56 protein-coding genes and 2 pseudogenes (1 of these 58 cut by a window edge) are annotated in these 57,017 nt (G+C 62.9%); 23 read left to right on the top strand and 35 right to left on the bottom strand.

The window, feature by feature from the left end; genetic code table 11:
* On the top strand, positions 1-222 hold the end of the coding sequence (locus ABIC03_RS16400; RefSeq protein ID WP_275171221.1) for a response regulator transcription factor. Its footprint begins 450 nt before the window's first position; the window shows 222 of its 672 coding nt (coding positions 451-672); its start codon lies beyond the left edge, outside the window; it ends in the stop codon at positions 220-222.
* Between the two features lie 85 nt (positions 223-307).
* Complete coding sequence (locus ABIC03_RS16395; protein WP_354059153.1) at positions 308-694, top strand: response regulator transcription factor; 387 nt, start codon at positions 308-310, stop codon at positions 692-694.
* A 31-nt stretch (positions 695-725) separates the two neighbouring features.
* Here ABIC03_RS16395 and ABIC03_RS16390 read toward each other — a convergent pair whose 3' ends face one another.
* The 16 genes from ABIC03_RS16390 to eno form a co-directional block, all read right to left on the bottom strand.
* The gene (locus ABIC03_RS16390; RefSeq protein WP_354059151.1) at positions 726-1,694 is read right to left on the bottom strand and encodes a tripartite tricarboxylate transporter substrate binding protein BugD; all 969 of its coding nucleotides are present in this window, start codon (positions 1,692-1,694) and stop codon (positions 726-728) included.
* Between the two features lie 87 nt (positions 1,695-1,781).
* Positions 1,782-3,023 (bottom strand): threonine synthase, encoded by a 1,242-nt coding sequence (locus ABIC03_RS16385; protein ID WP_354059149.1) that lies wholly within the window; start codon positions 3,021-3,023, stop codon positions 1,782-1,784.
* Positions 3,024-3,187: 164 nt separating this feature from the next.
* Positions 3,188-4,606 carry a dihydrolipoyl dehydrogenase gene (gene lpdA / locus ABIC03_RS16380; protein ID WP_354059147.1) on the bottom strand — a complete coding sequence of 473 codons (1,419 nt, stop codon included), beginning with the start codon at positions 4,604-4,606 and terminating at the stop codon, positions 3,188-3,190.
* Between the two features lie 17 nt (positions 4,607-4,623).
* Complete coding sequence (locus tag ABIC03_RS16375) at positions 4,624-4,830, bottom strand: hypothetical protein (protein ID WP_275171225.1); 207 nt, start codon at positions 4,828-4,830, stop codon at positions 4,624-4,626.
* Positions 4,831-4,878: 48 nt separating this feature from the next.
* Positions 4,879-6,231, bottom strand: coding sequence for a pyruvate dehydrogenase complex dihydrolipoamide acetyltransferase (locus ABIC03_RS16370; protein ID WP_354059145.1), 1,353 nt, complete (start codon positions 6,229-6,231; stop codon positions 4,879-4,881).
* A gap of 62 nt (positions 6,232-6,293) precedes the next feature.
* Complete coding sequence (locus ABIC03_RS16365) at positions 6,294-6,746, bottom strand: nucleoside deaminase (RefSeq protein WP_354059143.1); 453 nt, start codon at positions 6,744-6,746, stop codon at positions 6,294-6,296.
* 2 nt (positions 6,747-6,748) lie between these two features.
* Positions 6,749-7,051 (bottom strand): DUF5076 domain-containing protein, encoded by a 303-nt coding sequence (locus ABIC03_RS16360; protein WP_007590623.1) that lies wholly within the window; start codon positions 7,049-7,051, stop codon positions 6,749-6,751.
* A 3-nt stretch (positions 7,052-7,054) separates the two neighbouring features.
* On the bottom strand, positions 7,055-8,443 hold the full coding sequence (locus ABIC03_RS16355; protein ID WP_354059141.1) for a pyruvate dehydrogenase complex E1 component subunit beta: 1,389 nt from the start codon (positions 8,441-8,443) through the stop codon (positions 7,055-7,057).
* A 29-nt stretch (positions 8,444-8,472) separates the two neighbouring features.
* Positions 8,473-9,495, bottom strand: a complete 1,023-nt coding sequence (pdhA, locus tag ABIC03_RS16350; RefSeq protein ID WP_007590620.1) for a pyruvate dehydrogenase (acetyl-transferring) E1 component subunit alpha — start codon at positions 9,493-9,495, stop codon at positions 8,473-8,475.
* A 272-nt stretch (positions 9,496-9,767) separates the two neighbouring features.
* On the bottom strand, positions 9,768-11,285 hold the full coding sequence (adh, locus tag ABIC03_RS16345; RefSeq protein WP_354059138.1) for an aldehyde dehydrogenase: 1,518 nt from the start codon (positions 11,283-11,285) through the stop codon (positions 9,768-9,770).
* A 290-nt stretch (positions 11,286-11,575) separates the two neighbouring features.
* Positions 11,576-12,538, bottom strand: coding sequence for a helix-turn-helix domain-containing protein (locus tag ABIC03_RS16340; protein WP_354059136.1), 963 nt, complete (start codon positions 12,536-12,538; stop codon positions 11,576-11,578).
* 148 nt (positions 12,539-12,686) lie between these two features.
* Positions 12,687-13,004, bottom strand: coding sequence for an FtsB family cell division protein (locus ABIC03_RS16335; protein WP_007590617.1), 318 nt, complete (start codon positions 13,002-13,004; stop codon positions 12,687-12,689).
* A gap of 240 nt (positions 13,005-13,244) precedes the next feature.
* A complete protein-coding gene (locus ABIC03_RS16330; RefSeq protein WP_354059133.1) occupies positions 13,245-13,796 on the bottom strand; it encodes an NADPH-dependent FMN reductase in 552 nt (183 codons plus the stop codon).
* Positions 13,797-13,972: 176 nt separating this feature from the next.
* Complete coding sequence (locus tag ABIC03_RS16325; protein WP_354059132.1) at positions 13,973-14,971, bottom strand: MBL fold metallo-hydrolase; 999 nt, start codon at positions 14,969-14,971, stop codon at positions 13,973-13,975.
* A gap of 116 nt (positions 14,972-15,087) precedes the next feature.
* The gene (locus ABIC03_RS16320; protein ID WP_354059130.1) at positions 15,088-16,221 is read right to left on the bottom strand and encodes a zinc-binding dehydrogenase; all 1,134 of its coding nucleotides are present in this window, start codon (positions 16,219-16,221) and stop codon (positions 15,088-15,090) included.
* A gap of 34 nt (positions 16,222-16,255) precedes the next feature.
* The gene (eno, locus tag ABIC03_RS16315) at positions 16,256-17,539 is read right to left on the bottom strand and encodes a phosphopyruvate hydratase (RefSeq protein ID WP_354059128.1); all 1,284 of its coding nucleotides are present in this window, start codon (positions 17,537-17,539) and stop codon (positions 16,256-16,258) included.
* Positions 17,540-17,663: 124 nt separating this feature from the next.
* Between eno and queF the strand changes: the two genes are divergently transcribed.
* The gene (gene queF / locus ABIC03_RS16310; RefSeq protein WP_354059126.1) at positions 17,664-18,152 is read left to right on the top strand and encodes a preQ(1) synthase; all 489 of its coding nucleotides are present in this window, start codon (positions 17,664-17,666) and stop codon (positions 18,150-18,152) included.
* A 15-nt stretch (positions 18,153-18,167) separates the two neighbouring features.
* Positions 18,168-18,965 carry a substrate-binding domain-containing protein gene (locus tag ABIC03_RS16305; protein WP_354059124.1) on the top strand — a complete coding sequence of 266 codons (798 nt, stop codon included), beginning with the start codon at positions 18,168-18,170 and terminating at the stop codon, positions 18,963-18,965.
* A 13-nt stretch (positions 18,966-18,978) separates the two neighbouring features.
* Here the strand turns inward: ABIC03_RS16305 and glsA are convergent, their stop codons facing one another.
* The 7 genes from glsA to tpiA all read right to left on the bottom strand — a co-directional run bounded on the left by glsA (position 18,979) and on the right by tpiA (position 26,819).
* Positions 18,979-20,853, bottom strand: a complete 1,875-nt coding sequence (gene glsA, locus ABIC03_RS16300) for a glutaminase A (protein ID WP_354059122.1) — start codon at positions 20,851-20,853, stop codon at positions 18,979-18,981.
* Positions 20,854-20,957: 104 nt separating this feature from the next.
* Complete coding sequence (locus ABIC03_RS16295) at positions 20,958-22,163, bottom strand: MFS transporter (RefSeq protein ID WP_354059120.1); 1,206 nt, start codon at positions 22,161-22,163, stop codon at positions 20,958-20,960.
* Positions 22,163-23,026 carry a 3-deoxy-8-phosphooctulonate synthase gene (kdsA, locus tag ABIC03_RS16290; protein WP_275171238.1) on the bottom strand — a complete coding sequence of 288 codons (864 nt, stop codon included), beginning with the start codon at positions 23,024-23,026 and terminating at the stop codon, positions 22,163-22,165. The genes ABIC03_RS16295 and kdsA overlap by 1 nt, the downstream gene beginning before the upstream one ends.
* 124 nt (positions 23,027-23,150) lie before the next feature.
* The gene (locus tag ABIC03_RS16285) at positions 23,151-23,477 is read right to left on the bottom strand and encodes an NIPSNAP family protein (protein ID WP_275171239.1); all 327 of its coding nucleotides are present in this window, start codon (positions 23,475-23,477) and stop codon (positions 23,151-23,153) included.
* Between the two features lie 260 nt (positions 23,478-23,737).
* Entirely contained in the window at positions 23,738-25,369 is a 1,632-nt protein-coding gene (gene pyrG, locus ABIC03_RS16275; protein ID WP_354059118.1) for a CTP synthase, read from the bottom strand.
* 166 nt (positions 25,370-25,535) lie between these two features.
* Entirely contained in the window at positions 25,536-25,922 is a 387-nt protein-coding gene (gene secG / locus ABIC03_RS16270) for a preprotein translocase subunit SecG (protein ID WP_007590603.1), read from the bottom strand.
* Between the two features lie 141 nt (positions 25,923-26,063).
* The gene (gene tpiA, locus ABIC03_RS16265) at positions 26,064-26,819 is read right to left on the bottom strand and encodes a triose-phosphate isomerase (protein WP_354059115.1); all 756 of its coding nucleotides are present in this window, start codon (positions 26,817-26,819) and stop codon (positions 26,064-26,066) included.
* 222 nt (positions 26,820-27,041) lie between these two features.
* On the opposite strand from tpiA, the gene ABIC03_RS16260 reads away from it, so the two are divergent.
* The 8 genes from ABIC03_RS16260 to ABIC03_RS16225 all read left to right on the top strand — a co-directional run bounded on the left by ABIC03_RS16260 (position 27,042) and on the right by ABIC03_RS16225 (position 37,017).
* Positions 27,042-28,940 (top strand): SurA N-terminal domain-containing protein, encoded by a 1,899-nt coding sequence (locus tag ABIC03_RS16260; protein WP_354059113.1) that lies wholly within the window; start codon positions 27,042-27,044, stop codon positions 28,938-28,940.
* A 14-nt stretch (positions 28,941-28,954) separates the two neighbouring features.
* Positions 28,955-29,968: an anthranilate phosphoribosyltransferase gene (trpD, locus tag ABIC03_RS16255; protein ID WP_275171242.1), complete on the top strand. Its 1,014-nt coding sequence runs from the start codon at positions 28,955-28,957 to the stop codon at positions 29,966-29,968.
* 7 nt (positions 29,969-29,975) lie between these two features.
* Positions 29,976-30,794 (top strand): indole-3-glycerol phosphate synthase TrpC, encoded by an 819-nt coding sequence (gene trpC, locus ABIC03_RS16250; protein ID WP_275171243.1) that lies wholly within the window; start codon positions 29,976-29,978, stop codon positions 30,792-30,794.
* Entirely contained in the window at positions 30,794-31,306 is a 513-nt protein-coding gene (gene moaC, locus ABIC03_RS16245; protein WP_275171244.1) for a cyclic pyranopterin monophosphate synthase MoaC, read from the top strand. Before trpC ends, moaC begins: the two co-directional genes overlap by 1 nt.
* A gap of 247 nt (positions 31,307-31,553) precedes the next feature.
* Positions 31,554-34,286, top strand: coding sequence for a bifunctional diguanylate cyclase/phosphodiesterase (locus tag ABIC03_RS16240; RefSeq protein ID WP_354059110.1), 2,733 nt, complete (start codon positions 31,554-31,556; stop codon positions 34,284-34,286).
* An 88-nt stretch (positions 34,287-34,374) separates the two neighbouring features.
* Positions 34,375-34,989: a TetR/AcrR family transcriptional regulator gene (locus ABIC03_RS16235; protein ID WP_354059672.1), complete on the top strand. Its 615-nt coding sequence runs from the start codon at positions 34,375-34,377 to the stop codon at positions 34,987-34,989.
* Between the two features lie 83 nt (positions 34,990-35,072).
* Positions 35,073-35,924 (top strand): DMT family transporter, encoded by an 852-nt coding sequence (locus ABIC03_RS16230; RefSeq protein WP_354059108.1) that lies wholly within the window; start codon positions 35,073-35,075, stop codon positions 35,922-35,924.
* 337 nt (positions 35,925-36,261) lie between these two features.
* Complete coding sequence (locus ABIC03_RS16225; protein ID WP_354059106.1) at positions 36,262-37,017, top strand: SDR family oxidoreductase; 756 nt, start codon at positions 36,262-36,264, stop codon at positions 37,015-37,017.
* A gap of 81 nt (positions 37,018-37,098) precedes the next feature.
* Here ABIC03_RS16225 and ABIC03_RS16220 read toward each other — a convergent pair whose 3' ends face one another.
* On the bottom strand, positions 37,099-38,436 hold the full coding sequence (locus ABIC03_RS16220; RefSeq protein WP_354059104.1) for a S41 family peptidase: 1,338 nt from the start codon (positions 38,434-38,436) through the stop codon (positions 37,099-37,101).
* Between the two features lie 303 nt (positions 38,437-38,739).
* On the opposite strand from ABIC03_RS16220, the gene ABIC03_RS16215 reads away from it, so the two are divergent.
* The 7 genes from ABIC03_RS16215 to ABIC03_RS16185 all read left to right on the top strand — a co-directional run bounded on the left by ABIC03_RS16215 (position 38,740) and on the right by ABIC03_RS16185 (position 45,235).
* A complete protein-coding gene (locus tag ABIC03_RS16215) occupies positions 38,740-39,873 on the top strand; it encodes an alpha-hydroxy acid oxidase (protein WP_354059102.1) in 1,134 nt (377 codons plus the stop codon).
* Positions 39,874-39,881: 8 nt separating this feature from the next.
* Positions 39,882-40,514: an HAD family hydrolase gene (locus ABIC03_RS16210; protein ID WP_275171250.1), complete on the top strand. Its 633-nt coding sequence runs from the start codon at positions 39,882-39,884 to the stop codon at positions 40,512-40,514.
* 169 nt (positions 40,515-40,683) lie between these two features.
* Positions 40,684-40,875, top strand: coding sequence for a hypothetical protein (locus tag ABIC03_RS16205; protein WP_275171251.1), 192 nt, complete (start codon positions 40,684-40,686; stop codon positions 40,873-40,875).
* A 228-nt stretch (positions 40,876-41,103) separates the two neighbouring features.
* Entirely contained in the window at positions 41,104-42,315 is a 1,212-nt protein-coding gene (locus tag ABIC03_RS16200; protein WP_354059099.1) for a molybdopterin molybdotransferase MoeA, read from the top strand.
* Positions 42,316-42,491: 176 nt separating this feature from the next.
* Complete coding sequence (lexA, locus tag ABIC03_RS16195) at positions 42,492-43,193, top strand: transcriptional repressor LexA (protein ID WP_106945054.1); 702 nt, start codon at positions 42,492-42,494, stop codon at positions 43,191-43,193.
* A gap of 442 nt (positions 43,194-43,635) precedes the next feature.
* On the top strand, positions 43,636-44,070 hold the full coding sequence (locus ABIC03_RS16190; protein ID WP_275171253.1) for a hypothetical protein: 435 nt from the start codon (positions 43,636-43,638) through the stop codon (positions 44,068-44,070).
* 223 nt (positions 44,071-44,293) lie between these two features.
* The gene (locus tag ABIC03_RS16185) at positions 44,294-45,235 is read left to right on the top strand and encodes a GAF domain-containing protein (protein WP_354059096.1); all 942 of its coding nucleotides are present in this window, start codon (positions 44,294-44,296) and stop codon (positions 45,233-45,235) included.
* A gap of 9 nt (positions 45,236-45,244) precedes the next feature.
* On the opposite strand, the pseudogene ABIC03_RS16180 reads toward ABIC03_RS16185, so the two are convergent.
* From ABIC03_RS16180 to ABIC03_RS16130, 11 genes and pseudogenes are all read right to left on the bottom strand, one after another.
* A pseudogene (locus tag ABIC03_RS16180) lies at positions 45,245-46,321 on the bottom strand (ComEC/Rec2 family competence protein); the annotation flags it as partial.
* Between the two features lie 43 nt (positions 46,322-46,364).
* A complete protein-coding gene (locus tag ABIC03_RS16175) occupies positions 46,365-47,483 on the bottom strand; it encodes a tyrosine-type recombinase/integrase (protein WP_354059094.1) in 1,119 nt (372 codons plus the stop codon).
* 20 nt (positions 47,484-47,503) lie between these two features.
* Positions 47,504-47,707: pseudogene (locus ABIC03_RS16170) on the bottom strand (helix-turn-helix domain-containing protein); the annotation flags it as partial.
* 65 nt (positions 47,708-47,772) lie between these two features.
* Entirely contained in the window at positions 47,773-48,012 is a 240-nt protein-coding gene (locus ABIC03_RS16165; protein WP_354059092.1) for a helix-turn-helix domain-containing protein, read from the bottom strand.
* 18 nt (positions 48,013-48,030) lie between these two features.
* Positions 48,031-49,113, bottom strand: a complete 1,083-nt coding sequence (locus ABIC03_RS16160) for an AAA family ATPase (RefSeq protein ID WP_354059090.1) — start codon at positions 49,111-49,113, stop codon at positions 48,031-48,033.
* A complete protein-coding gene (locus tag ABIC03_RS16155; RefSeq protein ID WP_354059088.1) occupies positions 49,110-49,418 on the bottom strand; it encodes a hypothetical protein in 309 nt (102 codons plus the stop codon). The genes ABIC03_RS16160 and ABIC03_RS16155 overlap by 4 nt, the downstream gene beginning before the upstream one ends.
* Before the next feature lie 16 nt (positions 49,419-49,434).
* On the bottom strand, positions 49,435-50,358 hold the full coding sequence (locus tag ABIC03_RS16150; protein WP_354059086.1) for a bifunctional DNA primase/polymerase: 924 nt from the start codon (positions 50,356-50,358) through the stop codon (positions 49,435-49,437).
* A 180-nt stretch (positions 50,359-50,538) separates the two neighbouring features.
* Positions 50,539-51,696 (bottom strand): phage major capsid protein, encoded by a 1,158-nt coding sequence (locus ABIC03_RS16145; protein WP_354059084.1) that lies wholly within the window; start codon positions 51,694-51,696, stop codon positions 50,539-50,541.
* The gene (locus ABIC03_RS16140; protein WP_354059082.1) at positions 51,677-52,378 is read right to left on the bottom strand and encodes an HK97 family phage prohead protease; all 702 of its coding nucleotides are present in this window, start codon (positions 52,376-52,378) and stop codon (positions 51,677-51,679) included. The genes ABIC03_RS16145 and ABIC03_RS16140 overlap by 20 nt, the downstream gene beginning before the upstream one ends.
* Positions 52,375-52,869 carry a hypothetical protein gene (locus tag ABIC03_RS16135; protein ID WP_354059080.1) on the bottom strand — a complete coding sequence of 165 codons (495 nt, stop codon included), beginning with the start codon at positions 52,867-52,869 and terminating at the stop codon, positions 52,375-52,377. Before ABIC03_RS16135 ends, ABIC03_RS16140 begins: the two co-directional genes overlap by 4 nt.
* 153 nt (positions 52,870-53,022) lie before the next feature.
* Positions 53,023-54,093 (bottom strand): hypothetical protein, encoded by a 1,071-nt coding sequence (locus tag ABIC03_RS16130; RefSeq protein WP_354059078.1) that lies wholly within the window; start codon positions 54,091-54,093, stop codon positions 53,023-53,025.
* 575 nt (positions 54,094-54,668) lie between these two features.
* On the opposite strand from ABIC03_RS16130, the gene ABIC03_RS16125 reads away from it, so the two are divergent.
* From ABIC03_RS16125 to ABIC03_RS16110, 4 genes are all read left to right on the top strand, one after another.
* Positions 54,669-55,046, top strand: coding sequence for a DUF4339 domain-containing protein (locus ABIC03_RS16125; protein WP_354059076.1), 378 nt, complete (start codon positions 54,669-54,671; stop codon positions 55,044-55,046).
* 560 nt (positions 55,047-55,606) lie between these two features.
* Positions 55,607-55,885, top strand: a complete 279-nt coding sequence (locus tag ABIC03_RS16120; protein WP_354059074.1) for a hypothetical protein — start codon at positions 55,607-55,609, stop codon at positions 55,883-55,885.
* A gap of 144 nt (positions 55,886-56,029) precedes the next feature.
* Positions 56,030-56,539, top strand: a complete 510-nt coding sequence (locus tag ABIC03_RS16115) for a hypothetical protein (protein ID WP_354059072.1) — start codon at positions 56,030-56,032, stop codon at positions 56,537-56,539.
* Positions 56,540-56,612: 73 nt separating this feature from the next.
* The gene (locus ABIC03_RS16110) at positions 56,613-56,837 is read left to right on the top strand and encodes a hypothetical protein (protein WP_354059070.1); all 225 of its coding nucleotides are present in this window, start codon (positions 56,613-56,615) and stop codon (positions 56,835-56,837) included.
* Positions 56,838-57,017 lie beyond the last annotated feature (180 nt).

Genomic DNA, 57,017 nt, shown 5'->3' with positions numbered 1-57,017 from the left:
CGCTTCGAGGGTTTGAGCGCGCGCCAGCGCGACATCCTCACTCTGGTGGCATCCGGCCTGATGAACAAGCAGGTCGCTGCCGAGCTTGGATTGGCCGAGATTACCGTCAAGATCTATCGTGGGCAGATCATGCGGAAAATGGGCGCCAAGTCGTTGGCCGATCTCGTCAGAATGGTGGAGGCGCTCGGAATCTCACGCCCGGGCGGAAAGGTGCAAACCTAAGTATGCTTTTCAAGCTCGCTCCAAGGGCTCACTTTCGCCAAGTGCGGCACCGTGATCGGCGGCTCCCCGATCAGGAGCGATCATCTTGTCAATCCCGTTGGCCATTTCCGTCATTGACGATGATCGATCAGTCCGCCTTGCGACCAATAATCTGCTGACGTCGCGGGGATACACGGTCAACATCTTTCGCTCCGCTGACGAATTTCTTCAATCGGCCGAACTGAGGACGACGTCCTGCGTGATCGCGGATGTGCAGATGTCGTTGATGGGCGGCCTTGAGCTCTTGACGCACATGCGCAGCCTTGGTCACCACACGCCCTTCATCTTCATGACGGCTTTTCCCGACGATGCCGTGCGCGACCGCGCGCTGAAAGCGGGCGCTATCTGCTTTCTCGCGAAGCCGTTCTCCACGCCCGCTCTGCTTGAATGTCTGCGGATGGCCCTGTCCGGCTCCGATCAAACCGAGACATGATACGCCGGCGCCGAGCCCTGCGACACGGCGCTCAATCCACCTTGATGTTCGCCGCCTTGATCATCGGCCACCACTTCGCGATCTCAGCCTTCTGGCGGGTGCCGAGGGCCTCGGGCGTGAGCTGATCCTGGGGTGTCATCTCCAGCCCCTGGCTTTCCAGCTGCTTCTTCACGCCGGGATCGCTCAGCGCTTCCACGGCCGCGGCATTGAGTTTGGCGACGATCGCCTTCGGCGTGCCCTTCGGCACCCACATGCCGGACCAGAGCGTCATGTTGAACCCCTTCAGGCCCGCCTCCTCCGCCGTTGGGATGTCGGGCGCCGACGCGAGGCGCTTGTCATCGGTGATGGCGTAGGCGCGAATGGTGCCGGCGCGGACCTGGTTGATGGAGTTCGAGGTCTGGTCGACGATGACGTCGATCTGGCCGGCGATGAGGTCGTTCAGGGCGGGCGCGGTGCCGCGATACGGCACGTATTGCAGCTTGATGCCGCTGACGCTCTCGAAATAGACCCCGGCGATGTGGCTACCGGAACCCGCGCCCGCGGTGCCCGCCGTCGGCGGCGACGGCCGCGATTTCAGCCAATCCAGCAGCTCCTTCAGCGAGGTCGCGGGCACCGCGTTCTTGCTGACGACGATCATCGGATTGCTCGGCAGCAGCACCACCGGCTCCAGGTCCGCGACCAGGTCGTAATTGAGCTTGTAGACGGCGCCGTTGGCGACGTGGGTGCCGAGATGGCCGAACGAGATCGTGTAGCCGTCGGGGGCCGAATGCAGGGCACGGCCGACGCCGATCGAGCCGCCTGCGCCAGTGACGTTCTCGATCACCAGCGGCTGGCCGAGCGCCGTGCGCATCCGCTCGGCAAGCACGCGGGCCATCGCATCCGACGGCCCGCCGGCGGCAAAGGGCACGATGATCGTGATCGGACGCGAGGGATAGTCGTCGGCGCGCGCGGCGCCCGCAACATTGAGAATAGCAAACAGCGCAGCCCAGGCGGCTTTCATTGTCTTCTCCCCAGCAATGTCATTGTTGTTTTTGTCTCTTCCCGCGTACGGGAAGAGGGATCGTTCGTGAAGAGGCGAATTGACGCGCTAGAACTGCGAATAGTCGATCGGCTTGTGGCGATCCAGCGTGCGGTCGACCTTCGGCAACGGGTATTTCAGGCCGGTGGCGCAGTTGAACAGCATGACGCGATCGGACTTGCTGACGCGGCCGTCGGCGAGGCTGTCCTTGTAGGCAGCGTAGGTTGCAGCGCCTTCGGGGCAAAGTAGCAGCCCCTCCTCGCGCGCGACCTCGTTCAGCGCGGCAGAGATCTTGTCATCGTCGACCGCAATGGCAAAGCCCTTGCTCTCGCGCACCGCGCGCAGGATCAGAAAGTCGCCGATCGCCTGCGGCACGCGAATGCCTGACGCGATGGTGTGGGCGTCCTCCCAGCGTGTCGCATGCTCGGTACCGGCTTCGTACGCACGCACCATCGGCGCGCAGCCCGAGGCCTGCACCGCGACCATGCGCGGGCGCTTGCTGCCGATGAAGCCGATTTTCTCGAGCTCGTCGAAGGCCTTCCACATCCCGATCAGGCCGGTGCCGCCGCCGGTCGGATAGAAGATCACGTCGGGTACGTCCCAGCCGAGCTGCTCGGCGAGTTCGAGTCCCATCGTCTTCTTGCCTTCGATGCGGTACGGCTCCTTCAAGGTCGAGGTATCGAACCAGCCGACTTTCGCCTTGCCCTCGCCGACGATCTTGCCGCAATCGTCGATATAGCCGTTGACGCGGTACACGGTCGCGCCCTGCAGCTCGATCTCGCTGACGTTCACCTCAGGCGTATCGGCCGGGCAGAAGATCGTGGTCTTGATGCCGCAGGAGGTCGCGTAGGCCGCGAGCGCCGCGCCGGCATTGCCGTTGGTCGGCATCGCCATGTGCTTGATGCCGAGCGCCTTGCCCATCGACACCGCCATCACGAGGCCGCGCGCTTTGAACGAGCCGGTCGGCAGGCGCCCCTCGTCCTTGACGATGATCTCGCCGCCGCCGAGTTTGGCACCAAGCTTCGGCAGCCGGATCAGCGGCGTCGTGACCTCGCCGAGCGAGACGATGTCCTTGCATTTGCGCACGGGAAGCAGCTCGCGGTAGCGCCACATGTCGGCGGGGCGTTGGCTAAGCGCGTCCTTGGTCAGCACCTTCTTCACGCCGGCGAGATCGTAGCGGACCAAAAGGGGCTTGCCGGCCTTGGAGAGGTTGTGGACCTGATCGGCCGCGTAGTGATCGCCCTCCATCGCGCATTCCAGATGAGTGACGAAGGTCGGGCGTTCGATGGTGAGGTTGTCGTTGTCTTGCATGGGGTGATTTCCTTCTTATTCTGGTGTTCTCAATGTCTATCCCGTCACCCTGAGGTGCCGGAGCGAAGCGGAGGCCTCGAAGGGCGACGAGCCCGGCTGCTGTATCTCGGCCGTGCATCCTTCGAGGCTCGCTGCGCTCGCACCTCAGGATGACGGGTCTGATGTCAAATGTTCAGCACCCTTCCATACGCATCCAGCACGGCTTCCTTCATCATTTCCGACAAGGTCGGATGCGGGAACACGGTGTGCATCAGCTCTTCTTCTGTCGTCTCCAGGTTCATCGCGACGACGTAGCCCTGGATCAGCTCGGTCACCTCAGCTCCCACCATGTGGGCGCCGAGCAGCTGGCCGGTCTTCTTGTCGAAGATCACCTTGACCATGCCCTGGTCCTCGCCGAGCGCGATCGCCTTGCCGTTGCCGACGAAGGGGAAGCGGCCGACGCGGATCTCGCGGCCGCTCTCCTTGGCCTTGGCTTCGGTCAGACCGACCGATGCGACCTGCGGGTTGCAATAGGTGCAGCCGGGGATCATCAGCTTGTCCATGGGGTGCGGATGCAGACCCTTGATGGCCTCGACGCAGATCACGCCCTCATGCTCGGCCTTGTGGGCCAGCATCGGGGGACCCGCGACGTCGCCGATGGCGTAGATGCCGGGAATGTTGGTCTTGCCGTAGCCGTCGATCACGATGCAGCCGCGGTCGGTTTTGACGCCGAGCTTCTCGAGACCGAGATTCTCGATGTTGCCGACGACGCCAACCGCCGAGATCACGCGCTCGAACTCGGCGGTCTGCTTCGCCTTGCCGTCGTCGAGCGTCGCGATCACGCTGTCGCTCTTCTTCTCGAGCTTCGTCACGCCCGTGTTGGTGAGGATCTTGATGCCCTGCTTCTCGAGGCGCTTGCGGGCAAGACCGGCAATCTCGGCGTCCTCGACCGGCAGGATCTGCGGCAGCACCTCGACCACCGTGACATCGGAGCCCATCGTCTTGAAGAAAGATGCGAACTCGATCCCGATCGCGCCCGAGCCCATCACCAGCAGCGATTTCGGCATCCGTTCCGGGACCATCGCTTCGAAGTAGGTCCAGATCAGCTTCTTGTCGGGTTCGAGGCCCGGCAGCACCCGCGGTCGCGCGCCAGTCGCGACGATGATGTGCTTGGCCTGATAAGCGCCCTCGCCGAGCGCACCCTTGGGCCCTTCGGCGTCGGACTTCTTCACCGTGACCTTGCCAGGCGCGTCGATCGAGGCTGCGCCCCAGATCACGCTGACCTTGTTCTTCTTCATCAGGAAGCCGACGCCGTCGTTGAGCCGCTTGGAGACGCCGCGCGAGCGCTGCACCACCGCCTTCGGATCAAACGAGACGTTGTCCGCCGACAGGCCATAGTCCTTGGCGTGCTGCATGTAGTGGTAGATCTCGGCGGAGCGCAGCAGCGCCTTGGTCGGGATGCAGCCCCAGTTCAGGCAGATGCCGCCGAGATAGGATTTCTCGACGATCGCGACCTTGAAGCCGAGCTGGGCGGCGCGGATCGCTGTGACGTAGCCACCGGGACCGGAGCCGATGATGATGATGTCGAAGGATGTATCGGCCATGGCGGCTCCCGTTCAACTCAAGAGGCGCCGCGGGCGCGGCGCTTGATCAGAAAAGACCTCACCAGCCATTCGAGCGTCGTCACCAAAGCCATCACGGCCAAGGCAATCAGCACGATCGGCTGGGCGATGTTCCGTGCCAATTGTTCGCCGGCAAAGAACGCGGAGTAAAGAAAATCGAGCCCAATCGGGTTGAGCGCGACGACTGTTCCAAGCAGCAGCGACACCCATGGCCAACGGGTACGGACATACAACGTTGCCCCCTCTACCGCGCGTCAGACCATCATCATGACGGGGTTTTCGATCAGCTGCTTGAAGGCACCGATCAGCTCGGCGCCGAGCGCGCCGTCGATGGCGCGGTGATCGCAGGACAGGGTCACGCTCATCATGTTGGCGATCTCGATCTTGCCGCCGCGGACCACAGGCCGCTCCTCGCTGGTGCCGACCGCGAGGATGGTCGCATGCGGCGGATTGATCACGGCGGTGAAGTGGCTGATGCCGAACATGCCAAGGTTCGAGACAGCCGTCGTGCCGCCCTGGTACTCCTCCGGCTTCAGCTTGCGCGAGCGGGCGCGTGTCGCAAAATCCTTCATCTCGCTGGAGATGGTCGACAGCGTCTTGGTCTCGGCCTTGCGGATGATCGGCGTGATCAGGCCGCCGGGCATCGCCACCGCGACGCCGACGTCGGAATGGTGGTGCTTGACCATGCCGGATTCGGTCCAGCTCACATTGCAATTCGGGATCTTCTGCAGCGCCACCGCCATCGCCTTGATGACGAAGTCGTTGACGGAGATCTTGTAGAGCGGCTTCTTCTCCTTGTCCTTGGGAGCAGCCGCATTGATCTCCTCGCGCGCGGCGAGCAGCTTGCCGATGTCGCAGTCGATGGTGAGGTAGAAGTGCGGGACGTTCTGGATCGACGCGGTTAAACGTTGGGCAATGGTGCGGCGCATGCCGTCATGCGGGACGACCTCGTAAGAGCCCGGCTCGAACAGCGACAGGATCTGCTTGTCCGACATGGTCGGCGCGGTCGAGGGCGCGCCTGACGGCGTCGCCGCGGGAGCCTTGAGGCCCTTGCCGGACTTGGCCTGCTCGATGTCGCGTGCCACCACACGGCCGTGTGGGCCGGTGCCTGTTACCATCGACACGTCAAGGCCGGATTCCTTGGCGAGACGTCGCGCGAGCGGCGATGAGAACACGCGGCCGGCATGGCCGTTGCTCTGCGCGGCGGGGGCTGCGGCAGCTTGCGGCGCTGGTGCGACGGCGGGCGCCGGCGCGGCCTTGGGCGCGGCAGGCGCGGGAGCCGGTGCAGCCGCAGGAGCTTCAGCGGCTTTCGGAGGTGCGGCCGAAGCGCTGGGCTTGGCGGCACCTGCCGCTTTCACGTCCTCGCCCTCGCCGGCCAGCACCGCGATCACGTCGTTGACCGGGACGTCCTGCGTGCCCTCGGGCACAAGGATCCTGGCGATCGTGCCCTCGTCGATGGCTTCGACCTCCATGGTCGCCTTGTCGGTCTCGATCTCGGCGATGACGTCGCCGGATTTGACCTTGTCGCCTTCCTTCTTCAGCCACTTGGCGAGGTTGCCCTTCTCCATCGTCGGCGAAAGAGCGGGCATCAGGATGTTGATGGGCATGCTGACCTCACGAAGAACTTCTCAAAACGTCGGCCCCGGGAGCGAGGACGAACAGACCAGGTTTAGTTGCCGATGTCGCCCTGCCACAGGCGCTCATTGGCAGGATTATAACGCCAGTTCTTCATCATGGTGATGGAGCGGTCGTCCGCAAGATCGATCCAGGGGATGCCGAACTTGTCGAGGATGTCCTTGGAGCCCGGGAAGGTGACGGATTCCCCGATGACCACCAGTTGGACCTTGAACAGAGCGAGCGCGCCGGCGCACATCGAGCACGGCGACAGCGTGGTGTACATGACGGTGTCGTGGAATGTAATCGCGCCAGCCTCGCGCAGGCAGCTCATCTCGCCGTGCAGGATCACGTTGTTCTCCTGCACCCGGTTGTTGTGCCCGCGAGCGATGATCTGGTTGTCGCGCGTCAGCACCGCACCGATCGGCAGGCCGCCTTGCGCGATCGAGGCTTCCGCCTCACGGATCGCCTCCAGCATGAAATCGAAATGATAGGATTCGATCGCCACGGTCAGTGCCCCTTCCCGCGCGGCGTCGTGGTGCCGGTGTCGGTGGGACGCTCGATCTCGGCCTGGAACATCTCGATGATCCGGTTCAGCGCGTCCTCCTCGGTGTATTCGCTTTCGCGCGCATAGGCGCGTGCGGCGTGACGGGCAAGATCGACGAGCAGCAGGCCCCACATGTCCGGTTCGTCGAAAGCCCGCTGGAACGCCATCGACAGCCCGCCGTCCAGCACGAACACGCGCAGGATCTCGACCGCATCATCGCGGACGAGGACATCGGGTGGTAATGGCTGCTCCTTCGGACCCGCCATGGTCTACCTGTAGCAGACGGCTTTGGCGGCCTCGACCACTTCGGCAGCCGAAGGCAGCGCGAGCTTTTCCAGGTTCGCGGCATAGGGCATCGGCACGTCCTTGCCTGAGACCCGGGCGACCGGCGCATCCAGATAGTCGAAGGCGTTCTCCATGATCCGCGCGGCGATCTCGGCGCCGACACCGCTCTGGGCCCAGCCCTCTTCCACCGTGACGGCACGTCCCGTCTTCTTGACGGAGTTGACGATGGTCTCGGTGTCCATCGGACGCAGCGTGCGCAGGTCGATCACTTCGGCCTCGATGCCGTCCTTGGCGAGTTCGTCGGCGGCCTTCAGCGCGTAGCTCATGCCGTTCGACCACGAGATGATCGTGACATGGCTGCCGGAGCGCACGATGCGCGCCTTGCCGATCGGAATCACGAAATCGTCGAGCTTCGGCACCTCGCCAGTGTGGCCGTAGAGCATTTCGTTCTCGAGGAAGATCACCGGATTGGGATCGCGGATCGCAGCCTTGAGCAGGCCCTTGTAATCAGCGGCCGAGAACGGCGCGACGACCTTGAGGCCCGGGACGTTCGAATACCAGGACGAATAATCCTGGCTGTGCTGGGCGGCCACGCGGGAAGCGGCGCCGTTGGGCCCGCGGAACACGATCGAGCAGCCCATCTGGCCCCCGGACATATAAAGCGTCTTGGCCGCGGAGTTGATGATCTGGTCGATTGCCTGCATGGCAAAGTTGAAGGTCATGAACTCGACGATCGGCTTCAACCCGCTCATCGCGGCGCCGACCCCGATGCCGGCAAAGCCGTGCTCCGTGATCGGCGTGTCGATGACGCGCTTGGCGCCGAATTCCTGAAGCAGCCCTTGCGTCACCTTGTAGGCGCCTTGGTATTCAGCGACCTCTTCGCCCATCACGAAGACGTCGGCGTTGCGGCGCATCTCTTCGGCCATGGCATCGCGCAGGGCTTCGCGGATGGTCTGCGTCACCATCTCGGTGCCGGCGGGCACTTCCGGATCGGGCTCTGCGACGGCCTGCGGTGCCGGCGCAGCTTTGGGAGCTGGAGCCTCGGCCTTCGCCGCGGCAGGGGCTGCTGACTCGGCGGCCTTCTGCTGCTGGGCAGGCGCGGGAGCCTTGGCGAGATCGGCGGCACTCTCGCCATCGGCCAGAATCGTCGCGATCGGCGTGTTCACGGCAACGTCGGCGGTGCCCTCGGGGATCAGGATCTTGCCGAGCGTACCTTCATCGGTCGCCTCGACCTCCATGGTCGCCTTGTCGGTCTCGATCTCGGCGATGACGTCGCCTGACTTGATCGTCTCACCCTCTTTTTTCAGCCATTTGGAGAGGTTGCCCTTCTCCATCGTGGGCGACAACGCGGGCATCAGCACTTGAATTGGCATATCGACTCCAAAAGAAAGCTTGCGCGCGTTCAGCGGTAAATATCGGTCCAGAGCTCGGCGGCATCCGGCTCGGGATCATGCTGGGCGAAATCGGCGGATGCGTTGACGATGTCGCGCACCTCGGCGTCGATCGCCTTCAGATCCTGCTCGCTGACCTTGGCGGCCAACAGGCGGTTGCGCACCTGCTCGATCGGATCCTGGTCGTGGCGGACTTTTTCGACCTCCTCGCGCGTTCTGTACTTTGCGGGATCGGACATCGAGTGGCCGCGATAACGGTAGGTCTGCATCTCCAGGATGAAGGGGCCCTTGCCGGCGCGGCACCACGCCGCCGCCTCGTCGCCGGCAGCCTTGACGGCGCGAACGTCCATGCCGTCGACCTGCTGGCCGGGAATGTTGAAGGAGGCGCCGCGCTTGGAGAAATCCTGCTGCGCCGAGGCGCGCGAGACCGACGTGCCCATGGCGTAGCGGTTGTTCTCGATGACGTAGATCACCGGCAGCTTCCAGAGCTCCGCCATGTTGAAGCTCTCATAGACCTGGCCCTGGTTGGCCGCACCGTCGCCGAAATAGGTGACGCTGACATTGTCGTTGTCGCGATAGTGATTGGCAAAAGCGAGCCCGGTGCCGAGCGAGACCTGTGCGCCGACGATGCCGTGGCCGCCGTAAAAGTGCTTCTCCTTGCTGAACATATGCATGGAGCCGCCTTTGCCCTTGGAATAGCCGCCGCGACGGCCCGTGAGCTCGGCCATGACGCCGTTGGCCTCCATGCCCGTGGCGAGCATATGGCCGTGATCGCGATAGCCGGTGATAACCTGATCGCCCGGCTTCAGGGCCATCTGCATCCCGACCACCACGGCCTCCTGGCCGATATAAAGGTGACAGAAGCCGCCGATCGCGCCCATGCCGTAGAGCTGGCCGGCCTTTTCCTCGAACCGCCGGATCAGGAGCATGTCGCGGAGCGCCTTGAGCTCCTGCTCTCTGGTGAATTCCGGGGGCGAACCGCCGTCGGTCTTGTCCTGTGCAGTGCTTGCGGCGGCTTTCTTGGGTGCGGCCATGGGAATTCCGGGTCAGAGAAAACTTCAGCCCTCTCTAACCCAAGTCAAACGCCCTTGGAAAGCACCGCGGCGGCATGGCACGACTTTCATTATGCCGCACTGCAACGTGATCGTAATATTGCAAAATCTTTGACGCGGATCGGGCAACAAATCGACACGGCCGCCGCACTCGCAGATTCGTGCCCGCGTCAAGCAACGTTGAGCCAAACGCGGTCCCGACATTTGGAATGGGCGGCGCAGAACAGCGCCGCCCTCTCCGCCCGGTCGCCCAATCAGAAGAAGCCGAGCTTCTTCGGGCTGTAGCTGACCAGCAGATTCTTGGTCTGCTGGTAGTGATCAAGCATCATCTTGTGAGTCTCGCGCCCGACACCCGACTGCTTGTAGCCGCCGAAGGCCGCATGCGCGGGATAGGCATGGTAGCAGTTGGTCCAGACCCTGCCGGCCTGGATCGCCCGGCCGAAGCGATAGCAGCGGTTGGCGTCGCGGCTCCAGACGCCGGCCCCCAAGCCGTAGAGCGTGTCGTTGGCGATCTCGAGCGCCTCTTCGTCGCTCTTGAAGGTCGTGACCGAAACGACGGGGCCAAAGATCTCCTCCTGGAAGACGCGCATCTTGTTGTGGCCTTCGAACACGGTCGGCTGGACGTAGAAGCCGCCGGCGAGATCGCCGCCGAGCTCCGCGCGTCCGCCGCCGGCCACCACCTTTGCTCCCTCCTGTCTGCCGATGTCGATATAGGAGAGGATTTTTGCGAGCTGCTCGCCCGAGGCCTGCGCACCGATCATGGTGTCGGCCGCGCGCGGATCGCCCTGCTTTATCGCGGCGACGCGCTTCAGCGCCCGCTCCATGAAGCGGTCGTAGATGTCGGCGTGGACCAGCGCCCGGCTCGGACAGGTGCAGACCTCGCCCTGGTTCAGCGCGAACATGACGAAACCTTCGATCGCCTTGTCGAAGAAGTCGTCGTCTTCGGCGGTGACGTCGCTGAAGAAGATGTTGGGCGACTTGCCGCCGAGCTCGAGCGTGACGGGAATGAGGTTCTGGCTGGCATATTGCATGATCAGCCGGCCCGTCGTGGTCTCGCCGGTGAAGGCGATCTTGGCGATGCGCGGGCTCGACGCGAGCGGCTTGCCGGCCTCCAGGCCAAAACCGTTGACGATATTGAGGACGCCGGGCGGCAGCAGATCGCCGATGATCTCGGCCCAGACCATGATCGAGGCCGGGGTCTGCTCGGCCGGTTTGAGCACGACGCAATTGCCTGCGGCGAGCGCGGGCGCGAGCTTCCAGCAGGCCATCAGCAGCGGGAAGTTCCAGGGAATGATCTGGCCGACCACGCCGAGCGGTTCGTGGAAATGGTAGGCGACGGTGTCGTGGTCGATCTCGCCGATCGAGCCTTCCTGGGCGCGGATAGCGCCGGCAAAATAGCGGAAATGATCGATGGCGAGCGGAATGTCCGCTGCGCGAGTCTCGCGGATCGGCTTGCCGTTGTCCCAGGTCTCGGCGATTGCGAGACGCTCGAGATTGTCTTCCATGCGGTCGGCGATCCGGTTCAGGATCGCGGCGCGCTCGGCGACGCTGGTGCGGCCCCAGGCGGCCTTCGCGGCATGCGCTGCATCGAGCGCTGCTTCGACGTCCTGCGCGTCGGAGCGTGCGATCTTGCAGACGATCTGGCCCGTCACCGGCGAGGCGTTGTCGAAATACTTGCCGGAGATCGGCGCGACAAATTTGCCGCCGATGAAATTGTCGTAGCGTTCGGCGAATGGGATTTTGGTGACGCTGAGGAATTCTACCTTGTTCATTGATCACTCCCGATGTTTGCTGTTTGCGCAATTCGTCGCGTGGTCGCGACTTGCGCCGACGATGTCGCGGGAGGCGTGTTCTGTCAGCCCTGATAGGAGCGATGACGGAGCCGACCTGTCGCAGTTCTGCGACAGGTGACGCGGCTGCACGTCGTGCCGCCGCACATACCGACCTCATCCTGAGGAGCGCGCTCTTGCGCGCGTCTCGAAGGATGGCTGGGGGTGACGGTCGGGCCTCTCATGCTTGACGACCGCTTCGCGGTCTCCTCACCATGAGATCTACCAGCAGCTCAATGCGCGTTCAGCTCGAACCGCTTGAGCTTGCGGTGCAGCGTGGCGCGGCTGACGCCGAGGGCCTTGGCCGCCGCCGAGACATTGCCGCCCGCGCGCAACAGCGCTCGCTGCAACACTGCGCGCTGACCGCCGGCAAGATGGTCGCGCGCGGTGTCGCCGCCGAGGAGATCGGCGGCGGGCATCGGCTGCAACGCCCGGCCGGGCGTAATCCCGAGTCCCGCTCGGGCGGACCGGGTCGCGCCGATCACGAGATCGTCCGCATCGACCGCAACGAGGCCGCCGCACTGGCCGTCCGTACCTTGCGTCAGCACGATCCGGGCATGGGCGAAGGCCCTGCGAAACAGATCGGCCTCGATACGCTTGGCCGCCTCACCGGCCGCGAGCGCGATCAGACTGGAAAACACGTCGGTACGGTCGGCGCGGCAGGAGGAGACGTCGAGCACGCCCGCGAACGCAGCCTCATGGTCGTAGATCGGAACGGCGGTGCAGCTCAGAAGCGTGTTGCGGGTGAAGAAATGCTGGTCGCGGTCGATCGTCAGCGGACGTTGCTCGACGAGGCAGGTGCCGATGCCATTGGTGCCCTCATGCTCCTCGCTCCAGAGCGCGCCGGTCCAGAGTCCCCAGGACTGAAATGTCGCGTCGTCCGCCGGGGTACCGCGGCGATCGACCGGCACGCCCTCGCCGTCGGCGAGCAGCACGCAACAGCCGCTGGCGCCGACCGCCTGGTAAAGCCGGTCCATCGCACCTCGCGCAGCGGCGAGCAGCGGCGCGACGCGCTCGCGCGCCCGGTGCAGCTCGGCTTCGCTCAGCCGGTTCGGCGAGCTACGGCCTGCGGGATCAAGACGATGCAATCTGGACGAACGGCGCCACGAGGCCACAAGCGACGAGCGCGCCGCCTGGCCTGACGTAATGGCGGCCTCGACACGAGCCGCGTGATGCCGGGGGGATTGCCCATTCATCACTGTTTCCTCCGGGTGGCAGTTTAGAGCGTGCCGGCACGGCCCGGTTGATCTGCGTCAACCCAGGCCATGGCGCTGCAAGCCATGAGCCGGTTGCGGCGCTGCCGTTAAGACGGCAGTCCGGTTCCAGGCCTTCAAGGAAGAACTGTCAGTTCGCCGGGATCGTCCGGACGAGATCGCGCGGATTGACGTAGTCGAGCTGGAAACGCGCCCGCTCGTCCAGCATGTCGGGGTCGATCTTCGCGGAGCGCAGCAACGAAACGCGCTGCTCGCTCCTGGCGCGCTCGCGCTTGAGCTGTGCCAGCTCGCTGGTCAGCGCCACGATCTCCTGGTCGAGCTCCTGACGGGCGTTGAGGCCGTATTTGCCGGTATAGGCGTTGACGCCGAAGTAGCCGACGATGGCGGCCGCCATCGCATAGAGGGCAAGACCGGTCAGGATCGATTTCAGGCGCGCGCGGGAGACCATCCTGGGAAGATGGGACAGGTTGGTTAAGGGCGTGCTAATTTCGGGCGGCTGGGCCCCCGCGCGCGACGCTAGCGGACCCTCATGGTGAGGAGCCGCAAAGCGCCGTCTCGCGGACGATGCTTCGCATCGCCGCGAGAACCATGAAGGCCCGACAATTTCCCGGAGCCATCCTTCGAGACGAACGCTTCGCGTTCTCCTCAAGGATGAGGGCCGTAAGCTGCGGCTGCGGGCGATTTAGCCTCAGCCGTGATGCTTCGCCACGTGCACCGCAAACGCGTCGATATAGGCCTGGAGTACGGGCTTCAGGGACTCCTTGGTCAGATTGCCGTCGGCATCGAAGGCATCGCCCACCCCGTTCAGATAGGCCTCCGGCTGCTGCATGATCGGGCCGGAAATCCCCGGCAGGATGTTCTGCAGCGTCTTGGCGGCGCTGACGCCGCCGAGCGGGCCCGGCGAGTTCGCGATGATGCCGACCGGCTTGCCGTTGAACGAGCTCTTGCCATAGGGCCGCGAGGCGACGTCGATGGCGTTCTTCAGCACGCCCGGGATCGCGCGATTGTATTCCGGCGTGACGAAGATGACGCCGTCTGACTTCTGGAGTTTTTCGCGGAAGGACAACCAGTCGGCCGGCGGCGCGCCCTCGAGGTCCTGGTTGAAGAACGAGATGCCGGCCGGCGTGACGACCTCGAGCTTGAGCGAGGCCGGCGCGAGCTTGGCGAGCGCATTGGCAATCTTCAGCGAAAAGCTGTCCTTGCGCAGGCTGCCGGCGAGCGTGACGATATTGTAGGCCATTGAGTGTCCTCGAAATCTTCAGCGGGAGTGCCGGGTTGGCACTTAAGCGATCCCAAGTGATGGATGCAAGTGCATGGACCGGTCGGATTTGGAAACGCTGGGTTTCTGAACAGTTGCCCAAACAATCAGGCCGCCAAGTGGCGGCCTGACTCCTTGGTACAAATTTGCAAATCGGCTCAGATCGTCGGATTCCACGCCGATGGGATCAGGCGATATTTGGCGCCGTCCTTCTCGACATGGCCGACCGAGGGGAAGGTGAAGTGGAAGCCGATCACCGTCGCCTTCTCGGCCGCCGCCATGTCGTAGAATTTGTGGCGGGTCTCCTGCGCCAGCGCAGCATCGGTGTCGAACACCACATGCCAGTCCGGATTGCGCAGGAAGAACTCCGGGATGTTGGTGACGTCGGACTGGATCAGCACCTTGGCATCGCCAGAGGCAACCGCGAACGAGGTGTGCCCGGGGGTGTGGCCGGGCGTCGCGATCGACGTGATGCCCGGCGCGACCTCCTTGCCCCACTCGTACTTCGTCACCTTGGATTCGAGGCCGGCAAAGGTCTTCTTCACGTTGGCGAAGTAGTTCTTCATCATCCCGTTCGACTCGGCCTTGGCGGCGTTGTCCTCGCTGGTCCAGAACTCCCAGTCCTTGCCCGGCACCATGATCTCCGCATTGGGGAAGGCCAGCGCGCCGTCGGCGAGACGAATGCCGTTGGTGTGGTCGGGATGCAGATGCGAGAGCAGCACGACGTCGATGCTCTTGGGGTCGACGCCGGCGGCCTGGAGGTTCTGCAGCGTGCGGCCGACCGCACCCTTGCTGGGCTCGAGATTGGCGACACCGTTGCCGGTATCGATCAGCACGAGCTTGGAGCCGGTGTTGATGAGCTGCGGGTTGAACGGCACCGTGACCATGCCCTTCGGCATGTAGGCCGCCTCGCCCGCGGCCAGCGCTTCCTCCTTCGGCGCGTTGACGACGAACTTGTCCGGCATCGGGAACGTGCGCGCACCGTCATTGATCGAGGTGCACTCGTAGCTGCCGACCTTGTAGCGGTAGAAGCCAGGCGCCTGTGTGCCGGCTTGCGGCACCGAGGCATTGGCGGCGGTCGGCCCAAAGCCGGTCACGGCAGCCGCACCGAAGGCGGCGGCGCCTGCAAGCAAATGGCGGCGATTAAGATCGGTCATGAGGTCCCCTTCTGAGCGCCCCGCGGTTTTCCCGCGTGCAAATGGCGGCGGAATAATCCCCGGCTCCGCTCAGAAGGCAAGACCTTCTTTGGGTGACGTGCCGTCGCACATCACGATTATTTATTTGGGTTGATGAGGAATTTTTCGCCGGTGGCGCGTTTCGCATAGACCGCGATATTGGCGGGATCGAGCGCCTCGGAAAGCGACACCACCTTGGTGTAGTGGCTGGCAAACGTGGTCTTCAGTTCGTCGACCACGCGCTGGCGCAGCCTGGCCCCGTCCGCCTGCCCGATCTTCATCAGGAACGGAAACAGCAGCCAGCCACCGACGCCCCAGGCCATGCCGAAGCCGCGCGGCAGCTCGATCGGGCGGACGTCGAGCGCGCCATAGACATAGACCTGCTTGTGCACGTTGGAGCCGTAGCGGCTGTATTCCTTCGCGGTCTTGTTGATCGCGACTTCCATGCAGTTGAGGATGTCGCCGGCGAGCTTGCCGCCGCCGATGGCGTCGAAGGCGATGGTGGCGCCGGTCTCGACCAGCGCGTTGGTGAGATCGCCCAGGAAGCTCGGTGCGGTGGAATCGACGACGTATTTGGCCCCGATCTTGTGCAGGATGTCGGCCTGTTCCTTGCTGCGCACGATGTTGACCAGCGGGATGCCGTCCTTGATGCAGATCTTGTTCAGCATCTGGCCGAGATTGGAGGCGGCCGCAGTGTGCACCAACGCCTTGTGACCCTCGCGCCGCATGGTCTCAGTCATGCCGAGCGCAGTCAGCGGATTGACGAAGCAGGAAGCGCCTTCGGCCGGCGTGGTGCCTTCCGGCAGCGGCAGGCACTCGCGCACTTTCAGCGTGCGATACTGCGTATACATCGCGCCGCCAATCATGGCGACGGTCTTGCCCATCAGCGCCTTCGCGGCATCCGAGGAGCCGGTCCTGATCACGACTCCCGCGCCTTCGTTACCGACCGGCATGGACTCGTCGAGCCGGCCTGCCATCGCCCGCATCGCGCCTTCCGGCACCTTCGCGGTGATGATGGGAGCGCCCTTGTCGCCGGAAGCCTTCGCAGTGCTCATATCGGCCGCGCCGATCAGGAGCCCGAGGTCGGACGGATTGATCGGAGCGGCCTCGACGCGAACGACGACCTCGTCCGCGGCGGGTTCGGGGGTCGGCACGTCGAGCAGCGAGATCTCGAGCTCGCCGCTCTTCTTGATCAGCGAACGCAATTGCAGGCCATTTTTGCCGTCGCTCATGTCGATCCTCCCCTGTTTTTGTCCGAGAGCTGGCTTATGCCAGCGCCTTCAGTGCCGCCTTGCCGCCGTAGAGCGCCTGCTTGCCGAGCTGCTGCTCGATGCGCAGGAGCTGGTTGTATTTGGCGGTGCGATCGGAGCGTGCAAGGGAGCCGGTCTTGATCTGTCCGCAATTGGTGGCGACCGCGAGGTCGGCGATGGTGGAATCCTCGGTCTCGCCGGAGCGGTGCGACATCACCGAGGTGTAGCCGGCCTTGTGCGCCATCTCGACGGCGGCGAGCGTCTCGGTCAGCGTGCCGATCTGGTTGACCTTGATCAGGATCGAGTTGGCCCGTCCGGCCTTGATGCCTTCGGCGAGCCGCTTGACGTTGGTGACGAAGAGATCGTCGCCGACGAGTTGGCACTTCTTGCCGACGAGGTCGGTCAACTCCTTCCAGCCGTCCATGTCGTCTTCCGACATGCCGTCCTCGATGGTCACGATCGGATAGCGCGCGACGAGGTCAGCAAGGTACTTGGCCTGCTCGGAAATCGAGCGGGTCTTGCCCTCGCCTTCGTAAACATACTTGCCGTCCTTGAAGAACTCGGTCGAGGCGCAGTCGAGGCCCATCACGATGTCGGAGCCCGCCTTGTAGCCGGCCTTGCCGATCGCGTTCATGACGAATTCGAGCGCGGCGTCCGCCGATGGCAGGTTCGGGGCAAAGCCGCCCTCGTCGCCGACATTGGTGTTGTGGCCGGCCTTCTTCAGCTCCGACTTCAGGGTATGGAAGACCTCGGCGCCGTAGCGCAGGCCCTCGGCGAACGACGACGCACCGACGGGCAGAATCATGAACTCCTGGAAGTCGATGGGGTTGTCGGCATGCATGCCGCCATTGATGATGTTCATCATCGGCACCGGCAAGAGACGCGCCGAGGTGCCGCCGACGTAACGGTAGAGCGGCATGTCGAGCGAGTTCGCGGCCGCCTTGGCGCAGGCGAGCGAGACGCCGAGGATGGCGTTGGCGCCCAGCCGGCTCTTGTTCGCGGTGCCGTCGAGGTCGATCATGATCTGGTCGAGCTGGGCCTGCTGCTCGACATCGAGGCCGCTCAGGGCCTCGAAGATCTCGCCGTTGACGGCGCCGACCGCCTTGGTGACGCCTTTGCCGAGATAACGGGCTTTGTCACCGTCGCGCAGTTCCACCGCCTCGTGGGCGCCGGTGGAAGCGCCGGACGGCACGGCAGCACGGCCGAGCGCACCATCTTCCAGCACGACGTCGACCTCGACGGTGGGATTGCCCCGGCTATCCAGGATTTCGCGTCCGATGATGTCGATGATGGCGGTCATGAGGGCCTCTTTTCGGGGGACTAAGCAGTCAGTTGGGGTGCTTCTACCGCAATGCATCGAAGCGGAAAAGGCCGGGTGACGGCCGCACGATGATTGGCTAAGAGGGCGCCAAGGAGGCGGCCTGATGTCGAAAAAGCCAAGCAAATCGAAGAACTCAAGCTCGGATTCACCTGCCCTGCAGCTTGGCCGCGCGGTGGAATGGCCGGATGCGCCCGAGAAAGCAAAGCTCGACCGCGTGCCGAATCCGCAAGGAGGCACCGATTATCTGGTGCGCTTCACCGTGCCGGAATTCACCTCGCTCTGCCCGGTCACGGGACAGCCGGATTTCGCGCATCTGATGATCGACTACGCCCCCGGCCAATGGCTGCTGGAGTCGAAGTCGCTCAAACTCTACATCGCGAGCTTCCGCAATCACGGCGCCTTCCACGAGGACTGCACCGTGATGATCGGCAAGCGCATCGCGAGCGAGATCAAGCCGAAGTTCCTGCGCATCGGCGGCTACTGGTATCCGCGCGGCGGCATCCCGATCGACGTGTTCTGGCAGATCGGCCGCGCGCCGAAGGGCCTGTGGGTGCCCGAACAGGGCGTCGCACCCTATCGCGGGCGGGGCTAGTTGGACCGAACGCCGATGGAATCGACTGCAGCAACATTCCGAAATCTTGGATTGGGCCTTCTGGGCATGCTGTGGCTGACCGGCGCGGCCGAGGCTGCCGAAGTCCGGGTGATGATCTCGGGCGGCCTGACGGCTGCCTACAAGGTGCTCGTGCCGGAGTTTGAGAAGGCCACCGGCAACAAGGTGCTGACGGAATATGGGCCCTCGATGGGGACCACGACCAACGCTATCCCGGTCCGGCTGGAGCGCGGCGAGGCGGCCGATGTCCTGATCATGGTGGGCTACGCCCTCACCGATCTCGCCAGCAAGGGCAAGGTCGTTGCCGGCAGCCAGGTCGACCTGACGAGATCGCCGATCGGGGTCGCCGTGAAATCGGGCGCGCCGAAGCCGGACATCAGCTCGGTGGAAGCGGTCAAGCGCGCGTTGCTCGCGGCGAAGACGATCGCCTATTCCGACAGCGCCAGCGGCGTCTATGTCTCGACCGAAATGTTTGGAAAGCTCGGCATTGCCGATGTCATGAAGGACAAGGCCCGCAAGATTCCGGCCACGCCGGTCGGCGAGATCGTCGCCCACGGCGATGCCGAGCTCGGCTTTCAGCAGATCAGCGAGCTGAAGCCCGTGAAGGGCATCGATATCGTCGGGCCGCTGCCGAACGAATTGCAGCAGATCACGATCTTCTCAGCCGGCATCGCAAGCGTTTCCAAAGAGCCCGAGGCCGGCCGGGCCTTGATCAAGTTCCTTGCCTCCCCGGCAGCCCGCGACGCGATCATCGCGAGCGGCATGGAGCCGATCGCGGCCGGTGGAGCGAACTAAAACCCTCTCGCATCTAGTACGCGCTCAGCAGATCGACCTTCGCATTCGCCAGCACCAGACGCCGCGCCAAGATGGCAGCGAGATTGCGCATGATTTTGAGCGAGGTCTCGGGATGCACGCGACGATAATCGGCAAAGCTGCCGAGCGGCAATTCGAGGCAGGCCACCGGCGTGTCGGCGAAGACGTCGGCGCTGCGGCTTCCCTCCAGGATCGCCATCTCACCGAAAGCCATGCCGGGGCCGAGTGAAGCCAGCCGCACGCCGCTGCGCAGCTTTACACTGACCATGCCGCTCTGAAGGAAGAACAGCGAATTGGCGGGCTCGCCGGCGGCGATGATGCGCTGGCCGGCCGCGTAGTGCCGCGTGGTCGACAGCTTGACGATGGCGGCGATCTCGTCGGCATCGAGCTCGGCCAGCAGTGCCTGCTCGCCGAGATGCGCGCTCTCTTTCACGTCGGTGAAGCCGCCGAAGCGGTAGATCACCTGATCCTCGGCCCATTCGATCGCATCGTCCAGGAGTGCAAAACGCCGTAACCGGCGCGGCTCGGACGTGCGCGCCGAGATCGCCGTCCACACGGCCGAGGTCTCTTCGAAGCCCGACAGGATCGTGATGATGCCGGCATTGCCGAGCGCCGCCAGCGTCTCGCCCAGAAGCTCAGCGCCCGCTGCGGTGATATCGGGGACGCGACGAAAATCGATGATCAGGAGCGGCGCATTCGGCGGCTCGCTGGTGAGCCGTCGCGTGACATAGTCGATGGTGCCGAAATTCATGGCGCCGACCAGCTCGAGCACGCGGATGTCGCTGTGGCGCTCGTCGAGAATCTGCTGCTCGCGCGGCGGGCGGCTGCGGCGCGAGGAGATGCCGTAGACGTCGTAATCCGCCATGATGCTGGTGCGGACGTCGGCATTGCGGTTGAGCATGTGCAGGTCGAACCGCGCCGACAGCGCTTCGCACACTTTCAGGCCGCGCGCGCTGTTGAAGTGGTTATCCAGCAGCGGCGAGAAAGTGCCGAGCCCGAGTTGCGAGGGTAGCGCCGCGACGATACCGCCGCCGACGCCGCTCTTGGCGGGGATGCCGACCCGGTAGGTCCACTCGCCAGCATAATCGTACATGCCCGAGCTCGTCATCACCGACAACGTGCGCGCGACGATGTGCGGCGTGATCACCTGCACGCCCGTCACCGGATTGATGCCGCGATTGGCGAGCGTTGCCGCCATCACCGCCAGATCGCGCGCAGTGACCAGGATCGCGCATTGACGGAAATAGACGTCGAGCACGGCGTCGACGTCGTCTGGCAGCACGGCGTAATTGCGCAACAGCCAGGCAATGGCCCGGTTGCGGTTGCCGGTCGCGGTCTCAGAGACATGCACGGCGTCGTCGACACCGAGCTCGCGGCCGGCGAACTGGCTGAGCTTCGAGCGGACGCGCTCGAAGGCGCCCTTCCCGTCCACCTCGTAGATCAGGCCCGAACAGGCGATGGCGCCGGCATTGACCATCGGGTTGAAAGGACGGTTGTCGTTGGTAAGCCGGATCGAATTGAAAGCTTCGCCGCTCGGCTCGACGCCGATGGTGGCTGCGACCCGCTCTTCGCCGACCATCTCCAGCGCCAGTGCGAACACGAAGGCCTTCGAGACCGATTGGATCGTGAACGGCACCGCACTGTCGCCGACCTCGTAGATATGGCCGTCGATGGTGACGAGCGCGATGCCGAAATGGTCGGGGTTGGCGCGCTTCAGCTCGGGAATATAGTCGGCAAGCTCGCCCGAATTGTCGGCCTGGAATTCTTCGTAACAAGCGGTCAGGAAGCGCCGGAGCGGGGGCTTGGTGGGATATCCCGTCGATCGGGTCACGCTGGCTGCGCTGGGCGAGCGGCTGGTCTGGGCGTCCACGATCTCACACCTCGATTTGCCCAAAATCGAAGCAATTCGTGTGCCATGTATACGGGACCGACGGTGTCGTGGTGGGGCCGATCCCCTTCAGGGACCGAATAGCCTCAGCGCGCGTCGGACGGCGCGCGCTGTTTCAGCAGGCGCGCGCAGACAAAGCCCAATACCACCATGATCGCGGCGCTCACGAGCAGCGTCGGCACCTTGCCGCCATGCTGCAGGCCAAGGCCATAGGCGAGCGGCCCGACCGTCTGCCCCATGAAGAAGAAGAACGAATGCAGCGATAGCGCGGTCGCGCGTGCCTCGACCGAGAGCTCGCTGGCAAACATCTGCAGGCAGCCATGGGCGATATAGAAGCCCCATCCCATCACGACAAGATTGAGCGCCTGCACTTCCCAGCGCGGGCCGAAGCCGACGAGAACGAGTTGCGAGGCCACCAGCGTCATGCCCGCGATCATCATTCCCTTCATGCCCAGCCATGGCAGCAGGCGCGACACCGTCAGCGTGTAGAACAAGCCGCCGACTGCAAAGCCCGCGATGACGAAACCGGCGATCGAGAGCGAGGTCTGACCGAGCTCGAACAGGAACGATGCGATGTAGGGAAACAGGCCGAGCACGCAGCAGCCTTCGATGAACACCGCCGAATAACAGACATAAGCGTTCGGGTTGGTGAAGATGGTGCGATAGCCGGCCTTCAGCGCCGACAGGCTCGTCTTCGGCGGATGCTTGACCTTGGCGCCACGAAAACCGGCGGCGACTGCGATCGACGCAACGATCACGAGCCCGCCGAGCACTGCCAGCACGCCGCGCCAGCCGAGGAAATCGCCGATCAGGCCGGAGGCCGAGGCGCCGAGCAGATTGCCCGTCATCGCGCCGGCAAGCGTGCGGCTGATCGCGACCTGGCGTTTCTCCGGACCGACGAGATCGCTGGTCAGGCTGAGCGCCACGGGAAACACGCCGCCGGAGCCGATGCCGGCGAGGATACGGGTCGCGAACAGAACCGAGAACGAGCTCGAGAGCGCCCCCAGGATGTTGGCAAGGCCGAGCAGCGCGAGGCAGCCGATCATCAGCCGCGTCTTGCCGAACAGATCGGCGGCGGCGCCGACGATCGGCTGGATGATGGAGAAGGTGAAGGCGAACACCGCGGCAAAGCCGGCAGCGGTCGCGATGCTGACGCCAAAGTCCTCGGCGACGTGCGGCAGCACCGGATCGAGCGCGCGCGCGGAGAGCGCCGCGGCAAAGCTTGCACCGGAGATGACGTAGAGCGCGGCCGGCAGGCCGTGATCGTGCGGCCGCGCCTCGCCTTGCTGCATCAGCGCGGGTCGGCTTTGGTCGAATCTTTGGCGAGCGCGTCGAACGCCATCAGCCTTCGGATCAGCCCTTCGAAGTCGCGCAGCGGCACCATGTTGGGTCCGTCGGACGGCGCGCTATCGGGGTCGGGATGAGTCTCGATGAAGACACCGGCAACACCGACAGCGACGGCTGCGCGTGCGAGCACCGGCACGAATTCGCGCTCGCCTCCGGAAGACGTCCCCTTCCCGCCCGGCTGCTGCACCGAGTGAGTGGCGTCGAAGATCACGGGTGCGCCGGTGGTGCGCGCCAGGATCGGCAAGGCGCGCATGTCGGAGACTAGGGTGTTGTAGCCGAAGGACGCGCCGCGTTCGGTCACGAGCACATTGGGATTGTTCGCGCTCGTGATCTTGGACACGACATTGGCCATGTCCCAGGGCGCGAGAAACTGACCCTTCTTGACGTTGACGACCTTGCCGGTTGCGGCGGCCGCCAGCAGCAGATCGGTCTGGCGACACAGGAAGGCGGGGATCTGCAGGATGTCCACCGCCTGCGCCACCTCGGCGCATTGCGCGGCGTCATGCACGTCGGTCAGAACCGGCAGGCCGAGCGACGATCGGATTTCGGCGAAGATCGGCAGCGACTGGGCAAGCCCGAGCCCACGCGCGGCCGACGCGCTGGTGCGATTGGCCTTGTCGAACGAGGTCTTGTAGACGAGGCCGATCTGCAGCCGCGCGGCGATCTCCTTCAGCGCCGAGGCGACCTCCAGCGCATGCTGGCGGCTTTCGAGCTGACACGGTCCGGCAATGATCGAGATCGGCAGATCGTTGCCGAATTTGACCTTGCCAATAGTGACGACCGGCGCCGCTGACGTCGAAGAGCTCAAGGCAAATCCCTCGCTTCGGCGCGACCATAGCCGCGATGAAGGGCGGATCAACCCCATTCGGCCTGGGCTCCCAGAATATCAGGGTTGCGCCAGGCTCCCCGCGACGCCCTCGCGCCGGCCGTCTCTACTTCACCGCCGAGAAGGCGGTCGGCGCCAGGATCTGGCTGACGATGTTGCCGACGATCTGGCCGTCCGCCTCGCTCTCGGCGCGCGCTTTCATCCAGTCTGGATCGCTCATGAAGCCGGCCCACTTCTTCTCGCGCTCGGCGAGCGACTCCCAGGCCAGGAAGTAGGTCAACTCCTGGTTGGATTCGCCGATCAGCGTGGTGAAGAAACCGGCTTGGCGAATGCCGTGCTTTTCCCAGATCTTCAGCGTCGCCGTCTCGAACCGCTTCAGCAGCGCCGGCAAACGGCCGGGCACGCAGCGATAGATGCGCATTTCGTAGATCATTCTTGTTTACTCCCTGAACAGGTCCGGCGGTTATAACGGCTGGCCCTGACGGTGTCTTGAGGCCCGCTCGACCGCCCCCCGTGGCGTTCCGCGCATGGCTCTGCCCCCCTGCTGAACGTGCCGCCGGCCGCCGTCTACAAGCTGACGCGTCGGCCGCAGATGAAGCTCGTTACGGGATCGCTTGCGCCTGCTACGTCAATGCCGGCCGGGCGGAGCGGATGCATCTTGCACGTGAACTGCACCGCCACGTGCTGAGCCGATTACACCAGGCGGCTCTGCACCATCGCCGCGCGAATGAACGACGCGAACAGCGGATGCGGCTCGAAGGGGCGCGACTTCAGTTCGGGATGGAACTGGACGCCGATGAACCAGGGGTGATCCTCGTACTCGACGATCTCCGGCAGCACGCCGTCGGGCGACAGGCCCGAGAATTTCAGCCCGTGCTGCTCGAGGCGATCCTTGTAGGCGGTGTTGACCTCGTATCGATGGCGGTGGCGCTCGGAAATCTCGGTCGCGCCGCCATAGACCTCCGAGACGCGGCTGCCGCGATTGAGCGCCGCGGGATAGGCACCCAAGCGCATCGTGCCGCCGAGATCGCCGGCGTTGGTGCGCTTCTCGAGCTCGTTGCCGCGCAGCCATTCCGTCATCAGGCCGACCAGGGGCTCCTTGGTCGGGCCGAACTCGGTGGAGTTGGCCTCCTCGATCCCGACGAGATTTCGCGCGGCCTCGATCACCGCCATCTGCATGCCGAAGCAGATGCCGAAATACGGTACGTCGCGCTCGCGTGCGAACTGCGCCGCGCGGATCTTGCCTTCGGCGCCGCGCTGGCCGAAGCCGCCGGGCACCAGAATGCCGTTGACGTGTTCGAGGAACGGCGCGGGATCTTCCTTCTCGAAGATCTCGCTTTCGATCCAGTCGAGATTGACCTTCACCTTGTTGGCGATGCCGCCATGCGAGAGCGCCTCGATCAGCGACTTATACGCATCCTTCATGCCGGTATACTTACCGACGATGGCGATGGTGACGTTGCCTTCGGGATTGCGGATGCGCTCGTTGATCTGCTGCCAGCTGCGCAGCTCCGGCGGAATCCGCGAACCGATGCCGAAGGCGGCAAGCACTTCGTCGTCGAGGCCTGCGGCATGGTAAGCCTGAGGGACAGCGTAGATGCTGTCGGCGTCGCGCGCCTCGATGACGGCGCTCTCGCGCACGTTACAGAACAGCCCGAGCTTGCGCCGTTCCTCCTTCGGGATCTCGCGATCGGTACGGCAGAGCAGGATGTCCGGCTGGATGCCGATCGAGCGCAGCTCCTTGACGGAGTGCTGCGTCGGTTTTGTCTTCAGCTCACCGGCGCTGGGGATGTAAGGCAGCAGCGTCAGATGAATGTAGATGGCGTGATCGCGCGGCAGCTCGTTCTTGAGCTGGCGGATCGCCTCGAAGAACGGCAGCCCCTCGATGTCGCCGACGGTGCCGCCGATCTCGACCAGCACGAAGTCGTAATCATCGTTGCCGTCGAGGACGAAGTCCTTGAGGGCGTTGGTGACATGCGGAACGACCTGGATGGTCGCGCCGAGATAATCGCCGCGCCGCTCCTTGGAGATGATGTCCTGGTAGATGCGCCCGGTCGTGATGTTGTCGGCCTTGGTCGCAGGCCGCCCGGTGAAGCGCTCGTAGTGACCGAGATCGAGGTCGGTCTCCGCGCCGTCATCGGTCACGAACACTTCGCCGTGCTGATACGGCGACATCGTTCCGGGATCGAGATTGAGATAGGGGTCGAGCTTGCGGAGGCGGACCTTGTAGCCCCGGGCTTGCAACAGGGCACCGAGTGCCGCTGAAGCCAGACCCTTGCCGAGCGAAGAAACCACGCCGCCGGTGATGAATATGTACCGCGCCATGGGGCTTAACCTCTAATCCCTCGAATTCGATTCGCCAAAGCGATTCGTATTCCGCCCCAAACATTTTGCGGGGCTGTGGGTGAGCCAGAACTAAGAGTGGTGACAGAGCCTTGATGGGGGTTGTTGATGCAGGACGGTAGAAGCCGCCCTGCATGGCCCCCCTGCTTTATTGCGAACGCGGTACCTGTGGGCCGCTCGGCGCCGGAGCCTGCTGCTGCTCGTCGGCCTTCTTCAGCGAATCCAGAATGCCGCCGGAGGTCGGCGGCGCGATCGGTCCGCCACCGGCCGGCTGGGTCTGCGAAGCCGGTGCGCCGATGATCGACGACGGCTTGCGGTCGTAGCCGGCATACCAGGACAGGAACAGGCTGGTGAGGAAGAAGCCGACGGCCAGGATCGCGGTGGTCCGCGTCAGAAGGTTCGCGGTGCCGCGGCTCGACATGAAGCCGGCGCCACCTCCCATGCCGAGGCCCCCGCCTTCCGACTTCTGGAGCAGGACGGCGCCGATCATGACGGTGACGATCATGAGGTGAATGACGATGACAACAGTCTGCATAGTGTCCTTCCGTCACAAGCCGACAGCGCCGAGACGGCGGCCAATCGTGCTTCGCGGGGTTTTCCTGAAGTTGCGCGGTGTTACACGATCAGCCGGGGCATTGCCACCCCCGATCGGGCGGGTCGTAAGGTTTGGAGCTAGCTAGGGACAGCCCTGCGCAATCACAAGGAAGTCGGCCGCCTTCAGGCTGGCCCCGCCGACTAGCGCGCCATTGACGTTCTTCACGGCCATCAGCTCGGCCGCGTTCGAGGGCTTGACCGAGCCGCCATAGAGGATCCGCATCCCGGCGCCGTCGGCCTTGAACCTGGAGGTCAGGAATTCCCGGATAAAGCCATGAATCTGCTCGACATCCCGGGACGTCGGGGTCAGGCCGGTGCCGATTGCCCAGACCGGTTCATACGCCACCACTAGATTGGCGGCGGTCGAACCATCCGGCAGCGAGCCGTTGAGCTGGCCGCGCAGGATATCGAGGGTCTGGCCGGCGTCGCGCTGGCCCTGCGTCTCGCCGATGCAGACGATCGCCGTCACCCCGGCGCGCCAGGCGGCCTCAGCCTTCTGCCGGATCAGGGCATCGCCTTCGCCATGGTCGGCACGGCGCTCGGAATGGCCGACGATGATCGCGGTCGCACCCGAATCCGCCAGCATTTCAGCGGCGATGTCGCCGGTATGGGCGCCGGAGGCCTTGGGGTGGCAATCCTGGGCCCCCACCGCGACCTTCTTGCCGCGTGCCTTCTCGGCAAAGGCTGCGATCAGGGTCGCCGGCGGGCAAACCAGCAGGTCGGCTTTGCCGGCCACCTCTGCCGCGCCATTGAGCATGGCGTCGAATTCGGCAGTCGAGGCCTTCAGGCCGTTCATTTTCCAGTTGCCGGCGATCAGGGGGCGGATGGCATCGGTCATGTCAAATTCCAGCTAATTCGGTTTGTGCATGCGCTAGCAGAGGTCCCGTGGCAGTTCCAGAGACCAGGGGCTTTTAACCGCAGGGATCGAAAGCCTGCCGGACCCGAGGTTGCGGGGGGAAAGCCACCACTTTATGATGATTGATCAATTTGGTGACGCGCTTTTGCGGAATCTGCATTAAGACGCGCTCCCGTTCCCCTCCTGCCAAACAAGTTGGACCAAATGCTTCGAGGAATGCGCAAGGCCTCATCAAACTGGCTCGGCAAGACCATTATGGCCATTGTGATGGGCGTGCTGATCATCAGTTTCGGCGTTTGGGGCATTGCCGACATCTTCAAGGGCTTTGGGCAATCCACCGTAGCCAAGGTCGGCGGCACCGAAATTTCGCTGAACGAGTTCCGCCAGATTTACACCGATCGCCTGCAGCAGATCAGCCGCCAGTTCGGCCGGCCGCTGTCGCCTGAACAGGCGCGCGCCTTCGGCCTCGACCGTCAGGTGCTCCAGCAGACGATCGCGGAAGCCGCCCTCGACGAAGAGGCGCGCCGGCTCGGGCTCGGCCAGTCCGACGACCAGATCCGCCAGCTCATCATGAACGACCCGAACTTCAAGGGCGTCGGCGGCAACTTCGATTCGAACCGCTTCCAGTCCGTGATCCGCAATTTCGGCTATACCGAGCAGCGCTACGTCTCGGAGCAGCGCAAGGTCTCGCTGCGTCGGCAGATCACCGGCACGATCGGTGCCGGCCTCGAGCCGCCGAAGGCGATGCTCGACGTGCTGACGCGCTTCCAGAACGAGCAGCGCGCCATTGAATTCGTCAGGCTCGACGCAGCCCAGGCAGGCACCATCGACGCGCCCTCGCCCGAGGCGCTCGCCGCCTATTTCGAGGATCACAAGGTCCAGTTCCGCGCGCCCGAATATCGCAAGATCGCGTTCGTCGTGGTCTCGCCGGAGGAGATCGGCAAGTGGAGCGAGGTGTCGGACGAGGACGCCAAGAAAGCGTTCGACCAGCGCAAGGATCGGCTCGGCACGCCGGAGAAGCGCCAGATCCAGCAGATCGTATTCCCCAACGCCGCCGAGGCGCAGACCGCACGCGAGCGGCTCACCAGCGGGACGTCGTTCGAGGACCTCGGCAAGAAGCGCGGACTGAGCGCGTCCGACGTCGATCTCGGGCTCGTGACCAAATCCTCGCTCGATCCCGCGGTTGGAGACGCCGTCTTCGCGCTTCCCGCCGGTGAAATCAGCCAGCCGATCCAGGGCCGTCTCGGCACGTCGATCGTCAAGGTCGACAAGATCGAGCCGGGCACTGAGGCGAACTACGCGAGCGTTGCCGCCGACATCAAGCGCGAGATCGCCACCGAGCGTGCGCGCGTCAAGGTCGCCGATCTCCGCGACAAGATGGAAGACGAACGCGGCGGGGGTGCCAGCGTGATCGACGCGGCGCAGAAGCTCGGGCTCACCGCCGTAACCATCGACGCCGTCGACCGTTCCGGCCGCGCCCCGAGCGGCCAGCCGGTCTCCGGCATTCCGCAGGGCCTCGACGTGGTGTCGCAGGCCTTCAACACCGATGTCGGCGTCGACAATGACTCGATCTCTTTCAAGGGCGGCTATGTCTGGTACGACGTGCTTGCCATCACGCCGTCGCGCGACCGCAATCTCGATGAGGTCCGCGACCAGGTCGAGGCGCGCTGGCGCCAGGACCAGATCGCGACCAAGCTGAAGGCCAAGGCGACCGAGATGGTGCAGAAGCTCGAATCCGGCGGCAAGCTCGCCGACGAAGCAGCCGCGATCGGCGCCAAGGTCGAGACCGCCACCGGCTTCAAGCGCGACGACTCGCCCGCCAGCGTTCCCGCAACGGTCGTGTCGGCCGCCTTCCGCGTCGCCAAGGACGGCGTCGGGCAGACGGCAGTGACAGGCGGCACCGAGGTGATCGTGTTCCGCGTCACCGAGATCATCGATCCCACGGTCGATGCCGCTTCCGAGGCTGTCAAGAAGCTGAAGGACAGTCTCGACCGCGCGCAGACCGAGGAGCAGGTCGCGTCCTACGTGAACAAGCTTGAAACAGACATCGGAACCAGCATCAATCAGGCCGCCTTCGCGCAGGTGACCGGCGCGAACCAGTGAGTTGAAAGCACGCGATGGACGACCTGAAATCGATCATTGGAAAAGTGGCGACCGGCGCCAGCCTGTCGCGTGACGAAGCGGCCTCCGCCTTCGACGCCATGATGTCCGGCGAGGCTACGCCATCGCAAATGGGCGGCCTCCTGATGGCGCTGCGGGTGCGCGGCGAGACCGTGGACGAGATCACCGGCGCGGTCTCGGCCATGCGCTCCAAGATGCTCACGGTCGATGCGCCCGCGGATGCGGTCGACATTGTCGGCACTGGCGGCGACGGCTCCGGCTCGGTCAATGTCTCGACCTGCGCCTCCTTCATCGTTTCGGGCGCCGGTCTGCCGGTGGCCAAGCATGGCAACCGCGCGCTGTCGTCGCGCTCGGGCGCCGCCGACGTGCTGGCTTCGCTCGGGGTGAAGATCGATCTGAGGCCGGAGCAGGTCGGCCGCTGCGTGCGCGAATGCGGCATCGGCTTCATGTTCGCTCCCTCCCATCATCCCGCCATGAAGAACGTCGGCCCGACCCGGGTGGAGCTTGCGACACGCACGATCTTCAACCTGCTCGGTCCGTTGTCCAATCCGGCCGGCGTGAAGCGGCAGATGGTCGGCGTGTTCTCCCGGCAATGGGTGCAGCCGCTGGCGCAAGTGCTCAAGAACCTTGGCTCCGAATCCGCCTGGGTCGTGCACGGTTCCGACGGCCTCGACGAAATCACCCTCACCGGCCCGACCTTCGTCTCCGCGCTCCACAATGGCGAGATCCGGAATTTCGAGGTGACGCCGGAGGACGCGGGCCTGCCGCGCTGCGACGCCGGTGAACTCAAAGGCGGCGACGCCGACGCCAACGCGATCGCCTTGCAGGGCGTGCTCGACGGCAAGCCGAGCCCCTACCGTGACGTCGCGTTGATCAACGCCGCTGCCGCATTGGTCGTAGCGGGGCGTGCCAGGGATCTCAAGGAAGGTGTCGTGATCGGCGCAAAATCGCTCGACAGCGGCGCGGCGAGCGCGCGGCTGAAACATCTGATCGCGGTCTCGAACGGCTGAGCCTGACATGTCGGACATCTTGACCAAGATCGAAGCCTACAAGCGCGAGGAAATCGCGGCGGCCAAGCGCGCGCAGCCGCTGTCGGCGGTGGAAGCGAAGGCCAGGGCGCAAGCAGCACCGCGCGGCTTCGTTCGCGCGATCAGGGCCAAGCACGCCAATGGCGACTACGCGCTGATCGCGGAGGTCAAGAAGGCCTCGCCGTCAAAGGGCCTGATCCGCGCCGATTTCGATCCGCCGCTGCTTGCCCGTGCCTATGAGGCCGGTGGCGCCGCCTGCCTGTCGGTGCTGACGGACACGCCCTCGTTCCAGGGCCATCTCGACTTCATGGTGGCGGCCCGCGCGGCAGCGTCACTGCCGGTGCTGCGCAAGGATTTCATGTTCGACACCTATCAGGTAGCGGAGGCCCGCGCGCACGGCGCCGACTGCATCCTGATCATCATGGCGGCGCTCGATGATGCCACGGCCAAAGAGCTCGAGGATGCCGCCATCGCCTATGGCATGGACGTGCTGATCGAGATCCACGACCGCGCCGAGCTCGACCGCGCGCTGAAGCTGCGTTCGCCGATGATCGGCGTCAACAATCGCAATTTACGCACCTTCGAAACCACGCTTGCGACCAGCGAAACATTGGCGCCGCTGATCCCCGGCGACCGGCTGATGGTCGGCGAGAGCGGCATCTTTACGCCCGCCGATCTGGCCCGCCTCGAGCGCGTCGGCATGTCGACCTTCCTGGTCGGCGAGAGCCTGATGCGGCAAGCCGACGTTACCGCTGCGACGCGCACGCTGCTGGCGCGCGAGACCGCGCGCGCCACAGGCACGAACTGATGGCGCGTAAGCCCGCAAAGGCCAAACCGACCAAGACCGGCCCTGCCCTCACCCATATTGGCGCCTCCGGCGAGGCGCGGATGGTTGACGTGTCGGACAAGCCCGCGAGCGAGCGGCTCGCGGTCGCGGAAGGACGCGTCGTCATGAGCAGGGCGACGCTTGACCTGATCCTGTCCGGCAACGCCAAGAAGGGCGACGTGCTCGGCACCGCCCGCATCGCCGGCATCATGGCCGCCAAGCGCACCTCGGAGCTGATCCCGCTCTGCCATCCGCTCGCGTTGTCGAAGGTGACGGTCGAGATCGAGCCCGACGCAACGCTGCCTGGCTGCCTCGTCCGCGCCAGCGTGAAGGTCACGGGCCCGACCGGCGTCGAGATGGAAGCGCTCACCGCCGTCTCGGTCGCCTGCCTCACCATCTACGACATGATCAAGGCGGTGGAACGCGGCGTCCGCATCGAAGGCATCCACCTGGTCGAGAAGCTCGGCGGCAAATCCGGCCATTACCGCGTCTGATTGCCGCTGCTACTTCAGCGACGCGCTGATCGAGCCGAATTTTGCATTGAGCTTGCCGCGCGGGCCGTTCACCACGGATGATCGCAAGCCCGATGCCGGCGCGCCCGCATATTGATTGCTTTTGCGAGCCTCCGTTCACGGCGCATTAACCCAGCTTGCTAACTTCGCCTCCACTCCGTTCCCGTAAACCAACGGATGTTTCAGGGGTCAAGGATTGACCCTGACGTGTGCACGACAACGATCGATCATGATGACGGGATTCGGCAGTCGCCTTTTTGACCAGGCCTTCGTGCGCAGCGGACCGATCCGCTGGCTGGTGGTGGGCGGCACGCTGCTGATCGCTGCGATCGCCGTGGGCGCGACGCTGATGGCGGAGAATTTCCGCGAACGTGCGCTGCGCAACGCGGGCCGCGAGCTGGAAAACACCGTGCTGATGCTGGCCCATCATTTCGACCAGCAACTGCAGGATTTCGCGGTCATCCAGAAGGATTTCGTCGACTACGTCCGCGCGAGCGGCATCACCAATGCGGCGGACTATCGCAAACGCCTCGCCGGCCACGACCTCCACCGGATGCTGCGTTCGAAGATCGAGGCACTGCCCTACATAGGCGGCGTCAATATCATCGATGCCGAAGGCAATTTGATCAATTCGTCGTCGGCATGGCCCGCCCCGAGCGTGAACGTTGCCGATCGCGCCTATTTTCGCACCTTCCGGTACGATCCCGACGCTCCCGACGTCCTGATCGAACCACTTTACAGTCGCATCTCCGGCGCCTGGACCATCCTGATCGTGCGCAAGGTCGTTGGACCGAACGGCGAATTCATGGGTGTGGTCGGACGCGGCATCGAGCCGGCAAATTTCGAAAAATTCTTCGAGTCCGCCGTGCTCGGCGAAAGTGCGACGATCTCGATGCTGCACCGGGACGGCACCATGCTCGCCCGTTATCCCCATTCCAGCGAATTGATGGGGCGCAATTTCAAGAACGGCCCGTTCGCACATCAAAAGGTTTTCGGGCTCGACCATTTTGCCGGCCGCTTCATCAGCCCCGTCGACGGTGAGGACCGGCTGATTTCCTCACACGCCCTGCCTCACTTCCCGATCCTGATGATGGCCACCACGACGCGCGCGACGGCACTGACGGATTGGCGCGAGCAGATCGGCATCCTGATCTCGGTCGCCGCCTCTTCCGCGCTCGCCATCGCGGGCGTGCTGATCGCGATCGTACGCAAGCTCCTGGAGCAGCATCGTCTTTCGCGGGAACGGTTGACGCTGGAAATGCAGCGTCTCGACCGCGCCGTCAACAACATGACTCAGGGTCTGCTGCTGTTCGACGCCGCGCAGCAGCTCGTGATCTGCAATCAGCGCTACATCGAGATGTACGGGCTGTCGGCCGAAATCGTGAGACCCGGCTGCAGCTTCCACGACATCATTGCGCACCGCAAAGCCACCGGCTCGTTCACCGGCGATCTGGACCAGTATGTCGCACGGGTCCTGCGCGACGTCCATCTGCGCAATTCCATGGTGGTCGACACCTCCGACGGCCGCTCGATCCAGATCGTCAACGAACCGCTCACGGACGGCGGCTGGGTGGCGACGCATGAGGACATCACGGAGCGCCGGCGTATCGAGGAGCGCATCACCCATCTCGCTCACTACGACGCGCTGACCGACCTGCCCAACCGCACCATGTTCCACGAGCATCTGCGTCAGGAACTCGATCTCGTCGCCGGGGGCGAACAACTCGCGGTGCACTACATCGACATCGACGAGTTCAAGGGCGTCAACGACGCGCTCGGGCATCTCGTCGGTGACGAGCTTCTGAAGTCGGTTGCGCAGAGCCTCCAACGGTGTGCGGGTCCGGCGGACTTCGTGGCGCGGCTCGGCGGCGACGAATTCGCCATCGTCCAGAGCGCGTTGACATCGCTGGATCAGGTCAACGAGCTCGTCGCGCGCGTGTTCGAAGCCATCCGCGCGCCGTTCGACTGCATGGGACATCATCTTGCCACCGACGCCAGCATCGGCATCGCGCTGGCGCCGGAACATGGAACGGCGCTGGACCAGATCCTGAAGAACGCGGACATGGCGATGTACGCCGCCAAAGCCGCCGGGCGCCGCACCTATCGCTTTTTCGAGCCAGAGATGGACGCCAAGGTCCACGAGCGGCGGCAGCTCGAGATCGACCTGCGCCACGCCATCGCCCAAGGCGGGCGCGAAGGCGGCCTCGAGGTGTACTACCAGCCCTGCCTCAGCCTGAAGGACGACCGCATCACCGGCTGCGAGGCGCTGGTGCGCTGGCGCCATCCCGAGCGCGGCATGGTCTCGCCGGCCGAGTTCATTCCGATTGCCGAGGACACCGGCCTGATCAACGAAATCGGCGAATGGGTGCTGGCGACCGCCTGCCGGGACGCGGCGAACTGGCCTGACGACATCCGCCTCGCCGTCAACGTCTCGCCGGTGCAGTTCAAGAGCGGCACGCTGGCGCTGAAGATCATGGCAGCGCTTGCCGCCTCCAATCTGCCGGCGAGCCGGCTCGAGCTCGAGATCACCGAGGCGGTGCTGATCCGCGACGACGACACCGCGCTTGCGGTCCTGCATCAACTCCGCGCCATCGGCGTCCGCATCGCGCTGGACGATTTCGGCACCGGCTACTCCTCGCTGAGCTATCTGCATCGCTTCCCGTTCGACAAGATCAAGATCGACCGCTGCTTCGTTAACGACATCGCCGGCCCCGACGGCTCGGCCAGCATCGTGCAGGCCGTCGTCAATCTTGCGGCCGCCCGCCGCATGACCACCACCGCCGAAGGCGTCGAGACCGAGGAGCAGCAGCGACTGCTGCGCGCACTCGGCTGCTCCGAGATGCAGGGCTATCTGTTCAGCGCCGCAAAACCCGCCGACAAGGTGCTTGAGCTGTTCGCAGCTCATCGCAGCCGTCTCGCCCAGCGCGGCGGCAACGAAAGCCGTCGCCGCGAGGCAAGCTAGGGATCTACTTCCACACACGCGGGAACGTCAGCTCACGGGACAAGGGTGCCCACTTGGAATTATAGACCAATTGGTCTATATATCGGGAATGCGTCGCCAAATCCCTGTGCAGTTGCCCCGTGGCCGTCCCCGAAGTTTCGACGTGGAAGCCGCGGTCGAGCGGGCGATGGGCGTGTTCTGGTCGCGCGGTTATCACGCAACGGCCCTACCGGACCTTCTTCGTGCGACGAAGCTCTCGCGCGGCAGCCTTTATGCGGCTTTCGGAGACAAGCACTCGCTGTTCTTGCGTGCGCTTGATCGCTACATCGCCGATGCCCTGACACGCATGGATGTCGAACTCGACCCCCGCAGAGATCCGGTCGACGGCCTGCGCGCCTACCTCGCCGGCTACGTTGACCGAACGAGCGGCGCCAATGGCCGACGCGGATGCCTGCTGGTGGCCACAGCCATGGAGCTGGCTGGCCGTGACGCCGAAGTTGACCGCCGCATCGGGAGCTTTTTCAAAGCCATGGAGGCCAGGGTGGCTGATGCACTGTCCCGTGCGAAGGCGGCGGGCAAGCTGGCCGATGCCGTCGAGCATTCAAGTGCCGCGAAAATTCTCGTCTGTTTCGTCGAGGGGCTGCGCGTCTTCGGCAAGGCGGCATCGACGCGGATCACGTCACAAGCCACCGCTGACGCTCTCCTCGACCGCTTCATCAGGTAGACAACCGTTTTATCAGGTTTTCGGCCGCTTCCGCTGCTGGCGCGTCGAAATATAGACCGAACGGTCTTGAAAGGAAGAATGTCATGTCGGCCATCCAGATCGTCTGTGCGGTGGCCGTCCCCCTGCTCTGGGGTTACCAGTTCGTGGCCATCAAAGTGGGCGTTACGGAGTTTCCCCCTCTCTTCTTCCTCGCGCTGCGCTTTTTGGCCATCGCGCTGCTGCTCGCTCCCTTCGTCAAACGGCCCACGCGTCGGCAGCTCGGCCCGATCGCAGCAATTTCGCTTTTCCTCGGTGGGCTGAACTTCGGTCTCTTCTATGTCGGCCTCGGGCTCGGCTCGGGCAGCATGTCGGCCGTCGCCTATCAACTCGCCACGCCCTTCACGGTCCTGTTAGCTTGGCCGCTGCTCGCGGAGAGGCCATCTCTCACCACTTCCGCTGGAGTAGTGCTTGCATTCGTCGGTGTGGTCATGTTGGCGGTGGAGCCCGGCGTGTCCGCAAACACGCTTCCACTGCTGCTCGTGGTCGGGGCAGCCTTTGCATTCGCGATATCCAACGTCTTGACGAAACGCTACGGGCCTTTTGATCCCCTGATGTTGATGGGGTGGTCCTCGCTGCTCACGGTGCCGCAAGTCATGGTGATGTCGCTGCTCCTTGAACATGGACAACTCGCGAGCCTCGTTACTGCGGATGGACGTGGTTGGCTGGCGCTCGCCTACACGATTTTTATCGGGGGAATTGTCGGGTTTGGCCTATGGTTCTGGCTGATCGGGCGTTGCTCCATGGGCCGCGTCGCACCCTTCGGTTTGCTGCTTCCAGTGTTCGCCTTGACGTCCAGCGTGATGTTCCTTGGCGAACACATGACCTCAAAGTTGATTTTCGGCGGGCTGCTCGCGATCTCCGGCGTCGCCATCACACAGTTGAGACCGAGCGCTTGATTAATTTGAACGGCCATAGCTCTTGAGCCGTCGGCCCGTGAGGACTTGACCGTGGTGACCCGCCAAGCTATCCCGCCCTCGCAGCTCCTCTGGCGCTGCCGTAGGCGTTACCGTCATCCAACGCGTCCTTTGTCGAGAGGATCCCAGCTGGGAGATCTCGATTCACGAGACGCCACGGTCATGCCATCACGCTCCCAGCTTGCGGACGCTTTCCCGTTCAAGACGTCATTTCCGGCACGGCTTATCCGCGCCTGGATGTTGCTGTCGCGCCGGATAGCTCGCCGCCGGGGTTTTCCTGGATTGCCGTGGCCTTCACCTCCACCGAAAGGCAGCAACCATGAAGATGACCGGCAACACGATCCTCATCACCGGCGCCACCAGCGGCATCGGCCGCGCACTGGCCGAGGCTTTCCACGACCGCGGCAATCGCGTCATCGTTACCGGGCGACGGCAGTCCTTGCTCGATCAGATCACCGCTGAACGCCCGGGCCTGATCGGCCTGACGCTTGACCTCGCCGATCCCTCAAGCCTGCCGCGCCTCTCGGCCGAGATCCGCGCAAGCTTTCCCGAGCTCAACGTGCTGATTGCCAACGCCGGCATCTCGCGGCCGGAGGACATAACGGCAGACGGCTGGGATGCCGCGGACGCGGAAGCCATCGTCGCGACCAACATTCTGGGCGTGCTACGCGTCACCGCGGCGGTCCTGCCGCTCCTGAAAGGGCAACCGAACGCGACGATCATGGCGACCAGCTCGAACCTCGCCTTCGTGCCGCGCGCCGACTTCCCGGCCTATTGTGCCAGCAAGGCGTTCCTGCACTCCTGGCTCCAGTCGCTGCGGCATCAGCTTCGCAAGATCCCCGTCGAAGTGCTGGAGCTCGCACCGCCCTATGTGCAGACCGGGCTCACAGGCTCGCAACAGGCGAGCGATACGCGCGCGATGCCGCTTCCCGCCTATATCGCTGAGGTCATGCAATTGCTGGAGTCGCGGGTCCATCCCGGCGGCGAGGTGCTGGTCGCGCGCGATCGCGCCCGGCGCTGGGCCGAGCGCGACGGCTGCTACGAGGCCACCTTCGCGGCCATGAACCCGAGCTGACACAGCGTCCCGAAACAAGTTCGCCCGGGAACGGCTATCCGTTCCCGGGCGATCAATACCTTACCGTCGCGAGGACCTAGGCTAGTTCGGCACCGCAGCCTTCAGCGCCGGCTTGGCGGCGACGGCATTTGCGGTTTGGCCATGCAGGAAGTCGTAGGCCGTATGCAGGGCCTTGTCGTCTTTCGCTTCCGGCGGGACATAGGACTGCGATCCGGTCTGCTCGGTGCCATCGGCCGCCTGGAGATGGCCGCGCATCTGGGACTCCGCCATGGTGTCCATCCGGCCCTTCAGCTCGGGCGGCACGTCCTGGAGGATCTCGATGTCGGGCGCGATGCCCTGGGCCTGGATCGAGCGGCCCGAGGGTGTGTAGTAGCGCGCCGTGGTCAGCGCCAGCGCGCCGTTGCCGGTGCCGAGCGGAATGATGGTCTGCACCGAGCCCTTGCCGAACGAGCGCGTACCGATCAGCGTGGCGCGCTTGTGGTCATGCAGCGCGCCGGCCACGATCTCCGAGGCCGAGGCCGAGCCGCCATTGACCAGAACCACCAGCGGCTTGCCCTTGGTGAGGTCGCCACCATGCGCGGTGAAGCGCTGGGTCTCTTCCGGATTGCGGCCGCGGGTCGAGACGACCTCGCCACGCTGCAGGAACGCGCTCGACACCGACACGGCCTGGTCGAGCAATCCGCCCGGATTGTTGCGCAGGTCCATCACGTAGCCCACCAGCTTCTCCGGCGGAACGTCCTTGGAGATCGATGCGATCGCCTTCTTCAGGCCATCGGTGGTCTGCTCGTTGAACGAGGTGACGCGGATATAGCCGATATCGCCATTCTCGACGTGGAAGCGCACGGGGCGCACATGGATGATCTCGCGCTTGATCGCGACGTCGAGCGGGGCGTCGGCCCCCTTGCGCACGATCGTGAGCTTGGTCTGGGTCTCGACCGGCCCCTTCATCTTGTTGACGGCCTGCTCGAGCGTCATGCCCTGCACGGCGTCGCCATCGATCTTGCTGATGAGGTCGCCCGACATAATGCCGGCCTTGGACGCCGGCGTGTCGTCGATCGGCGAGACGACCTTGACCAGCCCTTCCTCCATCGTGACCTCGATGCCGAGCCCGCCGAACTCGCCGGAGGTGGTCTCCTGCATCTCGGTCCAGGCCTTGTCGTTCATGTAGCGCGAGTGCGGATCGAGCGAGGTCACCATGCCGGTGATCGCGCCTTCGATCAGCTTGGCATTGTCGGGCTTCTCGACATAGCTCGCCTTCACCCGCTCGAACACTTCGCCGAACAAATTGAGTTTGGAATAGGCGTCATCCGCCCTCGCTGCCGCCCGTGCCGCCCATACGCCGCCATGCGGACTGGCTACCAAAAGGGTCAGACACGCTCCAGTGAGCGCGCCCAGTGGAAACAGCAGGGTTTTCCGCATGGATAGGCTGGCCTTTTTGCTTCGCGGTTCGGTGGGGCTGGGGAGCCGCCATGCAAATGGCGATCCAGCCTGCTTCTCACAATACCATTCCGGTTTCTTCAAGGCCGGGATGCCACGCCGGCGGGTACACCGTCAAAATCCCTTCGTGTGGACCTAAACTTTTGGCAACGTTGAGGACCCGGTCTGAGCGCAGCGGGACGGCCGGCCGGCTCACGCCTTGCGACCATGCCATTTTAGGATGGTTTTGGCGACGCGGACGGGTTAGGCGATGAGGTAAGGCTTCAAATTTTCGGGAGGATAACAATGAACGAAGCACCCCGCATCCAAGCGGAAAGGAACGTCGAGCTCGGCGCCAGCACCGAGCCGTTCCAGAATCTGCATGAATTCATCCGGAAAGCGCGTTCCAACCTCAACCAGAATGCCTGGGATTATATCGTCGGCGCGGCCGAGACCGAGACCACGATGCGTCGCAACCGCATGGCGCTGGACGAGATCGCCTTCCGCCCGCGCGTGCTGCGCGACGTCCGCAAGGTCACGGGTTCGGTCGAGCAGTTCGGCCGCAAGATGCGCCTGCCGGTGGTGCTCGCCCCCGTCGGCGCGCTCGAGATCTTCGACCCGGATGGTGCGGCGAGCGTAGCGCGCGCCTGCGGCACTTTCGGTGCAGCGCACATGCTCAGTTCGGTGTCCGAGCCCGGCCTCGAAAAGACCGCCGAAGCTGCGCCCGACGCCCTGCGCCTCTACCAGCTCTATGTGCGCGGCGACGACGCGTTCGTCGCCGACGTCGTCAGCCGGGCCGAGAAGAATGCCTATGCCGCCTTCTGCCTGACCGTCGACACCGCTCATTACAGCCGTCGCGAACGTGACATCGCCAAGCGCTACGTTCGCGAGAGCCGCCTGCGCGCCACCGGCGGCGATTACCAGAAGGGTCTGGAGTGGCGGACGGTGAAGATGATCAAGGACAAGTTCAAGATCCCGCTGATCCTCAAAGGCATCGCGACGCCGGAGGACGCGCTGATCGCGATCGATCACGGCGTCGAATGGATTTACGTCTCCAACCATGGCGGCCGTCAGCTCGATCACGGTCGCGGCGCCATGCATGTTCTGCCCGAGATTGTCGACGCCGTGAACGGCCGCGCCAAGATCATGGTCGATGGCGGTGTCTGTCGCGGCACCGACATCGTCAAGGCGATCGCGGCGGGCGCCGACCTCGTCGGCATCGGCCGGCTGCAATGCTGGGCGCTGGCGGCGGCCGGCGAAGCCGGCGTGGCGCGCATGCTGGAGCTGCTCGAGGACGAAGTGCTGCGCTGCCTCGGCCTCTTGGGTGCAACCTCGTTCGCCGAGGTCAACAAATCCTGCCTTCATCAGGCGACCGCAACCAACGCGCCCAGCGTGTTCAGCGCGTTTCCGCTGTTCGACCACGAGCCATATCGATACTGAATGAAAGGGTGCAGGTGACATCGCTCTCTCCCGGCAGCGCGGATGCGCTTCTGTTCGATCTCGGCCGCGTGGTGCTCGATATCGATTTCTCCAAGGCCATCGCCTGCTGGTCGGGACATGCCGGCTGCAAGCCCGAATCCCTCGTCGCGCGCTATGTGCGGGACAGCGAAGCCTATCGGTTGCACGAGATGGGGAAGATCAGCGATGAGGACTATTTCGCCTCATTGCGAGCCTCGCTCGGAATCGGCATTTCGGACGCGCAGTTCCTGGAAGGCTGGAACGCGATTTTCGCCGGCGAAATGCCTGACATCGCCGAGCTGCTGCCGCGGGCAGCGAAGCAGATGCCGCTCTACGCTTTCTCCAATACCAACCGGCCGCACGTGGACCATTTCTCAAGGGAATATGCCGACCTCCTCGGCCATTTCCGCGAGCTCTATTTGTCGTCCAGCATCGGCTTGCGCAAACCGGATGCGGAGGCCTTCGACCACGTCGTTGCAGCGATCGGCGTACCCGCCGGGCGCATCGTGTTCTTCGACGATCTTGCCGAAAACATCGAGGGAGCGCGGGCGCGCGGCTTGACGGCCGTGCATGTGACTTCGCCGCGTGACGTCGGGAACGCATTGAAGGCATTGGGCATTTGACGAGGAGCCCTTGTCGCGAAACCCACGGCGGCACGGCCCGACGGGACCAATTTTGAAGGAATTGAGGAACCCGATCACTTTGTGCATTTTTGTACAGAGTTCCGGGAACGGAATACCGCCTTCCGGACTCTTAGAGTCCGTTGGGACTTCTACGGACGGATGCATCATCGTGCTGGGCAAAACCTACCTCACCAAGCAAGCCTCTCTTCTTCTTGAATTCGCCAGGACAACTTCAGATTCGGACCTTTCCGCCAAGCTTGTGAGCAAGGCCGCCGACCTGAAATCCCAAGCCGATCCGCTACCCGACAAGGATCAAGGACCCAAGGCGCCCGACGTAACTCCCGGGCAGGCAGGGAGCTGATCGATACAGGCCGGGGGGCGCACGTCGTTCTCGTCTTACCATGACCACTATCCTGCCGATCTGTAACCTCCTTCGGATCATGGCGCGACGCGCTTGATCCCGGCTTCCGGAACAACATGAAGCGGCGGGAATGACTGCGCCCGTTCAGCCGTTTTTGCCTCCGCGCCCGCGCTCGGCTAGAAGACTTGCGGAACATTCGCCCGAACGTGCCGAGCAGGAGTTTTCGCCGTGGCCTTGATGCCGGTTTCTGACGCGCTTGCCGCAGTGCTGGCGGGTGCAGAGCCGCTGCCGGAAGACATGATTTCCCTCGACGAGGCCTACCATCGCGTGCTCGCGCGTGACGTCGCGGCGCGACGTACGCAGCCGCCGCAGGCGATGTCCGCGATGGACGGCTACGCGGTGCGCGCGGCCGATGCCGCGACGATCGATTCGGAGCTCACCGTCATCGGCGAAGTCGCGGCAGGCCGACCGTTCGCGGGGACGGTCGGCGCCGGCGAGGCCGTGCGGATCTTCACCGGCGGCGTCGTTCCCGGTGGCGCGGACGCCGTCGTGATCCAGGAGGACACGGTCGCCGCCGGCAAGCGTATCACGATCAAGGAAGCCGCGATCGCCGGACGGCACATCCGTCCCGCCGGCGTCGATTTCCGCGAGGGCGACGTGCTCCTGCGCAAGGGAAGCCGTCTCACCGAGCGCGACCTCGCGCTCGCCGCCGGGATGAACCATCCGCACCTTGCCGTTTTCAGGCGTCCGAAGGTCGCGATTCTCGCCACCGGCGACGAGCTGGTGATGCCGGGCACCACGCCCGGTCACGGCCAGATCGTCTATTCCAACGGCTACGCCCTGCACGCGCTCGCCCGCAGGGAGGGCGCCGAGACCATCGACCTCGGTATTGCCGCCGACACGCTGGAGGCCACCACCGCCGGCATTCGCCGCGCCCGCGAGAGCGGCGCCGACATCCTGATCACGACCGGCGGCGCATCGGTCGGCGACCACGATCTGGTCCAGCAGGCACTGAGGGACGAAGGCATCGCGATGGCGTTCTGGAAAATCGCGATGCGGCCAGGCAAGCCGATGATGCACGGTCGGCTCGGCACAATGGGTGTGATCGGCCTGCCGGGCAATCCCGTGTCGTCCTACGTGTGCGCTTTCCTGTTCCTGGTGCCTCTGATTCGCGCCCTGTCTGGCCGTTCTGTGATTCACCATCGCCGTGAAAGCGCCGTGCTCGGCCGCGACGTCGGCGCCAACGACCAGCGCGAGGACTATCTGCGCGCGCATCTGGAGGAGCGTGACGACGGCACACGCGTCGTTCTTCCCGTCAACCATCAGGATTCTTCGCTGCTTGCGAATCTCGCTGCAGCACAGGTACTTCTCGTGCGCGCTCCGTTTGCGCCGAAGGCCGAAGCCGGCACGGCTTGCGAAGTATTGCGGCTCCCCGTCTGAGCGCCTCGGCAACGCGCGTTCCGCGAACTTTGCTCTGTTCACGGTAAATTAAGCAGTTGCGGAACATGTATCGAACATATAGTGTCCGTTCATGATTTGTTTCGAGCATGTAGCGGCATATAGCCGAATTCAGCGTCTCGGAATCGGACGACATCAACCGGGGGACTTTGGTCGAGATGTTAACGCGCAAACAATACGAGCTTCTGCGGTTCATCAGTGAACGTCTGAAGGAAAGTGGCGTGCCGCCTTCCTTCGACGAGATGAAGGATGCGCTCGACCTGCGCTCGAAGTCGGGCATCCATCGCCTGATCACGGCGCTCGAGGAGCGTGGCTTCATCCGACGCCTGCCCAACCGCGCCCGTGCGATTGAAGTCATTAAGCTGCCGGAGCTCCAGGCAGCCGCAGGCAGCCGGCGCGGCTTCACGCCGAGCGTCATCGAGGGCAATCTCGGCAAGGTGCGTGCGAGCTCCAGCCTGCCGGCTGACGAGGGCGAGCGTCCCGTTGCGGTGCCGGTGATGGGCCGCATCGCGGCCGGCACGCCGATCGAGGCGTTGCAGACCCGCAGCCATACCATCAGCGTACCGCCTGACATGCTCGGCTCGGGCGAGCATTACGCGCTCGAAGTGCGCGGCGATTCCATGGTCGAGGCCGGCATTCTTGACGGCGACATGGCACTGATCCAGCGCAACGAGAGCGCCGATACCGGCGACATCGTGGTGGCGCTGATCGACGACGAGGAAGCGACGCTGAAGCGCTTCCGCCGTCGCGGTGCATCGATCGCGCTCGAGCCCGCCAACGCGGCCTATGAGGTCCGCATCCTGCCGCCCAACCGGGTGAAGATTCAGGGCAAGCTGATCGGGCTTTACCGGAAGTACTGATACCGGAAGTGCTTCATACCGGAAGTGCTTGGCGCCTCGCGCGCTTCCACCGGCATCGCCGGTCAGAGATTGGAGCGGATCATCGTCCGCTCCGGCTGGATAGTCGTTCTGGTTCTGCACAGACTATCCGGCCCCTCCTCCGGCGCTGGCTCCTCGCGATGCCCACGGAAACGGCACCGCGTCTCGAGTGTTCGAGGAAACACCGGCCAGCGATCAAGTTCTACCATTGCAGACAAGCCGGCAATGTTCGCGCATGCGCCTCCCGAATGCATCGCAACGGGCTTTGTTCCTATTGAATTCGGGAAAGATAATGTGATCGCAGCTTGCAGAAGCCAGCCGCAGATTTGCCCATAACCAAGCAGAGCGTTCGTGCTTCCACTCTGATAGAGGCCTGCGCCTCGATAAGAGACGCGGGTAGCTATCCCAGCATGAGGAGCACCCGATGTGTGACTACAGCCTGCATGCCGTCGCGTCGCGCCCCGCCGAAGTCGGCGAGACGATCGTCACGACAAGCTTCCGCGGCACCTCGACGCGCGGCTTCGCCTCCGCAGCCGATCCGTCTGTTGCCGTCTGCCTGCTGCCGGGGACGGAGCTCGCCTTCGCCGACGACGTCCGTTACGACAATCGCTGGATCTGGACGCGCACCATCAATTCCCGCGTGGGCAAGTTCGGCAAGATCGATCCGCACATTCCCGACCGCCATCATGATGCGATCGAATTCCCGGACGGCAAATATGTGCTGGTGACGCAGCTCGTCGAAGGCCAGCGCGCGACCGTGCTGCAACTGCCGGTAACTCAGTCGGTGGCCGAGCGCGAGCACAAGGCGCAGATCATCGCCGACCGGCCGCCGACCGTCACGCACCTGCCGATCGGCTGACACAGCCGCCTCCGGCTAGGAGGTCGGGGGTCAGGATTGAATTGCCATCGCCGGCCGCGGCCGGCGAGATGGTGTGGCTTGCGTCCGCGAAATCCAATCGGATGGACCAAGCCCTTACACCTCTCCGCCGCACGAAGTTTGAGCCGCCCTGCCTGAAGTTTGAACGTCCGCTTCGCAGCCAAATGACCGATGCTGTCAGGGCTTGAGACGGCGGACACGCTCGATGAAAACCTTCCTTCGCGTCGTTGAACTCTGGGTGCCCGATCGGACGCGCATGCGGCTGGAGTTTGGCGGCGGCCTCTACGACGAAGGGCTGTCCGCGTTCAAGGCCGTCAGCGAAGAGCTCCACTTCGGATATGACGAGGGACTTCCGGGCAAGGCCTGGGCCGCGGGCCACCCCGTGATCCTCACCAAATTCGCCAACTCCTATTTCAAACGGACCGATCAAGCGCTTGCGGCCGGCCTCACCTGCGGCGTCGCGGTGCCGGTGTTTGCGGGTGAATTCCTGCAAGCCGTCATGGTGCTATTCTGCGGCGACGACGAAGCGCATGTCGGGGCGATCGAGCTTTGGCACAACGACCCAGATGCCTCCCACGAGATGGGGCTCGTGGATGGCTATTATGGCACCGCCGACATGTTCGAATTCAACTCCCGCCACACTAAATTTCCTCGCGGCTTTGGCCTGCCTGGCCGCACCTGGAAGGCGGGGCTGCCGCTGATCATCAAGGACCTGCACGACGCCAGGAGTTTTCTGCGCTGGGAGGACGCAGCCAAGGTCGGGATCAATTGCGGCGTCGGCGTGCCCTATCGGACCGGCACGGACCAGACCTGGGTCCTGACATTCCTCTCCGCGCAGGCCACGCCGATTGCGCGACGCTTCGAGATCTGGATCCCGAACGAGACCCACTCGGCACTGGTGTTCCGCGCCGGCGATTGCAGCGCGCAGACCGACCTTGCCGCGCTCTATGCGGAAAAATCCATTGCCAGAGGCGAAGGCAGCATCGGCGGGGCCTGGGCGACCGGCATGCCCGCGCTCAACGATGAGCTCGCGCATGACGGCTCGGTCGCCGGTTTCGAAGCCTGCACAGCCGGACTGAGCCGGATGGTGGCCCTGCCGGTCATCGGCAATTCCAGGCTCGACGCCGTGCTGGCCTGGTACTTGTAACCGATCCGATCAATCGTCGGCCTGCAAGTCGGTCTCCGCTGGCGTTGCGTCCTTGGTGCGGGGCGCGGTCGTCTTCGGCGCAAGGCTGCCGTCGAAATCACCCTCGCCGGCGCCGGCCGGTAACCAGGGGCGGCTCGTGCCTCTCGCCCTCACCGCCTGAACCACAAAACCGTCACCACGCTGCGTCAGCGCCAGCGCGCTCTGGCTGGCGAGCCGCTGCCGATCGACCACCATCGCCGCGCAATCGGGCGGCGCGGGACGTGTCGTCACCACCAGCGCGGCCCGACTGCAATCGTCCGCGAGCGCGTCGACGCGCAGTGCCAGCGCGACCAGCCTCCCGTCGGCCAGTGGCGTCACGCAGCCGGATTCGTCACAGGACACGCCATCGGCAAGCGAGGCTCGGCCGGCATCGCGCGGATCGGCGTCGGCAGCGAGCCATTCCTTGAGCAGAAAGCTGTCCTTGTTCGTCCTGATCAGGTGTAAATATCCGTCCCTGCCCCGCACGGCGACGCTCGCGCCATCCCCGGCAATCAGGATGTCGGGCTGCCGCGCCGAGAGTCCCCAGAGGATCGCTGCCAGCAGCACCAGGGCGCCGGACCAGCGTAGCGGCGTGCGCAACAAGCCCAGCGCGATGATTCCCAGGCTCGCCGCGATCAGCGGCGCGATCCCGAACGCCGGGATGCGGCCGACCGCGCCCGGCAATGCCGCAACCCAGCGCGAGACCGCGACCATCCAGTCGATGCCGATTCCCATCAGCCACCAGAACACGCTGTCCAGCCCGAACGGCGCCGCAAGCAGCCCCAACAGTCCTGCCGGCATCACCAGCGCCGAGACCACCGGCATCGCGCCGAGATTGGCGAGCACGCCGAACGGCGTGACACGGTGGAAGTGGAACGCGGCATAGGGCGTGGTCGCAAGTCCCGCAATCAGCGAAGCCATGAACAGCATCGCGATCTCGCGGCCGCCCCACATCGCAATGCGCGCGGTCGCCGAATGGTCCGGCGAGGCAAACAAATTCGGCATGCCGATCTGCACCAGCGCCACCAGCCCCAGCGTTGCCGCAAACGACATCTGAAAACTCGGATGCGGCTCGCCGTTTAGGAAATGAAGCCAAATACTTAGCTAGACTTCAACTCCCTTTCCGGGACATTTTCCGGGACTCTCGCACCTTGGCGAGGCTTTCGACCGCTTCGGCAACATCTTCGTCGAGCACATGAGCGTAGCGCAGCGTGCTCTTAATGTCGCGATGGTTCATTGCCTTCTGAACCAGCTTCAGGTTGCCGCTGTCGCGCAACAGCTTGCTTCCGAAGTCGTGGCGGAAATCGTGGAAGCGGAAATTCCTAACGCCAGACGCGGCGCGCAACCGCTGCCATGCGCTCTTCGTGCCGTTGTAAGTGATAGGACACCGTTCGCCAGCCACCCGCCCCAGCCGCCTATTCCCGTAGATCGCAACATAAGTAAAAACGAACTCCGGGTGGTGTCCCTGAAGTGGGAACAGTATCTCGCGTATGGCATCAGTGATTGGGAACACGATGCGCCGCCCGCCCTTGCCAGTGCGGACTATTTGGCGGGTGCCGAAGTTAACTTCCGACCAGCGCAGCGTGACGCACTCCTTTAAACGCATGCCGCTGGCCTTCACGAAATCAAAGAATGGATGGTAATCGTCGCGCATCGCGTCATCGAACGCGATCGCCTCGTCGTCCTGTAGTTCGCGGATACGCTCGACCGGCTCTTCCAGCAACAAAGCTTCCCAATCTGGCTCGTTCTCGAAAACGGCCTTCTCGTCCTTAGCGAACTTGAATAGTCGTTGCAGAACCTTGGTGGTCGAGCGATTGACAGTAGCATTGGCTATAAATGGCGCGTTTTCTTGATCCTTACGCCTAGCGACTCGGTGACCACGCCGCCACGCTACCAATTTGGCGACAAGCGCATGATCAATCTCGCTAAGCGGCATTCCCTTGCCGAAATAATCGACCAGTCGGGCAAGGTTAGTATCAGTTGCGTTTGGATCAGCGTCATACTGCCCTTTGGCTTCCCAAAAGCGCGCGGCAACATCATCGATCAGAAGCGATGTGCGCGACCGCTTCATCGCTTTCAGTTGCGCCTTGGCCTTCTCCCGCTCTAGCGCCTCGAACCTATCCGCTTCTCGCTTAGACGTGCATTCCGTTGAGCCGTGAAACCGATGACCCCCGACCTGGAAATCAAAGTGGTAGTACGGGGATTTGTTACCGGGCTTGTAGACGGACACTCGAATCTCCTGCGCTTATCAATGAAGTTACGCAAATCGGCGGGATGGATTTTCCGCTGCAATCGCTCGCGGCCAGCACCGGTCACGATGCAGGGAAGTTCACCGGCCTCAATGTGGCGCACCAACGTCCGCTTACAAATTCCCAATTCGAATGCGGCTTCGGTAAGTGTTAGCAGCCTCTCATTATCGTTCGCCGCGATGGGCGTCTGAAACGCATCAGCCATCTGAGTCTTCCAAATGATCTAGGTGGGAGTCAACTAAAAAGTATGACAGACAAAATGCCGTGTCTCTACTGGTGTTTAGCGTATCGCAGGCCAGCGCCCTTACCGCTACGGGCGGGAAGAAATTCGATTCCAGCCCGCTCAAGCGCGGCCTCCATCGCGGCGACATTCGCAGGATCCGTCTCGCGCGTACCGCGTTCAAAATCCTTCACCGTCGAAAGTCCGACGGCGGCCGCCTTGGCGAGGTCTGATTGAGTCCAATCAAGCAAACCTCGCGCGGCCCGACACTGTTGAGGCGTTATCGACATTTCTCACTTGTACCGAAGCTAGTGCACCGTCGCCACCAGATAATCATATCGCCGTGACGGTGGCCCCTCCGCTTCAATTTTCAAGGTGCCCGCTTCGAGCAAGCGTTGCATAGCCTGCGCCATCTTTTCCTTCGTGTAGCCCTTCGCGTCTGGATGCTTCGCGATTTCCTTGGCCGCAAATGTCGCCGACGTTTTCTTATGACTGAAACGAATGCCGATAGCCGTCATCTTCCAGAACACGTTCATGAACACATCATCTGCCGCCCGGTTTGCAAGGCTTGTAGTGGCACCGTCCACGCCCTGATCAAGCACGAATGCACCATCGTCCCATCGCAACGCAATCTCTTCGCCAACTGCGCCATAGTTGGCTTTCATCACCTTCAACAGGCGACGATCAGGATCGTCACCATCGGCTTGGAGGTAAAGACGCGAACGAACGCTGTTAGACCAAGCGGTGCTGCCAGAAGTACCCCGGCCGGTCATTATACCGGATAGGGATGGATGGCTTAGCAGCATCACGGCGCAACCGGTATCAAGCGCGAGCTTCGAAAGTTTCTGCACGAATTGACGAACTTGGACGCGCTTGATTTCATCGCCAGCAAATACGTCGGCGGCCGGATCGATCACGACCAGACGTGGCTTGCTTTCTGCCACTATCTTTGTGAGCTTCGCAAACTGCGTCGTTGTCGATATGCCGCCTAGATCATTTGCGGTGGCCAGCGTGGCGTCTAAGCCAGCCATCGGGATAATCTGCACTCCCGCTAGATCGGCAAGCTGGTGACCACTACAGCCCGTTACAGCGGCGAAGCGGCGGTGGAGTTCGTCGCTGTCATCTTCAGCGGTGTACAAGATCGCCGGTCCCTGTTGAACGGGCTTGCCGAACCAGGGCAAGCCAAGCGACATTGCTGTTATCAATTGAATCGCGGTTAGGGTCTTCCCGGTGCCACCGTCGCCCGAGAGATTAGTGACAACACCGTCCGGGATGAGGTCTTGCACAATCCACCTGCGCGGCGGTACCGGCTTGTCCTGCCATTCGCGCGGATCAATCAAGGGAAGCGGATCGCGCGCCAACTCCGCATCAATGAAGGGTCCCCAATTCATCGCGCCAGTGCCTCAACGAGCTTGGCCGCGAATGATGGAAAGTCATTGTATCCCGGCCGGATGCCAACAACGCGGACGGTTGCCGCAAGCGCCTCCGACCACCTTTCCGATCTGTTAAAATGTGGCGCAATAGCACTCCACTGCTCGTCGGATAGAGCGGCCTCCTTACCCATGCTCCGCAACAACTCGGCGGCGGCCGCATTCCGGGGATCGCTTGGGAATTGCTGCGCAACAGCATCGCGCCAACGGGCGGTCTTCTTGAAGCTCGCGTACAATGCGGCCTCGCATTCATACTTTTCAGTCATGTAATTTCCTTGAGAGTTAATTCCTGCACCGCCGCGCGAACGCAGACACATTGAATCCATTCCGGTTCGGCAATAGGGCATCGAACCCAAGCTGTTCGGCCAGCCAAGCGGCTGCCGCTTCAAAGGTGGCATTGAAGACCAGCATCACCACATCAATCGGCGTGTGCGGTTGATCGGCGCCCCAATCCTTGATGCCATCGGCGTGAAAGGAAAGGTTGGCGTTCTCAACCCCCCGCCACGCGGCAACCGCACGATACCCTTTGCCGGATCGCCGCGTGCCAGGAAGACACAAGGCAGGCACCCATCTGTCAAAGTTGCGCAAGGCGGTGTCGTTAAGTTCACGCCACAAGGTCTCGCCTTCTCCGGCTTGATACGCCGCTGGTGGCCTATAGCCAAAGCGCGCTAAAGCCGCTTCAAGTTGATGCGCCACATCGTCAGGTAACTCCGGTAGTTGTTCAACCGGTGTGTTCTCCAACGTGTCGGGACCATTCCAGATGTACGGAAATCCGGTAGATGGATGGATCGAACCCGGCACCACGGTTTGTCTTCCGTAGGCTAAAAGGTCCAGCACACGACTTTTGCCGACGTTGAACGCTTGAGACACGATGGCCGATGATCCACGGTAGAAGGCCGTAAACCCCTTCGCTCCCCTTTTCACAACCTCGCTATATGGCAGCACAGGCAATACGGCACGTATCAGGTCGGGATCGTCAGTATCAAGATCGATGCATTTCAGCACTTGGTCGAGCGCTACCCCGACTCCTGCATCCGGCCATTGTGCCCAAAAACCCGTTTCGATTTCCGTGGGGCGTCGCGAGCAGAACCGCTGCCAGTCAGGCATGCCGCCCCATCTGCCAAACGAATATGCGCCGGGTCTTTTTGTGCCGGGTGCGATTGGGATCGCATGGTAGCCCTGGTCGATCAGCCGAGCACCCGCCACGGCATAAGGACTATAGGAATTGGTCAGGATTGGACCTCCGAACTGTTAGAATCGCCATTTTGCGGAAGCAGAAGTTTACCTGAAGGCCGGTTCAAGCCCTTGAAGCCGGGGGGATTGGAATCCCCCCGTCCGTGTTAGGCGCGCGCGTCGGGCGTACATCCGGCCTCGACCCGCTGCCCGTTAGGTGATGCTGATCTTGAGCAGCTTAATCGCGTCCGTATCGGCAACGCCGCCACCAACGCGGCGGTAACCGTAGAAGATCACGTTCGGCTTGCTGCTAAACGGGTCACGTAGCCAACGCACGCCGGGTTTATCCGCGATGATGTACGCGGCCTTCCAGTTTGCGAATGCAATCGGGAACGCGTTACCGGTAACGGCTGGCATGTCTTCCGAGAAATAGACTGGCCTCCCCAAGAGAGTCGGAGGCACATCAGCCGCAATCGAGTCGCGCCAGATATAGTGGCCTGTTGCATCCTGAATCCGGTCGAGCTGGCTGGCGGTCGCCGATGACATAACCCATGCCGCGTTCGCACGATGCGGCGCGCGCATCGTCCAGTAGAGACTCTTGAGACCGTCGAAGGTAACGGCACCTGCACTCCCGGAAGGCACGTACTGAATCTTCTTGTAGTCGCGTGCGAAGTCGGCCGCGCTATCGGTCTGATAAGTCAGGAAGCCGGTTGGCTGGCCCACGCCGTTGCCGCCAACAAAGGCCGATCCCTCGCTCCGAGCGAACTTATCCGAAGCGCGTTCCATAACGAACGCGGCCATGTCGAACCTAGAATCGTCAAGAAGCCTTTGGGTTACCGGTTGACTAGCGTAAAGCTCATTCACCGGCACTGACACCATACCCAATGAGGGCGTATTGGTCGCAGGCCGCGCTTGATTCTCGCTTACCCATGTGGCGCCAGCGTCGCCGATTTGCTGTGGTTCCTCGTAACTGCCGAAGCTACCAACCTCGACAACTCTGGCGATCTTGCGCAAAGGCGACTGATCGTAAAGGCGCCGATTGATATCCGCGCTCAACTGTGGTGTTACGCCGTAGCCGCCGTCAGGATCAGACCCGACCGACATAGCTTTAATTTCGACGTTATGACGAACGTAATCGGCCAACGCCTTCTTTTCTTCGCTGATTGCCACCTTTGACTCGTTGTCATTGGCCGCCTTCAGATTGAAGTTGTCATTCGCCGCGCCAGCACCAGGACGGTTCGAGCGCGCTTCCATTTTCTCGAGTCGAGTGCGAAGTTCCTTTACCTCGCCGAGCGCAGTGGTTGTGGTTTCGGCCAGCGCATCGATGGCTTCCTCGATAGGTGTATCAACGTTAGTTGCCTGAACAGGCATTAGAATTTTCCTTTGAAATGCAGTTCTGGATTGATCGGGTTGCTCGGATCAATCGCTTCGTTAAGGGTTCATCGGCTAGCAGCACATCGCGTGCTTTCATCGCCGGTTTGCCAAGCGTCGCAATTTGCTTGGCAAGACGCCACGACACGCCTCCGTCGCGGAGAATCTTTTCGATTGTTCGTGGCGAGTGTTGTTCCGTCAGGCTCGGCTGCGCCTTGACTGACACTAATTTCGCGTTGCTGTTCGCGGGGATTGCTACGGCGCTGACCTCGAAGAGACGAATCTCGTCAAGCCGTTGAATACCCTTGCCCAACCCGGTTGATTTCCTCGTCTGGTAGCCAATAGAGAACGCCAGCGCACCTACCTTCATAAGCGCATGCGCTTCGGCCGCCTTGGCTACTTCGAGCGTAAGCCGCCCTTCCATCAGCAAGCCGTGTCTATCTTCAACCAGTCTAGTAATTACCCCGATTGGTTGTGACTGATCGTGCGACCACAACAACGCCGGATTAGTGTTTTTGGCAGCATGTTCCGCGATTGTCTTCGTGAATGCGCCATGCGCTACCAAATCACCGTATGCGTCCGGTTCGCCGCCGAAGGTCGATGCGTACCCGCTAAACTCTCCGGCTTGACTGGCTGATGCCCACTTTATCGCGAGCGGAATCGAATGGCGTACATCGGTCATGCGGCGGCCTTCATGGAAATGTCCGCCGCAATGTCGAATAGCGCCTTCCCGGAAAGAATATTGCTGTGCCGTACTGTTGCGTTGTGCCACTTCTCGGTCGCGTATTCGATTACGAACGGCGCATCTGTGCAGGGCGTCGTAATCGTCACAGCCGGTGTTGCCGTCGCATAGACCTCAACACGGCTGCGGTAAGCCCATGCCGAGAACTCGGTGTGTGCCTGGCTGATAAAGCTGTCGAGCATGTCCGCGATCAACTCGCCTGCGGTGCCGTATCCATCGGCGGACAAGTTGAAATAGTACGTAGCGACCGCTGCGACCTCTTGCGGCTTAGCTTCGATTGGCAAGGCTAGGAGCAAGAGCGCAACAGCCTTAGAAAGGTCTGTTGGCGAATTGCCGGATTGAACAATATGACGTGCAGTGTGCTGGATATGCTCAAGGTTAAAACCGGTGCGTTGCGCGATGGCGCGAAGTATGGTTGATCCGTAGGTCACAAATGAGTGCCTTTCTGAAATGGGTTCTACTATCAGGACCGGGGCGCGCCGTGGCCTACAAGCCAAGACCGTCCGGGCGATATCGAACCGCCCGGATTGCCCTTCCTCTGTCTGTCCGTGAGAAGCGACGTGGCTTGTAAGTGGCCGCCGCCGTTAAGCGGCCAGCCTCAGGGTTCCGCCGTCAGCAATTGCGCGCATGTAACGACGCGCTGTCACGGGCAGGCCGTGTGTGTCCACGAAATCGCGGAAATCCTTGGCGTCGTGATAGGCTTCGATGTGCTTGGCGGCAACTTCCAACGCCAGCATAACGATGCATGAACCGACCACCGGCTGACTGTAGCCCAGCCGCGCCGCAATCTCGGTGAACCCGCTATTGTTGCACACGGCATCCATCAACGGGAGCCACAGCGGACCGACGACGGCCGCGAGGTCTTCAAGCTCCATTTGCGCATCGAGCCGACGCTGCGCGGCTGGGTCATCACGAACAACATCGAAACCGCCGCTCACCGGTGCCGAACGTTTGCTTGTCCGAAGCGAACCGTCATAGCGCTTCGCATCCGGCTCGCCATTCTTCTCGCTATACTCTCGCCATTTCCGGTCCAGCGTCTGACCGTTGTGGAATATCAGCTTGCCTGATGATGATCGATCAACGTCATAGTCTACGCTTGCCGCTTTACCCGGACGATGAACCGACAAGCCGAGTGCATCGGCCCCGGCGGTGTCCACCAGTTCGCGGAGGTAAAGAGCGGTGTCTTTCCGGCGTACACGTTCCGCCGAATCTTTGATCCGATTAATAGCCTCTAAGACCAACCAGTTCGGGGCCGGTTCGTTATCGTTGGCGGGCACAATTGCGGCTTTGGGCTTCTTGTTCTCTTTCAGCACGCTCATATCAAATTCTTGGCGCGCTTTGGCGAGCCGTTCTTTAGTGCCCCGCTTTGCGACCGCTGTCGCTTCCAGCCGGGGTAGATTCGAGCGCGCTTCGTCCTGCTTAATCTCCTCGTCTGTGTTGTCGAAACCAAACGTGTTAGGCTCGCGCATTTTCGGCGCGACTGTGTAGTCATCGACCGTGTTGCCGTAGCGATCCTTGATTGCTACCGCGCCGGACACAAATTTCCACTTCTTGCAGCTTTCATCCTCACGTTCATGCCGCTCAATGTTTTGGGCTTCAAGGTCATTGGCTTCGTGATAACAAGATGCGTGGGCGTCGTGATCAAGATCGGTCATTATTTTGTTCTCTGTCAGTTGACGTGGCAGGGATGCGCTCGCGCGCTAGCTGGCAAAAGCGTGCAAGCTGTGGTGCGCATCGCTCATGTCGCGATTGCAATATGTGCAGATGTTGGTATGGTCATTTTGCGATTGCACGTTGGTCATGTCTTCTCATTAGGCGTGCAAGATCGTTCGCTGCGGATGATGCAGCGTTGGAATTATGACGCGAATATCTCGCCGATGCGAAGGCGCTCGGCTGTTCTGCTCCTCCCTATTTCAAGGCGTGCGTGTTCTTACCCGACAGCGGGAAAATCCGCTACGAGTGGTCGGTACTTTTAAATTGGGCGCATTGCCCCGTGCTCTTCAAGATTGGTGTTCTTACCGCAAGATGTGAAAATTGGCTACCGGCGTTCGGGGGTCACCGTTTCCTCCGCGCGCCACCTGATCTTGTGTTGGGTTGTTCTTAGCGCAAAAGGGCATTTTTTCTAGGTGCGTTGGATACCCCCTGCATGCCTCTTGAAGACGGGCGTGACTCGTCGGACCTTGTGTGCGAGTTATCAAGCAATTGAAGCGCTCACGGGGAGGCGCTGCTAATGGCGTTCGAAGAGAACAGCGATTCCAGCGGTTGGTTTTTTGCGGATGGTCAGGGACAGGCCGGTCCATTCACACTTACTCAATTGAGAAGACAGCTTCCGAGCTTCAATGAACCCGCGAGCGTGCTGGTGTGGCGGAACGGCTTTTCAGGCTGGGCCAAAGCCGGTGATGTACCTGAACTCAGGGACTTGGTATCGCGACCGCCCCTGCCCCCTTCAGACCAGATGCCCACATGGCGTGTGAAGTGGTGGTGGTATCCGGTACCCTTCTTGTCAATTGCCATCGGCAGTCAGGTTGGGCGGAAAGCCATGATCTGGAATTCGATGCAGCGGAGACAGGCGAAAGAAGCACGGCGAATTGCCGCGAACCGTTCTTGATCCAAGCCCAGGCCGTTAGCACCCACCCATAGCCTCACAGTTGATCATGCAGCCGGGTAAGAACCGGCCCGGTGCCTTCGCACCGGCCGGGGTTCGCACCCCGGCGGGGGTTATAGGGGGGTGTGAAGCACAGGGCTGCGAAGGGGTGCGAAGAGCCGCGAAGCGCGGGTGCGAGGGCTGAGGTCGCAGTCAAACACCGGCCGGAAAGCGTCTGACGTATCGTCAATCTCACTAAGTCGAGACTTTAAGCGGCTGGCCCGGCGCTTGCTGCACTGGCGCGCAAAGAAGTATCCACAGCCTAACCGCAAGCTCACATGTGGGAAATACTGGCGGACCCGCAGATATCAACAGGGGTGGACAAACGCGGAACTGGCGGGACTCCCGCGCGAATCACTGGTAAATTGCAACCGAGTCGGGGGCGCTCCGCCAAGAGCTAACCCCCGATCCTGCCAAATTTCAGCTTAGGGGCTGACGGCAGGCTTTGGTCGGTAACAAGCAGGACTATAACTCCTGACTCGCCCATATCGTCAAGTCGGCCCCTCATTTTGAAAGGGGCCAGAATGGCCAACTTTATCCTCAGCTATGACCTCAACGGGCCTCGTCCTTCTCATAAGGAGATGGACGACCATTTAGCGAAGATCGGCGGTTCGCGCGCCCGTGTCTTGGAGACCGTCTGGTACGTTGCCTACAGGGGGTCTCTGACGTCTCTTCAGGATCACGTAAAGTCGATCCTTGGGAAGGAGGATTTGCTTCTGGTAGTCGAAGCGAAGGAAGCGACATGGACAAAGCTCCTTGTTGATACGCAATCGCTCGTCAATAGCTGGAACGCAAACCGCTAGCGCTGAGGCCCGGCATCACTGCCGGGCTTCTTCTTTGACTTAGCCGCCTGCTTCACCTTCGGCTTTTCGTTCGACGCTCATGGGGTGCCTTGATCGCGCCACGTCGCAGCCTCGAAGCTAAACTTCTCACCAGGCATTTAAATCATGAGCGGCGATGATCCCGTTGACGATGATTCCCCTATCTCGGACGCGACGCCTGAAGACACCATCGATTATCTTCTGGTCCACATGGCCGGGGCGTTCGCCATCATGATGGCAGGTGGCTTAGAGGCAAATCTTCAAGACATGCTGGTTGCAACATGCCGTCCCATGTCTAACAAAATGCAAGCGAAAATATTCGATAGTTACGGGCCACTAAGCCATTTCTCTGCGAAAATCGATATCGCCTACATATTCGAGTTGATCGACAAAACGACCTACGACGATCTTCGCGCAATCAAGGACATCCGCAACAGGTTCGCTCATACGACGGGCTTCGTTCTGTTCAGCAATGAGCGTGTTGACCGGGAATGCCAAAGCCTTACTGGCTGGAAAAAGGGCAACGATAACCGCGCCCTGTTCGAGGCTCGCTGCATTGCGTGCAACGAAGTGATCATGGCACAGACGAAGAAGGCTCGGGACCGCTCGAAGCTGCCATTGCCAAATCTATCTTGACGAATGAACTCCTCGGCCCACCAGCGAGCGGCGCCGCCGCGCACGAAAGAGGCCGCCCATTGAGGCGACCTTAGTGCCTGATCGGCTCAAACCGATCTATCTTGGTCGCGCCTTCCCAAAGCTCGACCGCATGACCGTCTACAAGCAATTTGGCCCGCTCCCTAGCTGCCGCCTCGTCCTCCACTTCGAGGTCAACTCGAAGCGCGATGTGACCGTCATCGCCGATGATATAGACGCGAAACCCTCGCATAACCCAGCCCAAAAACTCCGTCTCATTCCGAAGCTGGAACTAATTTAGAGCCGATCTAAAGTCGCGTCACTATCGAAATCAGGCCACTCGCAAAATCAAACTAGGCCACCGCGCTCGGAAACAGGCCAGTACCGAACCCTGAAAGAGAACGGAACAGGAATCGATTCCGGGACTTTTTCCGGGACTTTCGGTGCTCTAGTCGTCTTTTGCAGTCATTTTCGTTCGTTT

Source organism: Bradyrhizobium sp. RT6a (assembly GCF_040547675.1).
Classification (GTDB): domain Bacteria; phylum Pseudomonadota; class Alphaproteobacteria; order Rhizobiales; family Xanthobacteraceae; genus Bradyrhizobium.
Note: the sequence above shows the minus strand (reverse complement) of the source record. Positions and strands in the feature narration are given on the sequence as shown.

Bases quoted from the DNA above. Each gene is read 5' to 3' on its own strand.
- ABIC03_RS16390 (WP_354059151.1), bottom strand. From the start codon at position 1,694: ATGAAAGCCGCCTGGGCTGCGCTGTTTGCTATTCTCAATGTTGCGGGC.
- ABIC03_RS16385 (WP_354059149.1), bottom strand. From the start codon at position 3,023: ATGCAAGACAACGACAACCTCACCATCGAACGCCCGACCTTCGTCACT.
- lpdA (WP_354059147.1), bottom strand. From the start codon at position 4,606: ATGGCCGATACATCCTTCGACATCATCATCATCGGCTCCGGTCCCGGT.
- ABIC03_RS16370 (WP_354059145.1), bottom strand. From the start codon at position 6,231: ATGCCCATCAACATCCTGATGCCCGCTCTTTCGCCGACGATGGAGAAG.
- ABIC03_RS16360 (WP_007590623.1), bottom strand. From the start codon at position 7,051: ATGGCGGGTCCGAAGGAGCAGCCATTACCACCCGATGTCCTCGTCCGC.
- ABIC03_RS16355 (WP_354059141.1), bottom strand. From the start codon at position 8,443: ATGCCAATTCAAGTGCTGATGCCCGCGTTGTCGCCCACGATGGAGAAG.
- pdhA (WP_007590620.1), bottom strand. From the start codon at position 9,495: ATGGCCGCACCCAAGAAAGCCGCCGCAAGCACTGCACAGGACAAGACC.
- adh (WP_354059138.1), bottom strand. From the start codon at position 11,285: ATGAACAAGGTAGAATTCCTCAGCGTCACCAAAATCCCATTCGCCGAA.
- ABIC03_RS16340 (WP_354059136.1), bottom strand. From the start codon at position 12,538: ATGAATGGGCAATCCCCCCGGCATCACGCGGCTCGTGTCGAGGCCGCC.
- ABIC03_RS16335 (WP_007590617.1), bottom strand. From the start codon at position 13,004: ATGGTCTCCCGCGCGCGCCTGAAATCGATCCTGACCGGTCTTGCCCTC.
- ABIC03_RS16330 (WP_354059133.1), bottom strand. From the start codon at position 13,796: ATGGCCTACAATATCGTCACGCTCGCCGGCAGCCTGCGCAAGGACAGC.
- ABIC03_RS16325 (WP_354059132.1), bottom strand. From the start codon at position 14,971: ATGACCGATCTTAATCGCCGCCATTTGCTTGCAGGCGCCGCCGCCTTC.
- ABIC03_RS16320 (WP_354059130.1), bottom strand. From the start codon at position 16,221: ATGAGCGACGGCAAAAATGGCCTGCAATTGCGTTCGCTGATCAAGAAG.
- eno (WP_354059128.1), bottom strand. From the start codon at position 17,539: ATGACCGCCATCATCGACATCATCGGACGCGAAATCCTGGATAGCCGG.
- queF (WP_354059126.1), top strand. From the start codon at position 17,664: ATGTCGAAAAAGCCAAGCAAATCGAAGAACTCAAGCTCGGATTCACCT.
- ABIC03_RS16305 (WP_354059124.1), top strand. From the start codon at position 18,168: ATGGAATCGACTGCAGCAACATTCCGAAATCTTGGATTGGGCCTTCTG.
- ABIC03_RS16295 (WP_354059120.1), bottom strand. From the start codon at position 22,163: ATGCAGCAAGGCGAGGCGCGGCCGCACGATCACGGCCTGCCGGCCGCG.
- ABIC03_RS16285 (WP_275171239.1), bottom strand. From the start codon at position 23,477: ATGATCTACGAAATGCGCATCTATCGCTGCGTGCCCGGCCGTTTGCCG.
- pyrG (WP_354059118.1), bottom strand. From the start codon at position 25,369: ATGGCGCGGTACATATTCATCACCGGCGGCGTGGTTTCTTCGCTCGGC.
- secG (WP_007590603.1), bottom strand. From the start codon at position 25,922: ATGCAGACTGTTGTCATCGTCATTCACCTCATGATCGTCACCGTCATG.
- tpiA (WP_354059115.1), bottom strand. From the start codon at position 26,819: ATGACCGATGCCATCCGCCCCCTGATCGCCGGCAACTGGAAAATGAAC.
- ABIC03_RS16260 (WP_354059113.1), top strand. From the start codon at position 27,042: ATGCTTCGAGGAATGCGCAAGGCCTCATCAAACTGGCTCGGCAAGACC.
- trpD (WP_275171242.1), top strand. From the start codon at position 28,955: ATGGACGACCTGAAATCGATCATTGGAAAAGTGGCGACCGGCGCCAGC.
- trpC (WP_275171243.1), top strand. From the start codon at position 29,976: ATGTCGGACATCTTGACCAAGATCGAAGCCTACAAGCGCGAGGAAATC.
- moaC (WP_275171244.1), top strand. From the start codon at position 30,794: ATGGCGCGTAAGCCCGCAAAGGCCAAACCGACCAAGACCGGCCCTGCC.
- ABIC03_RS16240 (WP_354059110.1), top strand. From the start codon at position 31,554: ATGATGACGGGATTCGGCAGTCGCCTTTTTGACCAGGCCTTCGTGCGC.
- ABIC03_RS16235 (WP_354059672.1), top strand. From the start codon at position 34,375: ATGCGTCGCCAAATCCCTGTGCAGTTGCCCCGTGGCCGTCCCCGAAGT.
- ABIC03_RS16230 (WP_354059108.1), top strand. From the start codon at position 35,073: ATGTCGGCCATCCAGATCGTCTGTGCGGTGGCCGTCCCCCTGCTCTGG.
- ABIC03_RS16225 (WP_354059106.1), top strand. From the start codon at position 36,262: ATGAAGATGACCGGCAACACGATCCTCATCACCGGCGCCACCAGCGGC.
- ABIC03_RS16220 (WP_354059104.1), bottom strand. From the start codon at position 38,436: ATGCGGAAAACCCTGCTGTTTCCACTGGGCGCGCTCACTGGAGCGTGT.
- ABIC03_RS16215 (WP_354059102.1), top strand. From the start codon at position 38,740: ATGAACGAAGCACCCCGCATCCAAGCGGAAAGGAACGTCGAGCTCGGC.
- lexA (WP_106945054.1), top strand. From the start codon at position 42,492: ATGTTAACGCGCAAACAATACGAGCTTCTGCGGTTCATCAGTGAACGT.
- ABIC03_RS16190 (WP_275171253.1), top strand. From the start codon at position 43,636: ATGTGTGACTACAGCCTGCATGCCGTCGCGTCGCGCCCCGCCGAAGTC.
- ABIC03_RS16185 (WP_354059096.1), top strand. From the start codon at position 44,294: ATGAAAACCTTCCTTCGCGTCGTTGAACTCTGGGTGCCCGATCGGACG.
- ABIC03_RS16165 (WP_354059092.1), bottom strand. From the start codon at position 48,012: ATGTCGATAACGCCTCAACAGTGTCGGGCCGCGCGAGGTTTGCTTGAT.
- ABIC03_RS16160 (WP_354059090.1), bottom strand. From the start codon at position 49,113: ATGAATTGGGGACCCTTCATTGATGCGGAGTTGGCGCGCGATCCGCTT.
- ABIC03_RS16155 (WP_354059088.1), bottom strand. From the start codon at position 49,418: ATGACTGAAAAGTATGAATGCGAGGCCGCATTGTACGCGAGCTTCAAG.
- ABIC03_RS16145 (WP_354059084.1), bottom strand. From the start codon at position 51,696: ATGCCTGTTCAGGCAACTAACGTTGATACACCTATCGAGGAAGCCATC.
- ABIC03_RS16140 (WP_354059082.1), bottom strand. From the start codon at position 52,378: ATGACCGATGTACGCCATTCGATTCCGCTCGCGATAAAGTGGGCATCA.
- ABIC03_RS16130 (WP_354059078.1), bottom strand. From the start codon at position 54,093: ATGACCGATCTTGATCACGACGCCCACGCATCTTGTTATCACGAAGCC.
- ABIC03_RS16125 (WP_354059076.1), top strand. From the start codon at position 54,669: ATGGCGTTCGAAGAGAACAGCGATTCCAGCGGTTGGTTTTTTGCGGAT.
- ABIC03_RS16120 (WP_354059074.1), top strand. From the start codon at position 55,607: ATGGCCAACTTTATCCTCAGCTATGACCTCAACGGGCCTCGTCCTTCT.
- ABIC03_RS16115 (WP_354059072.1), top strand. From the start codon at position 56,030: ATGAGCGGCGATGATCCCGTTGACGATGATTCCCCTATCTCGGACGCG.